59 protein-coding genes, 3 pseudogenes and 2 riboswitches (2 of these 64 cut by a window edge) are annotated in these 54019 nt (G+C 63.5%); of the genes and pseudogenes, 33 read left to right on the plus strand and 29 right to left on the minus strand.

Features of this window, described 5'->3' with window-relative positions; translation table 11 throughout:
- Together E0D86_RS09255 and amn are read left to right on the plus strand one after the other, a co-directional pair.
- Positions 1-258 carry the 3' end of an acyl-CoA dehydrogenase family protein gene (locus E0D86_RS09255; RefSeq protein WP_131649713.1) on the plus strand. It extends 1392 nt beyond the left edge of the window, so the window shows 258 of its 1650 coding nt (coding positions 1393-1650); the start codon falls outside the window, past its left edge; its stop codon occupies positions 256-258.
- Positions 259-410: 152 nt separating this feature from the next.
- Positions 411-1883, plus strand: coding sequence for an AMP nucleosidase (amn, locus tag E0D86_RS09260; RefSeq protein ID WP_131649714.1), 1473 nt, complete (start codon positions 411-413; stop codon positions 1881-1883).
- Positions 1884-1956: 73 nt separating this feature from the next.
- Here the strand turns inward: amn and E0D86_RS09265 are convergent, their stop codons facing one another.
- Together E0D86_RS09265 and E0D86_RS09270 are read right to left on the minus strand one after the other, a co-directional pair.
- Positions 1957-2439: a GNAT family N-acetyltransferase gene (locus E0D86_RS09265; protein ID WP_131650037.1), complete on the minus strand. Its 483-nt coding sequence runs from the start codon at positions 2437-2439 to the stop codon at positions 1957-1959.
- A gap of 23 nt (positions 2440-2462) precedes the next feature.
- On the minus strand, positions 2463-2678 hold the full coding sequence (locus E0D86_RS09270; protein ID WP_131649715.1) for a hypothetical protein: 216 nt from the start codon (positions 2676-2678) through the stop codon (positions 2463-2465).
- A 41-nt stretch (positions 2679-2719) separates the two neighbouring features.
- Here E0D86_RS09270 and E0D86_RS09275 point away from each other — a divergent pair, with 41 nt between their 5' ends.
- From E0D86_RS09275 to E0D86_RS09285, 3 genes are all read left to right on the plus strand, one after another.
- A complete protein-coding gene (locus E0D86_RS09275; protein WP_131649716.1) occupies positions 2720-3592 on the plus strand; it encodes a DMT family transporter in 873 nt (290 codons plus the stop codon).
- A gap of 96 nt (positions 3593-3688) precedes the next feature.
- Positions 3689-4552: an oxaloacetate decarboxylase gene (locus E0D86_RS09280; protein ID WP_131649717.1), complete on the plus strand. Its 864-nt coding sequence runs from the start codon at positions 3689-3691 to the stop codon at positions 4550-4552.
- Between the two features lie 35 nt (positions 4553-4587).
- Positions 4588-5739, plus strand: a complete 1152-nt coding sequence (locus tag E0D86_RS09285) for an MFS transporter (RefSeq protein WP_131649718.1) — start codon at positions 4588-4590, stop codon at positions 5737-5739.
- A gap of 19 nt (positions 5740-5758) precedes the next feature.
- Here E0D86_RS09285 and E0D86_RS09290 read toward each other — a convergent pair whose 3' ends face one another.
- Complete coding sequence (locus tag E0D86_RS09290) at positions 5759-6478, minus strand: TorF family putative porin (protein ID WP_131649719.1); 720 nt, start codon at positions 6476-6478, stop codon at positions 5759-5761.
- A 260-nt stretch (positions 6479-6738) separates the two neighbouring features.
- Between E0D86_RS09290 and E0D86_RS09295 the strand changes: the two genes are divergently transcribed.
- Positions 6739-7005 carry a DksA/TraR family C4-type zinc finger protein gene (locus E0D86_RS09295; protein WP_131649720.1) on the plus strand — a complete coding sequence of 89 codons (267 nt, stop codon included), beginning with the start codon at positions 6739-6741 and terminating at the stop codon, positions 7003-7005.
- Positions 7006-7135: 130 nt separating this feature from the next.
- Here the strand turns inward: E0D86_RS09295 and E0D86_RS09300 are convergent, their stop codons facing one another.
- Positions 7136-7699 carry a GNAT family N-acetyltransferase gene (locus E0D86_RS09300; RefSeq protein WP_165914216.1) on the minus strand — a complete coding sequence of 188 codons (564 nt, stop codon included), beginning with the start codon at positions 7697-7699 and terminating at the stop codon, positions 7136-7138.
- Between the two features lie 326 nt (positions 7700-8025).
- On the opposite strand from E0D86_RS09300, the pseudogene E0D86_RS21900 reads away from it, so the two are divergent.
- From E0D86_RS21900 to E0D86_RS09310, 3 genes and pseudogenes are all read left to right on the plus strand, one after another.
- Positions 8026-8817 (plus strand): annotated as a pseudogene (locus E0D86_RS21900) (cache domain-containing protein); the annotation flags it as partial.
- Between the two features lie 420 nt (positions 8818-9237).
- The gene (locus E0D86_RS21905; RefSeq protein ID WP_371924062.1) at positions 9238-9930 is read left to right on the plus strand and encodes a methyl-accepting chemotaxis protein; all 693 of its coding nucleotides are present in this window, start codon (positions 9238-9240) and stop codon (positions 9928-9930) included.
- Between the two features lie 164 nt (positions 9931-10094).
- A complete protein-coding gene (locus tag E0D86_RS09310) occupies positions 10095-10661 on the plus strand; it encodes a pseudouridine synthase (RefSeq protein ID WP_165914230.1) in 567 nt (188 codons plus the stop codon).
- Positions 10662-10682: 21 nt separating this feature from the next.
- Here the strand turns inward: E0D86_RS09310 and E0D86_RS09315 are convergent, their stop codons facing one another.
- The 4 genes from E0D86_RS09315 to E0D86_RS09330 form a co-directional block, all read right to left on the minus strand.
- Positions 10683-10901, minus strand: coding sequence for a DUF2788 domain-containing protein (locus E0D86_RS09315; RefSeq protein ID WP_131649723.1), 219 nt, complete (start codon positions 10899-10901; stop codon positions 10683-10685).
- A gap of 207 nt (positions 10902-11108) precedes the next feature.
- Complete coding sequence (locus tag E0D86_RS09320; RefSeq protein ID WP_131649724.1) at positions 11109-11588, minus strand: Lrp/AsnC family transcriptional regulator; 480 nt, start codon at positions 11586-11588, stop codon at positions 11109-11111.
- Positions 11589-11887: 299 nt separating this feature from the next.
- The gene (locus tag E0D86_RS09325) at positions 11888-12826 is read right to left on the minus strand and encodes a cation diffusion facilitator family transporter (RefSeq protein WP_131649725.1); all 939 of its coding nucleotides are present in this window, start codon (positions 12824-12826) and stop codon (positions 11888-11890) included.
- Positions 12826-13242 carry a polyribonucleotide nucleotidyltransferase gene (locus tag E0D86_RS09330; RefSeq protein ID WP_131649726.1) on the minus strand — a complete coding sequence of 139 codons (417 nt, stop codon included), beginning with the start codon at positions 13240-13242 and terminating at the stop codon, positions 12826-12828. Before E0D86_RS09330 ends, E0D86_RS09325 begins: the two co-directional genes overlap by 1 nt.
- 214 nt (positions 13243-13456) lie before the next feature.
- On the opposite strand from E0D86_RS09330, the gene hrpB reads away from it, so the two are divergent.
- Positions 13457-15985, plus strand: a complete 2529-nt coding sequence (hrpB, locus tag E0D86_RS09335; RefSeq protein ID WP_131649727.1) for an ATP-dependent helicase HrpB — start codon at positions 13457-13459, stop codon at positions 15983-15985.
- Positions 15986-16075: 90 nt separating this feature from the next.
- On the opposite strand, the gene E0D86_RS09340 is transcribed toward hrpB, so the two are convergent.
- A complete protein-coding gene (locus E0D86_RS09340) occupies positions 16076-16822 on the minus strand; it encodes an ABC transporter substrate-binding protein (protein WP_131649728.1) in 747 nt (248 codons plus the stop codon).
- A gap of 207 nt (positions 16823-17029) precedes the next feature.
- On the opposite strand from E0D86_RS09340, the gene E0D86_RS09345 reads away from it, so the two are divergent.
- Entirely contained in the window at positions 17030-17872 is an 843-nt protein-coding gene (locus tag E0D86_RS09345) for an SDR family oxidoreductase (protein ID WP_131649729.1), read from the plus strand.
- Positions 17873-18092: 220 nt separating this feature from the next.
- Here E0D86_RS09345 and E0D86_RS09350 read toward each other — a convergent pair whose 3' ends face one another.
- Together E0D86_RS09350 and E0D86_RS09355 are read right to left on the minus strand one after the other, a co-directional pair.
- Complete coding sequence (locus E0D86_RS09350; RefSeq protein WP_131649730.1) at positions 18093-18527, minus strand: VOC family protein; 435 nt, start codon at positions 18525-18527, stop codon at positions 18093-18095.
- A gap of 49 nt (positions 18528-18576) precedes the next feature.
- The gene (locus E0D86_RS09355) at positions 18577-19275 is read right to left on the minus strand and encodes a YciC family protein (RefSeq protein ID WP_131649731.1); all 699 of its coding nucleotides are present in this window, start codon (positions 19273-19275) and stop codon (positions 18577-18579) included.
- A 275-nt stretch (positions 19276-19550) separates the two neighbouring features.
- On the opposite strand from E0D86_RS09355, the gene E0D86_RS09360 reads away from it, so the two are divergent.
- The 5 genes from E0D86_RS09360 to E0D86_RS09380 all read left to right on the plus strand — a co-directional run bounded on the left by E0D86_RS09360 (position 19551) and on the right by E0D86_RS09380 (position 23982).
- The gene (locus E0D86_RS09360) at positions 19551-20027 is read left to right on the plus strand and encodes an NYN domain-containing protein (RefSeq protein ID WP_131649732.1); all 477 of its coding nucleotides are present in this window, start codon (positions 19551-19553) and stop codon (positions 20025-20027) included.
- Between the two features lie 189 nt (positions 20028-20216).
- Positions 20217-21545: a DEAD/DEAH box helicase gene (locus E0D86_RS09365; RefSeq protein ID WP_131649733.1), complete on the plus strand. Its 1329-nt coding sequence runs from the start codon at positions 20217-20219 to the stop codon at positions 21543-21545.
- A gap of 230 nt (positions 21546-21775) precedes the next feature.
- Complete coding sequence (locus tag E0D86_RS09370; protein ID WP_131650039.1) at positions 21776-22486, plus strand: AzlC family ABC transporter permease; 711 nt, start codon at positions 21776-21778, stop codon at positions 22484-22486.
- Positions 22483-22797 carry an AzlD family protein gene (locus tag E0D86_RS09375; RefSeq protein ID WP_131649734.1) on the plus strand — a complete coding sequence of 105 codons (315 nt, stop codon included), beginning with the start codon at positions 22483-22485 and terminating at the stop codon, positions 22795-22797. Before E0D86_RS09370 ends, E0D86_RS09375 begins: the two co-directional genes overlap by 4 nt.
- Before the next feature lie 165 nt (positions 22798-22962).
- Positions 22963-23982 carry a CNNM domain-containing protein gene (locus E0D86_RS09380; RefSeq protein ID WP_131649735.1) on the plus strand — a complete coding sequence of 340 codons (1020 nt, stop codon included), beginning with the start codon at positions 22963-22965 and terminating at the stop codon, positions 23980-23982.
- 136 nt (positions 23983-24118) lie between these two features.
- Here E0D86_RS09380 and E0D86_RS09385 read toward each other — a convergent pair.
- Together E0D86_RS09385 and E0D86_RS09390 are read right to left on the minus strand one after the other, a co-directional pair.
- Positions 24119-24241 (minus strand): annotated as a pseudogene (locus E0D86_RS09385) (hypothetical protein); the annotation flags it as partial.
- A 22-nt stretch (positions 24242-24263) separates the two neighbouring features.
- Positions 24264-25028, minus strand: coding sequence for an SDR family NAD(P)-dependent oxidoreductase (locus E0D86_RS09390; protein ID WP_131649736.1), 765 nt, complete (start codon positions 25026-25028; stop codon positions 24264-24266).
- 435 nt (positions 25029-25463) lie between these two features.
- On the opposite strand from E0D86_RS09390, the gene E0D86_RS09395 reads away from it, so the two are divergent.
- Positions 25464-26363 carry a helix-turn-helix domain-containing protein gene (locus E0D86_RS09395; RefSeq protein WP_256681187.1) on the plus strand — a complete coding sequence of 300 codons (900 nt, stop codon included), beginning with the start codon at positions 25464-25466 and terminating at the stop codon, positions 26361-26363.
- Positions 26364-26428: 65 nt separating this feature from the next.
- On the opposite strand, the gene E0D86_RS09400 is transcribed toward E0D86_RS09395, so the two are convergent.
- Both E0D86_RS09400 and E0D86_RS09405 read right to left on the minus strand, forming a co-directional pair.
- The gene (locus E0D86_RS09400) at positions 26429-27694 is read right to left on the minus strand and encodes a TIGR03862 family flavoprotein (protein WP_177493034.1); all 1266 of its coding nucleotides are present in this window, start codon (positions 27692-27694) and stop codon (positions 26429-26431) included.
- A gap of 107 nt (positions 27695-27801) precedes the next feature.
- Entirely contained in the window at positions 27802-28722 is a 921-nt protein-coding gene (locus E0D86_RS09405; RefSeq protein WP_131649739.1) for a histone deacetylase, read from the minus strand.
- A 66-nt stretch (positions 28723-28788) separates the two neighbouring features.
- Here E0D86_RS09405 and E0D86_RS09410 point away from each other — a divergent pair, with 66 nt between their 5' ends.
- The 3 genes from E0D86_RS09410 to E0D86_RS09420 all read left to right on the plus strand — a co-directional run bounded on the left by E0D86_RS09410 (position 28789) and on the right by E0D86_RS09420 (position 30901).
- Complete coding sequence (locus tag E0D86_RS09410) at positions 28789-29364, plus strand: GNAT family N-acetyltransferase (RefSeq protein ID WP_131649740.1); 576 nt, start codon at positions 28789-28791, stop codon at positions 29362-29364.
- An 80-nt stretch (positions 29365-29444) separates the two neighbouring features.
- Complete coding sequence (gene tesB / locus E0D86_RS09415; RefSeq protein ID WP_131649741.1) at positions 29445-30314, plus strand: acyl-CoA thioesterase II; 870 nt, start codon at positions 29445-29447, stop codon at positions 30312-30314.
- Positions 30311-30901 carry an HAD family hydrolase gene (locus E0D86_RS09420; RefSeq protein WP_131649742.1) on the plus strand — a complete coding sequence of 197 codons (591 nt, stop codon included), beginning with the start codon at positions 30311-30313 and terminating at the stop codon, positions 30899-30901. Before tesB ends, E0D86_RS09420 begins: the two co-directional genes overlap by 4 nt.
- A gap of 87 nt (positions 30902-30988) precedes the next feature.
- Here E0D86_RS09420 and trxA read toward each other — a convergent pair whose 3' ends face one another.
- From trxA to E0D86_RS09440, 4 genes and pseudogenes are all read right to left on the minus strand, one after another.
- The gene (gene trxA / locus E0D86_RS09425; RefSeq protein ID WP_131649743.1) at positions 30989-31858 is read right to left on the minus strand and encodes a thioredoxin; all 870 of its coding nucleotides are present in this window, start codon (positions 31856-31858) and stop codon (positions 30989-30991) included.
- Between the two features lie 83 nt (positions 31859-31941).
- On the minus strand, positions 31942-32472 hold the full coding sequence (gene thpR / locus E0D86_RS09430) for an RNA 2',3'-cyclic phosphodiesterase (RefSeq protein ID WP_131649744.1): 531 nt from the start codon (positions 32470-32472) through the stop codon (positions 31942-31944).
- A 110-nt stretch (positions 32473-32582) separates the two neighbouring features.
- A pseudogene (locus tag E0D86_RS09435) lies at positions 32583-33233 on the minus strand (methyltransferase); the annotation flags it as partial.
- The gene (locus E0D86_RS09440; RefSeq protein ID WP_371924052.1) at positions 33230-33658 is read right to left on the minus strand and encodes a YbaY family lipoprotein; all 429 of its coding nucleotides are present in this window, start codon (positions 33656-33658) and stop codon (positions 33230-33232) included. The gene E0D86_RS09440 and the pseudogene E0D86_RS09435, both read right to left, overlap by 4 nt.
- A gap of 113 nt (positions 33659-33771) precedes the next feature.
- Between E0D86_RS09440 and nrdR the strand changes: the two genes are divergently transcribed.
- The gene (gene nrdR, locus E0D86_RS09445) at positions 33772-34239 is read left to right on the plus strand and encodes a transcriptional regulator NrdR (RefSeq protein WP_131649746.1); all 468 of its coding nucleotides are present in this window, start codon (positions 33772-33774) and stop codon (positions 34237-34239) included.
- Positions 34236-35345, plus strand: a complete 1110-nt coding sequence (ribD, locus tag E0D86_RS09450; RefSeq protein WP_131649747.1) for a bifunctional diaminohydroxyphosphoribosylaminopyrimidine deaminase/5-amino-6-(5-phosphoribosylamino)uracil reductase RibD — start codon at positions 34236-34238, stop codon at positions 35343-35345. Before nrdR ends, ribD begins: the two co-directional genes overlap by 4 nt.
- 29 nt (positions 35346-35374) lie before the next feature.
- On the opposite strand, the gene E0D86_RS09455 is transcribed toward ribD, so the two are convergent.
- A complete protein-coding gene (locus E0D86_RS09455; RefSeq protein WP_131649748.1) occupies positions 35375-36124 on the minus strand; it encodes a hypothetical protein in 750 nt (249 codons plus the stop codon).
- A 358-nt stretch (positions 36125-36482) separates the two neighbouring features.
- A riboswitch (FMN riboswitch) is annotated at positions 36483-36762 on the plus strand.
- Positions 36763-36881: 119 nt separating this feature from the next.
- Here E0D86_RS09455 and E0D86_RS09460 point away from each other — a divergent pair.
- The 10 genes from E0D86_RS09460 (at position 36882) to E0D86_RS09505 (ending at position 43856) form a co-directional block, all read left to right on the plus strand.
- Entirely contained in the window at positions 36882-37550 is a 669-nt protein-coding gene (locus E0D86_RS09460; protein WP_131649749.1) for a riboflavin synthase, read from the plus strand.
- Between the two features lie 19 nt (positions 37551-37569).
- Entirely contained in the window at positions 37570-38649 is a 1080-nt protein-coding gene (gene ribBA / locus E0D86_RS09465) for a bifunctional 3,4-dihydroxy-2-butanone-4-phosphate synthase/GTP cyclohydrolase II (protein ID WP_131649750.1), read from the plus strand.
- 58 nt (positions 38650-38707) lie between these two features.
- Positions 38708-39184, plus strand: a complete 477-nt coding sequence (gene ribE, locus E0D86_RS09470; protein ID WP_131649751.1) for a 6,7-dimethyl-8-ribityllumazine synthase — start codon at positions 38708-38710, stop codon at positions 39182-39184.
- Positions 39181-39663 (plus strand): transcription antitermination factor NusB, encoded by a 483-nt coding sequence (nusB, locus tag E0D86_RS09475; protein WP_131649752.1) that lies wholly within the window; start codon positions 39181-39183, stop codon positions 39661-39663. The genes ribE and nusB overlap by 4 nt, the downstream gene beginning before the upstream one ends.
- A 14-nt stretch (positions 39664-39677) precedes the next feature.
- Entirely contained in the window at positions 39678-40637 is a 960-nt protein-coding gene (gene thiL / locus E0D86_RS09480) for a thiamine-phosphate kinase (protein ID WP_131649753.1), read from the plus strand.
- A gap of 35 nt (positions 40638-40672) precedes the next feature.
- Complete coding sequence (locus E0D86_RS09485; protein ID WP_131649754.1) at positions 40673-41173, plus strand: phosphatidylglycerophosphatase A; 501 nt, start codon at positions 40673-40675, stop codon at positions 41171-41173.
- Positions 41174-41257: 84 nt separating this feature from the next.
- The gene (locus tag E0D86_RS09490) at positions 41258-41905 is read left to right on the plus strand and encodes a TIGR02281 family clan AA aspartic protease (protein ID WP_131649755.1); all 648 of its coding nucleotides are present in this window, start codon (positions 41258-41260) and stop codon (positions 41903-41905) included.
- A gap of 117 nt (positions 41906-42022) precedes the next feature.
- The gene (ribA, locus tag E0D86_RS09495) at positions 42023-42640 is read left to right on the plus strand and encodes a GTP cyclohydrolase II (RefSeq protein WP_131649756.1); all 618 of its coding nucleotides are present in this window, start codon (positions 42023-42025) and stop codon (positions 42638-42640) included.
- Complete coding sequence (locus E0D86_RS09500) at positions 42637-43056, plus strand: hypothetical protein (RefSeq protein WP_131649757.1); 420 nt, start codon at positions 42637-42639, stop codon at positions 43054-43056. Before ribA ends, E0D86_RS09500 begins: the two co-directional genes overlap by 4 nt.
- A complete protein-coding gene (locus E0D86_RS09505) occupies positions 43053-43856 on the plus strand; it encodes a cobalamin-binding protein (protein ID WP_131649758.1) in 804 nt (267 codons plus the stop codon). Before E0D86_RS09500 ends, E0D86_RS09505 begins: the two co-directional genes overlap by 4 nt.
- A gap of 23 nt (positions 43857-43879) precedes the next feature.
- Here E0D86_RS09505 and E0D86_RS09510 read toward each other — a convergent pair whose 3' ends face one another.
- From E0D86_RS09510 to E0D86_RS09535, 6 genes are all read right to left on the minus strand, one after another.
- On the minus strand, positions 43880-45736 hold the full coding sequence (locus E0D86_RS09510) for a TonB-dependent receptor domain-containing protein (RefSeq protein WP_131649759.1): 1857 nt from the start codon (positions 45734-45736) through the stop codon (positions 43880-43882).
- Positions 45737-45834: 98 nt separating this feature from the next.
- Positions 45835-46050: riboswitch (cobalamin riboswitch) on the minus strand.
- Positions 46051-46232: 182 nt separating this feature from the next.
- Entirely contained in the window at positions 46233-48122 is a 1890-nt protein-coding gene (dxs, locus tag E0D86_RS09515) for a 1-deoxy-D-xylulose-5-phosphate synthase (protein ID WP_131649760.1), read from the minus strand.
- A 122-nt stretch (positions 48123-48244) separates the two neighbouring features.
- On the minus strand, positions 48245-49132 hold the full coding sequence (locus E0D86_RS09520) for a polyprenyl synthetase family protein (RefSeq protein ID WP_131649761.1): 888 nt from the start codon (positions 49130-49132) through the stop codon (positions 48245-48247).
- Entirely contained in the window at positions 49129-49371 is a 243-nt protein-coding gene (locus E0D86_RS09525) for an exodeoxyribonuclease VII small subunit (RefSeq protein WP_102837024.1), read from the minus strand. Before E0D86_RS09525 ends, E0D86_RS09520 begins: the two co-directional genes overlap by 4 nt.
- 93 nt (positions 49372-49464) lie before the next feature.
- A complete protein-coding gene (locus E0D86_RS09530; protein WP_131649762.1) occupies positions 49465-50232 on the minus strand; it encodes a sulfite exporter TauE/SafE family protein in 768 nt (255 codons plus the stop codon).
- Between the two features lie 95 nt (positions 50233-50327).
- Entirely contained in the window at positions 50328-50747 is a 420-nt protein-coding gene (locus E0D86_RS09535; protein ID WP_131649763.1) for a Cd(II)/Pb(II)-responsive transcriptional regulator, read from the minus strand.
- A gap of 104 nt (positions 50748-50851) precedes the next feature.
- On the opposite strand from E0D86_RS09535, the gene E0D86_RS09540 reads away from it, so the two are divergent.
- The gene (locus E0D86_RS09540; protein ID WP_131649764.1) at positions 50852-51469 is read left to right on the plus strand and encodes a cation transporter; all 618 of its coding nucleotides are present in this window, start codon (positions 50852-50854) and stop codon (positions 51467-51469) included.
- On the opposite strand, the gene E0D86_RS09545 is transcribed toward E0D86_RS09540, so the two are convergent.
- From E0D86_RS09545 to E0D86_RS09555, 3 genes are all read right to left on the minus strand, one after another.
- Positions 51466-52479: an SDR family oxidoreductase gene (locus tag E0D86_RS09545; protein WP_131649765.1), complete on the minus strand. Its 1014-nt coding sequence runs from the start codon at positions 52477-52479 to the stop codon at positions 51466-51468. The genes E0D86_RS09540 and E0D86_RS09545 overlap by 4 nt on opposite strands.
- A gap of 248 nt (positions 52480-52727) precedes the next feature.
- Positions 52728-53267 (minus strand): ATP-dependent zinc protease, encoded by a 540-nt coding sequence (locus E0D86_RS09550; RefSeq protein ID WP_177493035.1) that lies wholly within the window; start codon positions 53265-53267, stop codon positions 52728-52730.
- Between the two features lie 116 nt (positions 53268-53383).
- Positions 53384-54019, minus strand: partial view of an MHYT domain-containing protein gene (locus E0D86_RS09555; RefSeq protein WP_131649766.1) — the end only. It continues 1638 nt past the right edge of the window; the window shows 636 of its 2274 coding nt (coding positions 1639-2274); the start codon falls outside the window, past its right edge; the stop codon is at positions 53384-53386.

A 54019-nucleotide genomic window follows, 5' to 3' on the forward strand; every position in this document is an offset into this window, starting at 1 on the left:
GCGCGTCTTCAGGCGCATATCGCCAGGCTGCAAACAGCCTTCCGCGACACCGACGACATCCAATACCGCGCCCGACAGCTCACCGAAGACGTAGCCGTCGCGCTGCAGGCCAAGCTGCTGCTGGAGGCCGGCAACGCGGCGGTGTCGGATGCGTTCATCGCCAGTCGACTGGAAGGACGCGGGCGGGTATTCGGCACTTTGCCGAGAGGGCTGGATATCACGGCGTTGTTGGCGAGGAGTGCGCCGTTTATTGATTGACTGAGCCGCAGCGATGCGGCGCGATGGGAGAGCGGGTGTGAGGGACGGCAGTGCTAACTGCATGCTCGCCGATAAACAGTCGGCCGTTGCCGCTACCGCTGTCATCGAACAGCAGGCAAGATGTTTTCAACGACTGAACAAGGAAACCCACCATGACTCCAGCAGGCGAAGCCTTTCGCGTTGCCACCAGCGCCGAAGCGGCGGTGGATTATCTTGCCGAGCTGCACGAGCACGCCACCGCTTCATTGCACCAGGCGCTGAAGCGTTACGTGGCCAGCCGCAGCGAGCCGAGTGCGGCCGAGCGCGCGTTGTTCCGCTATCCCGAATTGCGCTTGACCTACGAATGCCACGGTGAGGTGCCGGCATCCACTCGCGCCTATGCCAAGGTGCAGGCGCCAGGCGTCTACAGCGTTACCGTGACTCACCCGGCAGCGTTTCGCAGTTACTTGCTCGATCAGCTGCAGCCGTTGATGCATGACTTTGGCGTGAAGGTGGAAGTCGGGATCAGCGACCGCAACATCCCCTATCCCTATGTGATCGAGCAGGGCGACGAGCTGGCCGGCTCCGGCGTGACTGCAGCTGAACTGGCGCGGGTATTTCCCAGCACCGATCTGTCCGCCGCCACCGATGACATCGCCGACGGGCTCTATGACTGGGAGCACGCCGACCCTTATCCGCTGGCGCTGTTCGACGGTGCGCGGATGGATTTCTCGCTGCGCCGGCTGGTGCATTACACCGGCAGCGACTGGCGGCATGTGCAGCCCTGGATACTGCTGACCAACTATCACCGTTACGTCGACCAGTTCATCCGTCATGGCCTAGACATGTTGCGCGACGACACCCGTTTCGTGCGCATGGTGCTACCGGGCAACATCATCATCGAGCGCGGCATGGAAGAGGGCGAGGCTCAGGCGATCATCGGCGGCGTGCTCTGGCATCGCTACCAGATGCCGGCCTACCACCTGATCGCCGAGGATGGCGACGGCGTCACCCTGGTCAACATCGGCGTCGGTCCTTCGAACGCCAAGAACATCACCGATCACCTGGCTGTGCTGCGCCCCCATTGCTGGCTGATGATCGGCCACTGCGGCGGCTTGCGGCAGTCGCAATCGATCGGTGACTACGTGCTGGCCCACGCCTATATGCGTCGAGATGGCATCCTCGACCGGGTGCTGCCGCCGCACATTCCGCTTCCGGCACTGGCCGAGGTGCAGCAAGCGCTGCAGGAGGCCGCCGCGCAGGTCACCGGCGACAAGGGCGAGGCGCTGAAGCGGCGTTTGCGCACCGGCACCGTGCTGACTTACGACGACCGCAATTGGGAGCTGCGCTGGGCGCAGGAGCGGCCGTTGATCAACCTGTCGCGAGCCGTGGCGGTGGATATGGAAAGCGGCACCATCGCCGCTCAGGGCTATCGCCTGCGTGTGCCTTATGGGACGTTGCTATGCGTGTCGGACAAGCCGTTGCACAGTGAGATCAAACTGCCGGGTTCGGCCAATGCCTTCTACGAGCGCGCCGTCACCCAGCATCTGAAGATCGGCATCGCCGCGCTCGACTTGCTGCGTAATCAGCTCAACTCGCTGCACTCGCGCAAGCTGCGCAGCTTCGACGAGCCGCCGTTCCGGTAGGGGCAGCGGCAAGCGCAGCCACAAAAAAGCCCGAGGTCAGCTCGGGCTTTGCATTTCTCTACTTCTGCATTCGTTAATGCAGCGCGCGCACCATGTATACGGCGGGGATCTGGTAGCTGGCCAGGTTGCTGGCCTGCGGCTGATCCAGTTCGTCATGCGCGGCGTAGCCGAGGCGGGCCCAGAACGCTTCTGAATCCTGTACCGAAACCAGTGCCGAATAACGCAGCTGCTGGGTTCGGGCCTGTTCCAGATTCTTCTGCACCAGCGCCGGGCCGATGCCACGACCGCTGGCGCGACGGGATACGGCGAGGTCGTGCAGATAGAGGCAATCTGCTTCGGCGTGGGACTGGAATTCGCCGTCCAGCGGCGTCACCTTGCCAACCCGCGAATGATAGGCGAAGAGGTAGGCGCAGACGCCGAGGGTATCTTCAGCGACCCAGGCCAGTTGCGGGCACGCGGCAAGGCGGGCGCGGATCACCGCTTCGTCTTCAAGGACTTCGGCGGCATAGGATTCTTCCTGAATCGACATCACGGCAGGAATATCGCGCACCTGCATCGCTCTCAACTTGAACATCTTGGTTACTCGAACGGGCTCGGGCCGGCTGTGCGACCTGCAACGGGCCGGCGATCATACGCGATCGGCAGAGCAGGGGTGAGCCAGGCGACGAAGGACGCGGCGGCACGATGCCGCACATGACACAGCCGTGTCGCTGTCGTCTCGAAGGGCATCAGCGCAAGCGGCAGGCGGTCGGCCGACGCGAACTCGCGACTGACGGCATCGCGTTTTGCGGGCATAATTCATCGTTAGTTAGCTAGCTATCCCTCTGGTCTTCTCTTTGAACAATTCACCCCAGCCGTTGCTCGGCGTCCTGCTCATTCTCGTCTCGTGCCTGGTCCTTGCCACGCACGACGGGCTGTCCAAGCACTTGACGCTGCTTTATCCGGTGTTCCTGGTCATCTGGGCGCGCTACATGGCGCAGACGGTGCTGATGGCCGCGCTGTTCGCGCCGCGCATGGGGCGCCGCGTGTTCCATACGCTACGGCCCGGATTGCAGTTATGCCGTGGCTTGAGTCTGGTGAGCGTGAGCATGTTGTTCATCAGCGGCCTGAGTTTCATCCCGCTGGCCGAGGCCACGGCGGTGATCTTTCTGACGCCGTTGCTGGTGACCATCGCCTCTGCGTTGCTGGGGGAACACGTCAGCCGCAGCCAGTGGCTGGCGGTGGGTTGCGGGCTGATCGGGGTGATGATCATCGTGCGGCCAGGCGGGGCGCTGTTCACTCCGGCGATCCTGCTGCCGTTCGGCGCGGCGGTCAGTTTCACGCTCTACCAGCTGGTTACGCGTCGGCTCAGCGCCACCGACCATCCGGTGACCAGCAATTTCCTCACCAGTGTGGTCGGTAGTCTGGTGATGAGCGTGCTGGTGATTTTCAACTGGCAGACACCAACCCTGCACGACGCTTTGCTGATGGCCGCGCTCGGCGCCATGGCAATGAGCGGCCACCTATTGCTGACCAACGCGTTCCGTTTCGCCAGCGCGGCGACCCTGGCCCCCTTTACCTATGCGCAGATCATCTTCGCCGGTGTCGTGGGCTTCTTCGCCTTCGGCCACGTACCGGATCTCGGCGCGATCCTGGGCATGACTATCATCATTGCCAGCGGCCTATGCATGGCCTGGGTGCAGGGGCGCGCACCGCGCCCCCGCCTCTGATTACCGCAGCGGATGTGCCGTCGGGCCTTCCACGTAGCTTCCAACATCGACTAACAAGGGCGACTCGACCCTTGCGTGCTTTATTCAGGAAAAATCATGCAAAGAATTTCTCATCACACCCTGCGCAACGAATTCCGCCAATTGCTGGCCTCTAACCGCTGTTACCACACCGCTTCGGTGTTCGACCCGATGTCGGCGCGTATCGCTGCCGACCTCGAATTCGAAGTCGGCATCCTCGGCGGCTCGGTCGCCTCGTTGCAGGTGCTGGCGGCGCCGGACTTCGCGCTGATCACCCTGAGTGAATTCGTCGAACAGGCCACGCGCATCGGTCGCGTGTCGCGCCTGCCGATCATCGCCGACGCCGATCACGGCTACGGCAACGCGCTCAACGTGATGCGCACGGTGGTCGAGCTAGAGCGCGCCGGAATCGCCGCGCTGACTATCGAAGACACCTTGCTGCCGGCCAAATTCGGCCGCAAGTCCACGGACCTGATCGGCATGTTCGAGGCGGTCGGCAAGATTCAGGCGGCGCTCGAAGCGCGTATTGACCCCGCGCTCGCCATCATCGCCCGCACCAACGCCGGGGTGATCGGCCTGGAAGAGGTGATCGCCCGGGTGCAAGCCTACGAGGCGGCGGGTGCCGATGGCATCTGTCTGGTCGGCATCGAGGATTTCGAGCAGCTTGAGCAGGTTGCGGAAAAACTCAGCGTGCCGTTGATGCTGGTGACGTACGGCAACCCGCGCCTGCGTGACAACGAGCGGCTGGCTGCGCTTGGCGTGCGCATCGTGGTCAACGGTCACGCCGCCTACTTCGCGGCGATCAAGGCGACCTACGACTGCCTGCGCGAACAACGTCAGATCGACGCATCGGATCTCAACGCATCGCAGCTCTCGGTCAAATACTCGACCGCCGACGAATACATGGCTTGGGCTGAAGACTTCATGCAGGTTAAGGAATAACCGCTGCGCCGCTCTTTCATCGCTCGGGGAATTCAATGAGCCCACGCCTGCTGACCTTCATGGTGGCTTTCGCCGCGTTCCTCGGGCCGTTCACCCAGACCGTCTACGCGCCGATTTTGCCGGAGCTGGGAGCGGCGCTGGAGACTACGCCGCTGATGATCAACCTCAGCATCTCGATCTTCACCTTCGTGCTGGCGTTCATGCAGATCGTCTACGGCCCGCTGGTCGACCGTCGAGGTCGCAAGCGCACGCTGCTGGTGGGGCTGGCGATCTATGTCGGCGCTTCGCTGGGCTGCTTCCTGGCGCCGAATATCGAGATGCTGCTGCTGTTTCGCGCGCTGCAGGCGGTGGGTATCGCCGCCGGTGCGGTGGTGGCGGTCACGGTGATTGGCGATCGTTTCGAAGGGGCGGAGCGTGGTCGGGCGATGGGCTCGTTTCAGATGATGGTGGCGCTGGGGCCGGTGGTCGGCCCGGTGGTGGGCGGCTTCGTCGGCGAACACCTGGACTTCCATTTCGTGTTTCTGCTGCTGGCGGTGGTCGGCGCCGCCGCACTGCTGACCAATGCCATCTGGCTTCAGGAAACGCGCCCCGTCGGGGCCACGCCCAAGGCTTTCCATCCCGCCGACTATCTGGATGTGCTGCGCAACCATCAGGGGCTGGCGATCATGCTGCTGAGCTTCGTGCAGTACTACGCCTTCTATAACTACCTGGTGTTCATGCCGCGTGTGCTGGACACCAGCTACGGCCTTAGCGCCAGCGAAAAGGGCTTGGTCTTCCTGCCGCTGTCGATTGCCGTGGTGATCGGCAGCTTCGCTGGCGGACGGTTACTGGGACGCTGGCGGGCCCGCCCGACGTTGCTGGTGACGGCCGGGTTGAATGTCCTCAGTGTGCTGCTGTTTCTTGCCGTTGCGCAGTGGTCGCTGGCGGCGCTTGTCGTGGCGGTGAGCGCGTTCGGATTGTTTCTCGGTCTGTCGCTGCCAGTGCAGACCAGTCTGCTGATGGATCTCTACCCAAACAATCGCGCCACCGCCGTTGGCAGCTACAACTTCTTTCGTTTCATGGGTATGGCCACCGGACCGGTGCTGGGCTCCTGGCTGTTTCAGCATGGGCATCTGGGGCTGCTGTACGGCTTCGCGGCCGCGGTCTTCCTGGTGGCGGTGCTGCACGCGCAAAGGCGCTTTCGCTAGTGCAGACCTCAGGGCTCGCTCAGAACAGCTGGCGCTCGGCCTTGAACATAAGAAAGCCCTCGCAGTGAGCGTTCAGCCCCGAGTACACGCCGCATTGGTCGCCGCTCAGGCTGGAGTCGGTATAGGACAGGTTCAGATCCATGCCGAGCAGCGGGCGGGACAGGTTCAGTGACCAGTCGTTGAAGACGCGCACGCTGCCGCCGGGGTGATACATGGGGCTGTCCATCGAGTGGCTGGCGTACTTCAGGCGAACCCCAACATCGAATGGCTGAACCGATCCCAGCTCCAGGAACAGCGTCCCGTCGGTGCGCCCCGGCGCGCTGCGTAGCGCGCCTCCCAGGCGGCTGCCGACCAGGTTGATGCCGGCGTAGTACTCGTGACGATCGTGGTTCTCCAGCTCTGGAAAGCTGTAGCGGATCACGCCCAGCTCGAAGCCGAGCGTGTCGTCAAGGCGCGGCTGGGCATAGCCGACGTAGCTATTGAGCTCCAGCTGACTGCCGTCAAGAATGCCCATGCTCGGCGCCCATTGCCCCATGTACAGGCCGCCGGCGTGGGTCAGGTCCAGCCCGCCGCGAAAGGTGCCGGCGGCGGTCGGGTTGACCAGGCCTTGCGCCATGCTCCGGGTCGGTGCAGTGCCGAGCTTGAGGTCGAACGCCCCGACCTCGTGTTCGACGACGTCCGGTTGGCTGGCGCATCCGCCCAGAGCAAGCGCCAGGGCCGTCAGGATATTTTTGTTCATACACCGTTTCGCTGGTGGATAGTTGTGCCAGCCGTACGTGCGCAAGGGCGTAATGCAGAGCGGGTGCGGTTCGGCTTGGCCATCGATCGGCTGGAAAGGGTAGTGCATGCCTTCGCGACTCAAGCCCCGCTCGTCGTTTTGACGCCAAGCAAACGACAGGCGGTGCCGAAGGATGATTCCAGCACGTCGCGGGCTGAACCGCTCACGCCGCAGCAGCTCAAATGTCGGAGAGTGATTGCTCGAACAGGCAGGAGGTTGCGATGGCCACCGGTTGGGCGAACGAAGGCGCCGTGCAGGACCAGATCGACAGCACGATCGAGGACGCCGTTCAGCGCGCACGCAGCAAATTGGGGCGGGGCGAAAGCCTGACGCACTGTGAAGAGTGCGACGCCAAGATTCCCGAGGCGCGGCGGCAGGCGGTCCCGGGCGTACGGTTGTGCGTGAAGTGCCAGTCCGAACAGGACAAGCGAGAAGCCGCATACAGTGGTTATAACCGCCGCGGCAGCAAGGATAGCCAGCTGCGGTGAGTGGTGAGAAGTCTGGAAATGGCGGACCTGACGGCTGCCGTCGGTTTCGGTGGAAAGGCCTTCAGCGTTTCCACCTCTTCGATCGGATGCTTCATCCATGCAGGTGGGTATCGAACTCGAAGATGAGCGTTTACGGGTTGGCTGTACGGCGCAGGGTCAGCTGCATGACCGTCAGGTCCAGCCAGCGGCCAAACTTGCAGCCGACCTGTCGCATCTGCCCGACGTGGATGAAGCCCAGTTGCTGATGCATATGGATCGAGGCACGGTTCTCGCTCTCGATGGCCGCGACCATTACGTGTTTGTCCAACTGCCGGGCGCGCTGGATCAACGCCTGCATCAGGCTGCGTCCGATGCCGCTACCACGCTGACCGGGACCCACGTAGACCGAATTCTCCACCGTGTGGCGGAAACCATCGTGCGGGCGCCAAGGGCCGAAGGATGCGTAACCTGCGACCCGTTGCTCGTCGTCGACGGCAACCAATACCGGATAGCGCTGTTCATGGCGTTCGGCCAGCCAGGCGCGACGATTGGCGAGGTCGACAGTCCGGTCGTTCCAGATCGCTGTGCTGTTCTGCACCGCATCGTTGTAGATCTGCAGGATGCCGTCGAGGTCGGCGTCCAGGGCGTCACGTATCTGCACGTTGAAGTCCTTCAAAGCGGTTCGGGGCGATGCGGCGTCGGCCGCAACAGTCATTGACCCGTTCTCGCGGGATTGGTTGATGCCGGCAGGCGCTCGGGTGCCATCTCAGCCTTTTCGACCGAGCCAAAACGCCTATCGTTTTTTGATCGAGCACGGTTCGATCGTCCTGCCGCTCGTCGTTTCCAGCCGTCGAGCGCTCAATGTGCGGGTCGGGCGGCCGTAATGCTGCATAACCCAGTTCCTTGGTGACGCAGTCCCTTGGTGATTTAGCCCTTCGTGGAGTTTGTAGCATGTCCTTCCTGCCTACCCGGATCGCGCCACGCATGACGCTGGGTGTTCTCGTTCTTCTGGTGCTTACCGCACTGGCTATCTTCGGGGTCATGACCCTGGGTGGCAAACCGAAGCTGGTGGCCACGGGGACCGCCGCCGCTGAGCAGTCAGCCAGCGCCTTGGCCCGCCAGTTGGCGCTGCAGCTCAGCCGCATCGAAGGCACGACCGCCGCCATGGCGCATCTGGCTGAAAGGATGCCCAATGACGAGGCGCTGGTGTCGTCGACCCTGCCCAACCTAATCGACGGTCAGGGCGACGCTGCCATTGCTGGCGGCGGGCTGTGGCCTGAGCCGAACGCATTCACGCCTGGCGTCGAGCGGCGCAGCTTCTTCTGGGCGCGCAACGCCAGTGGCGGACTGGATTATTCGGATGAATACAACGCAGCGCAAACCTCGTCCTACCATGCCGAATCCTGGTACAGCGGGGCTCGCTCGGCAGCGCCGGGACGTTGCGTCTGGTCGGACGGCTATCAGGATGCCGTCAGCGGCGTGGCGATGACCACCTGCAGCGTGCCCTACAGCCGTGACGGGGCGTTCGCCGGCGTTGCGACTCTCGATCTCAAACTCGATGGTCTTGCCAACTTCCTCGAGGCGAACGGTGGCGTAACCGGCGGCTATGCCTTTGCAGTCGATCAGGCTGGCAATCTGCTGTTTTTCCCAGGCGCCAAGGGCAATGGCGGTTTGCCGGCCATGGGCGATCTGGTGCGTGAGCAGCCCTGGTTCAAGCCGGTTGCCGACGCCGTTGCCGCTCGCGGCGCGGATGATGCTGCGCTGTTTCTGGAGCACGACGGCCTGGTCGACGGCGCGGCTTACGTGACGCTGGTCACCATGGAGGGCACCGGGTGGCGTGTTGGGCTGGTGACGCCGGAGGCGAGCGTGACCGGCCTTGCAGACGAACTGACGCGGCAGATGCTGTTGCTTCTGCTGCCGCTGCTGGCACTGCTGCTTGGCATCGCCTGGCTGGCGGGCAAGCGTCTGCTGGCGCAGCTTGAAGAAACCACCGGCCAGATCGAGCGGCTGGGGCAGGGCGGTGGGCATGACGGAGCTCAGCTGGAGATTCACCGCGCCGACGAACTCGGGGCATTGCGCGGCGCCGTCAATCATTACGCCGGTTCGCTGCGTGACATGCTGCGCCGCATCGGCGAGGAATCGGCAAGCCTCGAGCGGCAGGCCGACGAACTGGCGCGGCTTTCCATTGGGCTGGCCGATCGTGCCGAAGCCCAGCGACAGGACAACACCTTGTTGGCGACCGCGATTACCGAGATGTCGGCCAGTGCGGCCGAGGTCGCGCAGAACACTACCGACTGCTCCGACACCGCCCGTCAGTCACTTTCGGAAGCCGAACAGGGACAAGGTCAAGTGCAGCGCAACAGCGAAGCGATCGCCGGACTGGCTGGCGATATATCCGATGCCGCCTCGGCCATTACGCCGCTCGGCGAGGATATCGAGCGCGTTGGCGGCGTGCTGGACGTCATCAAATCCATTTCGGAACAGACCAATCTGCTGGCGCTCAATGCGGCCATCGAGGCGGCGCGTGCCGGTGAGCAGGGACGCGGCTTCGCGGTCGTGGCCGATGAGGTGCGGACCCTGGCGGGACGCGCGCAGAGTTCAGCCGATGAAATCCAGCAGATGATCGCCCAGTTGCGCCAGGCCTCGACCCAGGCGGTTTCGACCATGCAGGCCGGCGCCCGACGCACCGATGAAGCGGTACGGCAGGCTGATGGTGTAGCCGGCACGCTGGGCAACACGGTGAGCAGCTTCGATGGCATCGTCCAGCGGGCGCAGCAGATTGCCGTGGCGGCACAGGAGCAGAGTCATGTCGCCCAGGAGATCAACGAGCTGGCTGTACGCATTCACACCGCAAGCGAAGAAGGGGCTCGCGATGCGGCGACGCTGCGCGAGCTTGGTCAGGGCATGCAGGCGATATCGCAGCGGTTGGCTGGCATGAGCCGCTGAGGATAGGTACCGCAATGTTTGTCATGGGGCCTCACGGGCTACACGGACGATAGCTTGCGAGCTCGGGATTGCCGCCCTAGCATGGCCGCCCCGACCCGGAGCCCCTTGTCATGCCACGCCCTTCCAACCCGCGGCCGCAGCGCCCGACCGGCAAGCCTCGCCGCGTGGCCAAGGCGCCGCCGGCCGAACCGCGCTTGCTGCTGCTGAACAAACCCTTCGACGTGCTTACCCAGTTCAACGATGCCGATGGACGCGCCACGCTCAAGGACTTCGTGCCAGTAGCTGGCGTCTATCCCGCCGGCCGCCTGGATCGCGACAGTGAGGGGCTGTTGCTGCTGACCAACGACGGCCAGCTGCAGGCGCGAATCGCCGATCCCAGGCACAAGCTGGCGAAGACCTACTGGGTGCAGGTCGAAGGCGAGGCGAGCGAAGAACAACTGGCGAGGCTGCGCGAAGGCGTCGAACTCAACGATGGCATGACGCTGCCCGCCGAAGCCCGTGCGCTCGATGAACCGGCGCTATGGCCGCGCAGTCCGCCGGTACGCTTTCGCAAGTTGGTGCCGACCAGCTGGCTGGAACTGGTGATTCGTGAGGGTCGCAACCGGCAGGTCCGGCGCATGACGGCGGCGGTCGGGCTGCCGACGTTGCGGCTGGTGCGGGTCAGGATCGGGCCCTGGGCGCTGGATGGCCTGCAGCCGGGCGAATGGCGGGAAGTGCCGGCGCATTTGTGAGCGTCGGCGCTGAAAGCCGAGTCAGTGCGGAATGCCCTGTGTCACTTCGATGATGTAGCCGATGATTGGTTTGGCGATGAACGCGAACAGGCACAGGCCCAGCCCCAGGAACAGAATGGTCGTACCGAGTCGACCGGCTTTCGATTTCTTGGCCAGGTCCCAGATGATGAACGCCATGAAGGCGATCAGGCCGCCGACCAGGACGATCATCATCCATTTTTCGAAAACTTCGGGCTCCATCGATTACTCCGCTTGGTTAGGTCTGTATGAAAACGAGCGAGCACAGTGGTTTTCACATGGCCTGAGTCGATACAGCTATGACAGCCGGCGAACATTTATCGACGAGCGAGACGCTATTTCTATAAGTGGTGCGCGCCGGGGCATAGCAAGGCGGCGGCGATTATACGCCAAGTCCGGCAGCGTCGATTCCCGGCGCGGCAATGGGTCTCAGGCGCGCAGGTGTTGCAGTGGCAGTTCGGTACTGGACGACACCTGACGCAGCACGAAACTCGAACGTACGCTGGAGACGCCTTCGATGCGCGTCAGCGTGCCGAGCAGAAAGGCCTGATAGTGCTCCATGTCGGGCACCACGACCTTGAGCTGGTAATCGGCGTCCATCCCGGTGACCAGGCTGCATTCCAGCACTTCCGCGCATTTGCCAATCACCCCTTCGAAGTGTTCGAAGCGGTCTGGCGTGTGCCGGTCCATCCCGATCAATACGTAAGCAGTCAGGGTCAGGCCCAGCTTCTTGCGGTCCAGCAGGGCGACCTGGCGCGCGATGTAGCCGTCATCCTCGAGCTGTTTGACCCGTCGTGAGCAGGGCGAAGGCGACAAGCCGATACGCTCGGCCAGGTCCTGATTGGAGATACGCGCGTCGTGCTGCAATTCGGCGAGAATTCGTAGGTCATGGCGGTCGAGTTTGCTCATTTCGAATGGCTCGCATGGTTTGATTGCGTGGAACTATGCTCCGTCGCGTATGAATTGCGCAATCCCTGTCAATTTGAGCAATCTTCGCAAACATCTGCCGGAGCGCGGGGCGTAAGCTTTATTCAACTTCAGCCCCCGGCAGAACTGACGCGGCACTTATCCCGCCGCGCCAACCGCCGACCTTTATCGAGGTCATCGGTCCGGGCCAGCACCGCTCACAAGGCGCTGCCGAAGATCCCGCCACAAGCGGTCAGCGAATTCAGCAGTAAAAAGACCACGTCTCGCCACGTGGTCTTTTTTTATGGATTGCCGGCAGGTTCCGGCGCTGGGCGCGGCCTCACCACCTCCTGCGGGTCGGCATGGACCAGCACCTCGGCGCGCGGGTAGCGGTCCTGAATGGCCGTCTCGACCGCCTCGCAGAGCGCATGGGCCTCGATCAGCGGCAACTGGCCGGGCAGCTCCAGATGTAGTTGCACGAACCACCGGGTGCCAGAGACGCGGGTGCGAAGGTCATGACAGCCAACCACGCCGGGCACAGCGCAGGCCAGCCGATGCATGTCCTCGCTGACGTCCGGCGGCAGTTCGGTGTCCATCAGCACCGCGCCGGCTTCGCGCACGATGCTCAGCGCGCTCCAGAAGATGTACACCGCGATGGCGATGCCGAAGACCGCATCCAGACGATCCCAGCCGTACCCGGCGAGGATCAGGGCCACGAGGATGCTGCTGTTGAGTAGCAGGTCGGAACGGTAGTGCAGCGAGTCGGCGCGGATCGCCGTGGAGCCGGTTTCACGCACCACATGACGCTGGTAAGCCAGCAGCGCCACGGTCAGCGCCAGCGACAGCAGCATCACCGCGATGCCCAGCGTCGGCGCGCCCAGCGGTTGCGGATGCAGCATGCGGTCGACACCTTGGACGCAGACCAGGATCGCGCTCACCGAAATGAACGCACCCTGGCCAAGCCCGGCTAGCGCTTCGGCCTTGCCGTGGCCGTATCGATGATCGTCATCGGCGGGACGCAGCGAGTAGTGCACCGCCAGCAGATTGAGCAGCGAGGCGGCGCCGTCCAGCAGCGAATCGGTAAGACCGGCCAGTAGGCTGACCGAACCGCTCATCCACCAGGCCAGCGCCTTGCTTGCCGCCAGCGTCAACGCCACGGCCAAAGCCAGACGCGTGGCACGGCGCATAAGACGCGCGTGCTCGGCGCTGACGCCCTTGCGCCGTTCGCTGGTGTGCTGCATCAAGCGGCGGGACGCAGTCCGAAGGCGGCCAGTTGCTCGATGCTGCCGTCGTGCTGAATCAGGCGCGGGTCATTCAGCGGCAGGCTGCGGCCGGTTTCCGCTTCGATGATGGCCTTGAGTCTGGCCTGGTCGATCACGCCGTCCGCGCCGATGGCTTCCTGGAGTTTTTCCGGGGCCATGGAATATTCGTTGTCGGGCAGATAGATCGCACCAGTCGCGAAATCGATACCGAAGGCGATCAGGCCGGGGATCACATAGAACAGCAGACCGACGGCGTTGGCTACGGCGATGGCCGGATCGATCTTGCCGTCGATCTGGCCGCGGCGGTCGGGGTAGAACAGCGTGCCGCAGGCGGTCAGTTGAGTGAACAGGGAGACGGCCAGCACGCCGCCGATAACACGGGAACGAGTACGCATAAGGACCTCCGAAAAAGTGGGCGCAACTATACAAGGGCCGCGTGATGTTTTCTCGACATCAGACTGTCTTGCCCGGGTGACCGTTCGCCACGTCCTGCACTGGAGGCTGGAGTTGAAGGAAAAGGCGACCGAGTTGCCTTGTCGTCCAGCTTTCCAGCCTCCAGCGCTTTGCCCTTCTTTACCTTTACAATCTTCGCCCTCACGCGGAGTGCCCATGATTTCCCTGCCGATCGATCAAGCCCTGCCGGCGCTGCGCCAGGCCCTACGAAACCGTGACGAAGCGGTGCTCGAAGCACCCCCCGGCGCCGGCAAGACCACCCGCGTTCCGCTGGCGTTGCTGGACGAGCCGTGGCTGGACGGGCAAACCATCCTGATGCTTGAGCCACGGCGGCTGGCCGCTCGCGCTGCGGCCGAACGGCTGGCCAGTGAGCTTGGGGGGAAGGTCGGCGAGACTGTCGGTTATCGCATCCGTCTGGACAGCAAGGTCGGGCCGAATACCCGTATCGAAGTGGTCACCGAAGGCATCCTGGCGCGCCGACTGCAAGACGATCCAGCGCTCGAAGGCGTGGGGTTGGTGATTTTCGACGAATTCCACGAGCGCAGCCTGGATGCCGATCTGGCTCTGGCGCTGACCCTCAATGCGCGCGTACTGCTGCGCGATGAGCCGCTCAAGCTGCTGCTGATGTCCGCCACGCTGGAAGGTGCGCGGCTGTCGAGCCTGCTCGACGATGCCCCGGTGGTGCGCAGCGAAGGGCGCATGTATCCGGTCATTCAGCGTTGGGGGCGACCGTTTCAGCCAGGCGAGCGCATCGAGCAAAGAGTGGTGCAAACGGTCTTGCAGGCGCTGGATGAGGAATCCGGCAGCGTGCTGGTCTTCTTGCCGGGACAGGCCGAAATCCGCCGCGTGAACGATGCCCTGGACGAGCAACTGGCGGAGCGGGACGAGGTGATGCTGTGCCCGCTGCACGGCGAATTGGAGCTGAGCGCCCAGCGTGCGGCCATCGAACCGGCACCGGACGGCAAGCGCAAGGTGGTGCTGGCGACCAACATCGCCGAGACCAGCCTGACCATCGAAGGCGTGCGGGTGGTGGTCGATGCTGGCTTGGCGCGGGTGCCGCGATTCGATCCCGGCAGCGGCATGACCCGCCTGGAAACCCGTCGCGTCTCCCGCGCCTCGGCGACTCAGCGGGCCGGTCGCGCCGGACGTCTGGAACCAGGGGCCTGCTATCGGCTGTGGTCCGAAGATCAGCACGCGCAACTGGCGGCCTATGGCGAAGCGGAAATCCTCCAGGCCGATCTGGCCGGGGTGGCGCTGCAACTGGCGCGATGGGGCGTCGAGCCGGATGAGCTGAGCTGGCTGGACGCGCCGCCTGTGGCCGCTTATGGGCAGGCGCAGGATCTGCTGCAGCGCCTCGGCGCGCTCAGCCGTAACGCCCGCGGCGGTTGGCAGCTGACCGCTCACGGTCAGGCCATGGCCGAATTGCCGGCGCATCCGCGCATCGCCCATATGTTGCTGCGCGGCCAGGCGCTGGGGCTTGGTCCGCTGGCGGCTGATCTCGCTGCATTGCTGGTAGAGCGCGACATTCAGCGCGGCAGCCAGCGCGACGGCAGCGATGTCTCCACCCGCCTCGGAATGCTCGCCGGTAGCGCGGGGCGACATGCCGGCGCGCAGCGGGTGCGTCAGCTGGCCCGGCAATTTCGCGGTCTGCTGCGCGACCCGGCGGGTACTGTTCCGAGCGATGCCGATGATCAGCGCTGGCATGGCGCGCTGCTGGCCTTCGCTTATCCCGACCGAATCGCCCGGCAGCGCCGCGAGAGCGGTGGCGAGTACCGTCTGGCCAATGGGCGGGCGGCGGTATTCGGCGAGCCGGACGCGCTGATGAAGGAGCCCTGGCTAGTGATCGCCGAACTGGGCAGCCGTCAGGGCCAGCGCGAAGAGCGCATCTATCGTGCCGCGGCACTGGATCCTACGCTGTTCGACGAGGTGCTGGCCGAGCAGGTCAGCCCACACGACGCGCTGGAATGGGACGAACGAGAAGGCGTGCTGCGTGCCGAACGGCAGCGGCGCGTCGGCGAACTAGTACTCAGCCGTGAACCCTTGCCGGGGCTGGATGAAGAGGGGCGCGGCCGCGCCCTGCTCGGGCTGGTGCGCCGCAAGGGGCTGGAGTTGCTGCCCTGGACGCCAGAGATTCGCCAATGGCAGGCGCGCATCGCCTTGCTTCGGCAGCTCGATCTGGATGCCGGAGCAGCCAGCGAATGGCCGGACGTCAGCGACACGGCGTTGCTCGACCGTCTCGAAGATTGGCTGCTACCGTACCTGGGCAAGGTTTCACGGCTGGCCCACTTCGCTCAGCTGGACCTGAAAAGCATGCTGGCAACATTGCTGCCCTGGCCGTTGCCGCAGCGGCTCGACGAGCTGGCCCCGGTCGCCATCGCCGTGCCTTCCGGCTCGCGGGTGCGGCTTGATTACAGCGAGTCGCCGCCGGTGCTGGCGGTACGTCTGCAAGAGCTGTTCGGCTTGGCCGACACGCCGCGTATTGCCGGCGGGAGGCAGGCGGTGAAGCTGCACCTGCTTTCCCCGGCGCGCCGTCCGGTGCAGGTGACGCAGCATCTGGCGAGCTTCTGGGCCAATACCTATAGCGAGGTGAAAAAGGATCTGAAGGGGCGCTACCCCAAGCACTATTGGCCGGATGATCCGTTGGTCGCCGAGCCCACGGCGCGCGCCAAGCCGCGCGGAACGTAAAGAAGCAGCTTGAATCTTGAAGCCGGAAAACAAAGCTAGAAGCGCAAAGTTTGACGCTTCTCAGCGGGACATTCCCGCTTTCAGCTTTCCTTATTCCCCCGGCAGGCTTAGATCCTCGCCTGCGGCGGCCATCTCGGCGTAGGCGCGATCCAATGCGTCGAGAACCGCTTGGCTGTCGCTCAGCCGACGCGACGCGATGAAGCGGATCGGTACCTTGTGGACGTTCACGTAGGGCAGCGCTTGTATGCCGAAGTGCTGCAAAGCCTGGTTCACCGGAATCTGATAATCGAGCAGGTAGTCCGCGCGGCGGTGCTGCAGCATTTCAAGTGCCGAGGCATGGCTGCTGGTGCGATGCAGACGAATGCCTAGCTGCGGGTCGTGCAGCATCTGGGTCACCACCGGCCAGTAGTTGTAGCCGCCGATGATGATAACGCCACGTTTGCGCAGGCTCTCCGGCACCTTTGGCGCTGGTGTGTCCGAGCGGTGGTAGAGGTTGAGGCTGATCTGCGCCAGGGTTGCGCGTCCCTCCAGCGTGTCCGCAGCCAGCTCCGGTTTGCCTGGTGCACCTGGCCACAGATCGACGGCGCCGCTCTTCAAGGCCGCATACAGGCGTGCGCTGGGAAATGCGCGAAATTGCGCTCGATAGCCGGCGCGTTCGACTACCCGGTGAGTGAGGCCCACCAGCGGTCCCTGCGGCTGGCCCTGCGGATCGCTGTAAACCGCGGGCGGAAAGTCGTAGTACCCGACCGTCAGGGTGCGCAGCGGCTCGGCCTCGGGCGCAGCGAAGCAGGGTCCCGCCAGGGAGGCCGTAAACGAGATCCAGAGGAGAGCTTTCAAGGTAATTCACCGACCCTTGTGATTGCATAGTGCAAGCATGGTTGCCGGACGCCTCCGTGTCCAGAATGGCGACGGGCCGGGCGTCGAGTGGTGGCCACGGCGTTCATAGCCGCTGAGGCGGAGCCGGTTCTGGCTGGCTATGCTCAACCGACGATGTGGCCGCTCTTGCTCCTATGGGCGGCCCCGTTCATTTCGGTGGAGTGGTCTATGTATCGCAAGGTGTTCGCCAACAAGGTTTTCGATCGCAAGGTGGTGCTGATCACGGGCGGATGCGCCGGAATCGGTCGGGCGCTGGCCGAGCGGATGGCGCAGGCCGGGGCGCGGTTGGTGATTTTCGATCTGGAGCAGAACGCGCTCGATGGCCTGGTCCAGCATCTGGTCGATCATCACAACGCCGATGCCCTGGGGCTGCGCTGCGATGTGTCGGATGCGGCGGCGGTGCAGCAGGCCGTGGCGCTGGTGGTGGAACGCTTCGGCGGTATCGACGTGCTGATCAACAATGCCGGCATCACCCATCGCAGCCGCGTGGCCGACACCAGCCTGGCGGTGTTCGAGCGGATCATGGCGGTGAATTTCTATGGCGCTCTGCACTGCACCCAGGCGGCGTTACCGAGCCTGAGGCCGCGTCGCGGGCAGGTCATCGTGCTGAGTTCGCTCTCGCAATACGCACCGGTACCCGACCGCGGCGCCTACAACGCCAGCAAGCATGCGTTGCATGGGCTGTTCGAGGCCCTGCGCAGCGAGTTGAGCGATACCGGTGTCAACGTGATGCTGGTCTGTCCCGGCTATACCGCCACCGATCTGCGCAAAAACGTGCTGATCGGCGATGGCTCTACCGCGCCGCAGCCAGTGCTGGCCGTGGGTCGGGTGGCATCGCCGCAGGACGTGGCCGAAGCTATTTTTCAGGGCGCGCTGAAACGGCGGCGGCTGCTGGTGCTATCGAATCTCGACTGGCGCGCGCGGATGGTGGCGCGCTGCTTTCCACGGTTGTTCGAGCATGTGTTGCTGCCACGGTTGGCGGGCAATCGGTTATCAAGAAGCATCAACTGACGCCGCTTTCGTGGAAAGGCCGCCCCGGCGCGATGCCTTTGAATCTGCTACAGGCCTGTGGCCTGCAATCGCCGCGAGGGTGCGCCTCCTACGAAAACGGTGCGGTGTGTGCTTTGGCTTTTGTAGGAGGGCCGCCCTCGGCGCGATGCTTTTGGCTTTTTAGCGCAGGGCTGCGCTGTTTTCGTCGCGATTTCTGTCGCTTCGATGAGAGCCAATGCCGTCAGCTCGGCTGCGCATCGCCATATAACTGTTGCACCAGCTCCATGTCCCAGTACGCCGCTTCGATCTTGTGGCCGTCGAGATCGCGCACGAAGCAGCCGTAGTAAGGCTCGCCGTACTCCTGCCGCGGTCCCGGCGCGCCTTCATCCGTTGCGCCGGCTGCCAGCGCGGCACGGTGGAAGGCGTCCACCGATGCTTTGTCCGCGGCGAAGAAGCCAACATGCGTGCCGTTGCCAAGACTAGCCGGCTGGCCATCGATGGGCGTCTGCAGCCAGAACTCAGGATATTCTCGGCCCCAGGCCACCGCGCCGGGGTGGCTCATGATGCGTTTGCAGCCTAGGGTTGCGAGCGTCTGGTCGTAGAAGGTCGCGGCTTGCTCGAAGCGGTTGGTGCCCAGGGAGACGTGGGACAGGATGCTGGGATTCTGGTCGGTCATGACTTAGTGCTCCGAAGGTGAGAGCAACCAAGCCTAGACCGACGAATCGTTACTCGCCGTCCGGCTGCTCGTTTTTTGCATCGCGGTCGATGGTTGGTTCGCTGCAGAGCATGAAGCAGCGGAACAGCACTACCGTGGCCAGCAACTGCACCATCCCGACGGCGCTGTCGACCAGTACGGCGATCAGCCCGGGCGGTGCCTCGCCGGCCCAGAGCTGGGCGGCCAGCCAGGCTTCGAGAAGCCACAGCGGCAGCAGCACCGCAAGGATGCAGCCGAACACCAGAAGAAAGTGGCCGCGAGTCTGCAGGAAGCTTTCCTTCAGTGCCGCCAGTGGGCTCAAGCCACGCAGGATCAGCAGATATTCAGCGAAGGCGATCTTGACCATCACCCACAGCCCCGGCAGCACGAACAGCGAGGCGCCGAGCATGATCAGCAGGGTGCCCAGCCCGGCCAGTACCGCCATCGACGGCCATAGCGGCACGGCACGCGCCAGCACCTCACGCAGCGGCGGCGCATGGCCACGGCTGCGGGCGTCTAGAAACAGGATCAGCGCGCCGATGTACAAGGGGTAGAACACCATGCCGACCAGCAGCTCCTGCGCCGGCACCGCATCCTTGCGGAACCAGTGCTCGACGGCCAGCCTGGCGCAGCTCTCCAGCGCGATCAGCGGCAGGCAAAGACGCGCAATCGACGCCAGATTGCGGGAATAGAAATACCAGGCGTCACGGAGGATGGTCAGGACATTCATCGCGGTCGGAACCGTCTCGGAAAAACAGGCGCGCACTTTAGCCCAAGAAATCGGGCAGCGACATGCGCGATATTGCCGTCCAAGCAGGCTGTGTGAAAACTGCTGCGCTCGGTTATGCGGCGTTAAAAACAGGCTCGGATGCGAGCCTAGTCCGCTTCCTCGCCTGTTTTTGTGGGGCCGCCTAGTTCTTGCCTGGGCGGCCCCGCCTAACCTTCGCTCGCTACGTTTTCACACAGTCTGCATACTGGCCCGCCTTTCTCGATTCGGGTTGCCGCGTGAAGAAGATCGCCCTGTTTGCCGATGTGCAGAACCTCTACTACACGGTCCGCCAGGCCCACGGTTGTCATTTCAACTACGCCGCCCTGTGGGCCGAGGTCAGCGCGCGCGGCGAGATCGTCGAGGCCTATGCCTACGCCATTGATCGCGGCGACGCCAAACAACAGCAGTTTCAGCAGATCCTGCGCAACCTCGGCTTCACCGTGAAGCTCAAGCCTTATATCCAGCGCAGCGACGGCTCGGCCAAGGGCGACTGGGATGTGGGCATCACCATCGACGTGCTGGACGCTGCCGCACGCGTCGATGAAGTGGCGCTGGCCTCCGGCGATGGCGATTTCGACCTGCTGCTCGACCGCGTACGCGCCGACGGCGCCGAAGCCACCGCCTACGGCGTGCCGGGGCTGACCGCGCAATCGCTGATCCGCGCCGCTACGCGTTATGTGCCGATCGAAGGAAAGTTATTGTTGAAGAGTTAAGAGCCGAAAAAGCACTGGGGAGGCTGGACGGGAAACGGTGCGCGGAGCGCCCCTATTTGGGGGCGCCGTGTCGTCCGTAGGGTGCGCTCCGCGCACCTTTTGCAGAACAGCGCAGCACGACGCGTTTCTCGTCCAGCCAGCGTTTGCGAGTAAACTGCACGCCCCGTTTTTTATCGTCCGGTTCTCGCCATGACCTTCGCCTCCCTGGGCCTGATCGATCCGTTGCTGCGCACGCTCGAATCCCTCGACTACACCACGCCGACCCCGGTTCAGGCCAAGGCGATTCCCGCCGTGCTCAAGGGTCGCGACCTGATGGCCGCAGCGCAGACCGGCACCGGCAAAACCGCGGGTTTCGCCTTGCCGTTGCTGCAGCGGTTACTCCACGAAGGGCCGCAGGTGGCGAGTAACTCGATTCGCGCGCTGGTGCTGGTGCCGACCCGCGAGCTGGCCGAGCAAGTCCACGAAAGCTTTCGGACTTACGGCCAGAGCCTGCCGCTGCGCACCTATGCGGTCTACGGCGGGGTCAGCATCAATCCGCAGATGATGGCGCTGCGCAAGGGCATCGACGTGCTGGTGGCGACGCCGGGTCGGCTGCTCGACCTGTACCGACAGAACGCCGTGAAGTTCGGCCAGGTGCAGGCGCTGGTGCTGGACGAAGCCGACCGTATGCTCGATCTGGGCTTCGCCCAAGAACTGGACGACCTGTTCAGCGCGCTGCCGAAGAAGCGTCAGACCCTGCTGTTCTCCGCAACCTTTTCCGATGCCATCCGCCAGATGGCTGGCGAGCTGTTGCGCGACCCGCTGTCCATCGAGGTTAGCCCGCGCAACGCCGCCGCCAAAACCGTCAAGCAATGGCTGGTTCCGGTGGACAAGAAGCGCAAGAGCGAACTTTTCCTGTACTTGCTGGCAGAAAAACGCTGGGGCCAGGTGCTGGTGTTCGCCAAGACCCGCAAGGGCGTCGATCAACTGGTCGAGGAGTTGCAGGCAAAGGGCATCGCCAGCGATGCGATTCACGGCGACCGGCCGCAAGCGAGCCGACTGCGTGCGCTGGAGCGCTTCAAGGCCGGCGAAGTGCAAGTGCTGGTCGCTACCGACGTGGCCGCTCGCGGGCTGGATATCCATGACCTGCCGCAGGTGGTCAACTTCGACCTGCCAATCGTCGCGGAGGACTACGTGCACCGCATTGGCCGTACCGGCCGCGCGGGTGCTTTCGGTGAAGCGATTTCTCTGGTGGCGGCCGACGAAGTCGACCAGCTCGCCGCCATCGAGACGCTGATCAACCAGGTGTTGCCGCGCCATGACGAGCCCGGCTTCGTCCCCGATCACCGTGTGCCGGCCACCCAGCCCGGCGGGCAGATCATCAAGAAGCCGAAAAAGCCAAAGAAACCCAAGGAGAACGCCGCTAAAGGGCGGGTTCATCTGGGCAACTGGTTCGACGAAAGTGAAAAACCCAACGCGAAGGCGATCCGAAAAGTGCCGAGTCTGGGTGGGGCGAAGCCCGCTGGAAAGAAGCGTTGAGGAAACGATGCTCCTGTTGCGTGCGGCGACATTCCTCGGCGAAAGCCTTGTTGCTGCATGACGCTTTGCTGCATGACGGCGTCGTCTTGCTCATGCGGCGGTGAGCCTAGACGACCGTCGTTTGATGCTTCCTGAATGAAACGGCTTTCAACCGGGACCCACGCGTTCATGGGGCGCGCTTTGTTCGTCGGGCCCATCTACAGCTATTGAAAGGGAAAAAGAGGTGGCTTTTGGCAAATACTGATGCAGAACTTCACGCGCTCAGCCGCCATGACGTATGGGCCGGCTTCAAGCAGCTGACGCCTATTTCGCTTTTTGTCGTGGTGTTTGGTTTGGCCTTTGGTCTGGCTGCGGCGCAGGCCGGGTTGGATAGTTATTCCATCATGCTCATGAGCGGCCTGGTCTTTGCCGGCGCTTCACAGTTTGCCTCGCTGGAACTCTGGGGCACCCATGTTCCGCTCGTTCCGCTGGTGGTAACCGTATTTGCCGTCAATGCCCGGCATCTGTTGATGGGCGCGACCTTGTATCCGTGGTTGCGTCAATTGCCGCCGTCGAAGCGCTATGCCGTCATGTTCGTCGTCTCGGACGCCAATTGGGCGATGTCGATGCAAGCGTTCGGACGCAATGAGCCTGGGCTGGGTATCTTGTTCGGTGGCGGTCTCGCGCTCTGGACGTTCTGGGTGCTTGGGACCTGGCTTGGCCTTTATTTCGGCAGTGCCATCCATGATCCGGTCAGCCTGGGATTGGACATGGTCATGGGGTGTTTCCTGTTGGCGATGGTCGTTGGCGGCAAGAAAGATCTGCGGATGGCCATTGTCTGGATCGTCGCCGGATGTTCATCGATGTTGGCGTACTGGTATCTGCCCGCCAATAGCCATGTCGTTGCAGGCGCGCTCGCAGGCGGCATATTGGGCGCGTTGTGGATGGAGAAGCAGAATTGACTTTGGAAACGGCAGGTTCTGGCGCGCTGATCATCATCCTGATCATGGCCGTGGTGACCTTGGCAACCCGCTGGGGCGGTGTGTTCGTGATGTCGTTCGTGCCCATCAACCGCAGGACCGAGCAATTCATCAGCGCTATGTCTGGCTCAGTGCTGGTGGCGTTGCTTACACCCATGGCGGTTAATGGAGACAACGGCGCTCGACTGGCTTTCTTGGTTACGGCTGTCACGATGTTGATGCTCAAGAAACCGTTGCCCGCGATCGCTGCTGGGGTGATCGCAGTCGCGCTGTTCAGGCAGCTCTCCGGTTGATAAGGACGGCTTCGCTGGAGGCAAGTGAGCGGGGCCTAGCCGGGCCGCGAGCTGTGGTTAGTCGCAGAAATGAAATGTAGCAAGGATGAACCCCCTGCAAACGCAAGGTCATTGCAGGTTCCTGTAAATTGCAGATTCCTCACTACGTAGCCACCTCGCCGCCCTATGGCCCTCCTGATCGCTTTCGCTGTTCTGTCCATCCTCGTTTCCTTCATCTGTTCGATCCTGGAAGCGGCGCTTCTATCGATTACCCCGAGTTTCATCGCACACCAGAAGGTGACGAATCCCAAGCTCTATGAACGCCTCAAGCACCTGAAGGAGAAGGTCGACCAGCCGTTGGCCGCCATTCTCACGTTGAATACGGTTGCCCATACGGTCGGCGCGACGGGCGTTGGCGCCCAGGTCACGGTCGTGTTCGGCAGCGGCTACCTTGGTGCTGCGTCCGCCATCATGACCGTCCTGATCCTGGTTCTCTCGGAAATCCTGCCGAAAACCATCGGTGCGCGGTATTGGCGGGAGCTGGCGCCGTTCCTGCCTCCATTCCTCAAGGGAATGATCGTTCTGCTCAAGCCGTTCATTGTCGTTTCCGATTTCATCATGCGGCTGTTTGGCGGCAAGGAGCCGGAGCATAACGTTCGTCAGGAGATCAAGGCGCTGGCCCTGCTCGGCCGGGAGACGAACCAGTTGGACGAGGACGAGCAGCGCGTCATCGGCAATATTCTGGACCTCCACGAAATCAAGCTCCGCGCGATCCTGACCCCAAGGACTGTGTGCGAGTATGCGTCGCCGGACGACAGCGTCGCGGCGTTCAAACAAAAGGTCAGCGAAAGCCAGTTCTCGCGCTATCCCGTCATCGGCGACAACGAAGATCCGCTGGGCGTGGTCTTTCGTTATGACATTCTGGCCGCAGCGGATGACAGCACCGTCGCCTCGATCATGAAGCCCATCAAGATCACCTCGGAACTGACGAGCGTAGAAAACCTGATGACTCAGCTGATGCGTGAGCGTCAGCACATGTGCCTCGTCTATGACGAGTTCGGCAGCTGGCAAGGGCTGGTGACGCTGGAAGACGTGATCGAATACATCATCGGCCAGCCGATCATGGACGAGACCGATGACATTCCCAACATGCGCCGCTTCGCGAAACGACGCTGGGAACACCGCATCAAAGCGGCGCGGGACTAGGCTGACGCTCAGCTCGTAGGGCCGATACAGCCTTGAGTCATCGTGAGTCGCGCGCTCATGTGCCGGCCATGCTGCACGACCATCGATTCGCTTAACGCCAGCCAGCCACCGCAATATCGTCCGGCCGCTGCCTTGCTCACGAAGAGGCGATGAGCAGGTAGCCGCCGGTCTGCGCCTTCCAGTCGAGCATCTCACCGGCGCAGAACACGCCCGGTAGCTGGCGCAGCATCAGTTTGTCGTCGAGCGCCTCGAAGGAAACGGCCGTGAATTTGGCTCCGCTCTCAGCCGGCCGTCACCGTCATGCCGCCATCGACCATTACGACCGAGCCGACCATGAAGCTGGCGCGGTCCGAGGCCAGAAAGGCCACCACCTCGGCGATCTCTTCCGGTTGTGCAGCGCGACCGATGGGCGCGGCTTCGCCGTGCTTGGCCAGAAAGCCGGGGCCGTCGTCGACGACCTCGTTGAGGATGTTCGTGACCACATCGCCTACGCCGATGGCATTGACGCGAATGCCGTGCTCGATTGCCTCCAGCGCCAGGGTGCGCGTCAGTTGTGCCAGCGCGCCTTTGGAGGCCGCGTAGGCGGCGATGGTGGGAAAGGCGAAGTACGAGGCGTAGGAGGCAATGTTGACGATGGCGCCTGAGCGGTTCGGCAGCATCGCCTTGATCGCCTCGCGCGAATGCAGGAAGGCTGCGGTGACGTTGGTCGCCTGGATGCGCTCCCAATCCTCGCGGGTCATTTCGATGACCGGCTTGTTGATGATGATCCCGGCGTTGTTGACCAGAATATCCAGCCGTCCGAACTGTTCCACCGCCAGCCCCACCGCACGCTCGGCCGCGCCGTCGGCGGTGATGTCAGCCACCAGGGGCACCAGCCCGGGCTGCGCCAACGCCTCTACGTCGGGGTTCAGATCCTCGGCAACCACCTTCGCGCCACGTGCATGCAGCATTAGCGCGATGGCCTTGCCGATGCCGCTGGCGGCTCCGGTAACCAGGGCGACCTTGCCTTCGACTTCCTGGGGAACGCGGTATGTGATATCAGTCATGCGTATTTCCTCCGATACGGGCCGGGCGAGACATTCGCCAGCCGGGCGCTTGTGAGCGATGTCGGGCTCACTGTCGCGCAAACCCGGCACCACGGCTTTCGCGGCCTTGCGCGGACTGTTGGAGTCTTGCTCGAAGCTGAGAATAGCCAGTCGTCCTTTGGTGCTAACCGCCTACCCCTCACCCTAGCCCTCTCCCGCAGGGCGAGGGGATTGCTCAGGTGTCAGGCCCACCCACGATGATTCAGTGGCTTCAATCCGCCCCCTCGCCCCTTTGGGGAGAGGGTCGGGGTGAGGGCTTCCATCCAGCGCATTAGCCCGACCAGATACACATCCCAGATACCGGCCCTGAGCTAACCTCTTCGATCGCGTCGCGTTTTTGTGGACTTCGCAATGGAGCCATCCTTGCAGCAATCCGATTCTGATCTGCCTCCCGTGATGGACGGCCAGCGCGTGATCGCCGAAGCGATGCCGCACTTTTTACCCGGCAAGCCGCTGTCCCTGCCGCCGCGCCCGCAAGTGCAGGATGTGGTAGTGCAACTGTTCAGCTATCAGGGCCTTGCCGAACCTATCCTGGTTCCCGCCGTGGTGGAGCCGTTGCTGGTGCTGGTGCTGTCCGGCGCGGCTACGGTCGAAGAACGTGCCTTCGATGGCGAATGGCAAGCCACCGAGGTTCACGCTGGTGACTTCTTCCTGACCAGCACCAGGGAGCCATACGAGATGCGCTGGCAGGTGCAGGGCGACGCCCGTTTCGAAGTGATGCATCTTTATCTCAGCCTGCCGCTGATCGAGCAGGCCGCGCGCGATCTGTACGGTGACAACTGCAACCCGGTGAGTTTTCTCGATGTCTCCGGCGCTCGTGATGAGCGTGTGACCTTTCTGCTCGAACAGCTGCGGCTGGAGCTGTTCAGCAAGCGTCAGCCCAGCCCGCTATTCGTGCACAGCCTGGCCCAGGCGCTGGCCATACATCTGGTGCGCACCTACCCGGACCCGCACAACGCCGCCAGGGGCGCGAATGCGCTACAGACCTACAAGTTGCGCCGCGTCATCGAAACTATGAAGGCGCGTCTGGCCGAGGAGTTCTGCCTGCCTCACCTGGGGCAGATCGCCGGCCTTAGCGACTACCACTTCAGCCGCCTGTTCAAGCGCGCCACGGGCCTGTCGCCCTCGCAATATTTCATCCGCCTGCGCATGTCTCGCGCACGCCATCTATTGCTGGAGACGGAGATGAGCGTCATCGAGATCAGCATGGAAGTTGGCTATTCGAGTCCCAGCCACTTTTCCCAAGTCTTTCGTCGTGAGGTGGGCGTGACGCCGAGAGGCTATCGCCGGATGTGATTTCGGCCTGCGTTGAAGTCTTGCAGCTTATGTGCGGCACCGATCAACGGCGTCCTATTCATTGTCTAGGTGCCCGCATGGGCGATGGGGTTCGGCTCAGGCTTCGCCGTCAGCCAACGCAGCATGCCCTCGGCTGCGGCGCGGCCGCTCGCGAAGCAGGCGGTGAGCAGATAGCCTCCGGTCGGCGCTTCCCAGTCGAGCATTTCGCCTGCGCAGAACACGCCGGGCAGCTGGCGCAACATCAGCTTGTCGTCCAGCACCTCGAAGGGCACGCCGCCCGCGCTGCTGATGGCTTCGTCCAGTGGGCGTGGGCGCAGCAGGGTGATCGGCAGGGCCTTAATCGCTGCGGCGAGTGCTTGCGGGCTCTGGAAGGTTTCGGCGTCGGTGAGTTCGCGCAGCAGGGCGGCCTTTACGCCGTCCAGCTTCAACTGGCGATGCAAGTGCTTGGCCGTGGACTGTGAGCCGCGCGGTTTGGCCAGAGCGGCGGCGATCTGCGCGTGGGAGCGATCCGGCAACAGGTCGAGCAGAACGGATGCCGAGCCCGTTGCGTTGATCCGCTCACGGACGTTCGCCGACAGCGCATAGACCAGGCTGCCTTCGATGCCGGTCGCGGTGAGGACGAATTCGCCCCTGCGCGGTGTTTCGCCGGGCAAAGCCAGGCTGACGGTCTTCAGCGGCGCACCGGCGAATTTCTCGACGAGGTGCGCGCTCCAGCCCGCCACCTCGAAACCGCAATTGGCTGGCTGCAGCGGCGCGATGGCGACACCACGGGCTTCAAGCAGCGGCACCCAGGCGCCGTCCGATCCCAGCCGAGCCCAGCTACCGCCGCCCAAGGCGAGCAGGGTGGCATCCGGTTTCAGCAGCGTTTCGCCTTCCGGCCCGGCGATACGCAACTGGCCATCGTCGCTCCAGCCCAGCCAGCGGCGGCGGGTGTGAATCTGCACGCCGCTGTCGCGCAGGCGCTTGAGCCAGGCGCGCAGCAGCGGCGCGGCCTTCATGTCGGTGGGGAACACCCGGCCGGAGCTGCCGACGAAGGTGTCGATGCCTAGGCTGTGAATCCACTCGCGCAATGCATTTGGATCGAAGGCTTCGAGTAGCGGCCGCAGCTCGCCGGCCCGTTCGCGGTAGCGCTCGACGAATGCGGCGAAATCCTCGGCGTGAGTGATGTTCATGCCGCCGACGCCGGCCAGCAGGAACTTGCGACCCACCGAGGGCATGGCGTCGTAGAGGTCGACCGCAATGCCGGCCTGGCTCAGCACTTCGGCAGCCATTAGCCCGGCTGGGCCGCCGCCGATGATGGCGACGCGGGTAGGCGTAGGAATCGAAAGCATGGTTCGGGCCTGGCGGTACGAGGCCGGCATTGTAGCGAATGCCGTTCCGATACTCGCCGACATCATCGTGCATCCGCCCATACAAAAAGCCCTAGCCAAATACGGCTTCAACCCAGCCCGTAACGCTCCCAGGCTGCGGCGGCGCTGAAATGCAGTTGCGCATGGCGCCGGGCAAGCAGGGCGCGGTCCTTGTCGTAGCCGCCGCCGATCAGCCCGACCAGCGGAATGCCGCGCCCCAGGCAATGTTCGATGACCGCGCTGTCGCGCATTGCCAGCCCCTCATCGCTGATGTTGAGCAGGCCCAGCGCGTCGTCACGGTGGACGTCGACGCCGGCGTCGTAGATCACCAGATCCGGCTGGTACAGGGGCAGCAGATAATCCAGCGTGTCGTTCACCGTTTTGAGGTAATCGGCGTCGCCCAGGCCCGGTGCCAGGCCGATGTCCCAGTCGCTTCGCGCCTTGCGCGCCGGAAAATTCTTCTCGCAATGCAGCGACACGGTCACCGCATCCGGCACCTGTTCGAGGATGCGCGCGGTGCCGTCGCCCTGGTGCACGTCGCAGTCGAAGATCAGCACACGACCAACCCGGCCGCTTTCCAGCAGCGACAGGGCGATCACCGCCAGGTCATTGAAAATGCAGAAGCCCGAGGCGTGGTCGTGGTGCGCGTGGTGCGTGCCACCCGCCAGGTGACAGGCCAGCCCATATTCCAGCGCTTGCTCGGCAGCCAGCAGCGAACCGCCGACCGCGCGCAGCGTGCGTTGCGCCAGTTGCGGGCTCCAGGGCAGGCCGAGGCGGCGCAGTTCCTCGCGGTTCATGTCTCCCGTGCAGTAGCGCTCGACGTAAGTGCGGTCATGGGCGAGAGCAAGGATGTCGGCCGGGCAGATTTCCGGGCGCAACAGTGCTTCATCCGTGGTCAAACCGCTCGCAATCAGGTGATCACGCAGCAGCCGAAACTTTTCCATCGGAAAGCGATGCCCGGACGGTAACGGCGGGCTGTAATCATCATGAAAGATCAACGGTAGAGACATCGTTCGGCGCCCGAGTGGTCAGCCGGAAGTATGCCGACTCGGCAACGGCCCTCTCAAGGAAGCGGCATGGAAGAAGCGACAGTACGTATCGAACTGGAGACACCGCGCCTGCGCTTGCGCGGCTGGCAAGACAGCGACCTCACACCATTGACCCAGATGTGCTCCGACCCACGGGTGATGCGCTATTTCCCGGCGTTGCTCTCGCGTGACGACTGCGCGGCGGCGATGGCGCGCTGCCGTATTCACTTCGCGCGGCACGGCTTCGGTTTCTGGGCGTTGGAGCGCAAGGACGACGGGCGCTTCATCGGCATGGCCGGTCTGGCCTGGAGCCGCCTGCAACAGCCGTTTTGCCCTGCCGTGGAGATCGGTTGGCGACTCGCCAGCGATCAGTGGCGCCAGGGCCTGGCCCGCGAAGCGGCGGAGGCGGCTCTGGACTGCGCCTTCGAACGTCTGCAACTGGCGGAGGTGGTGGCCTATACCGCTGCGCTCAACGAACCGTCCAGAGGGCTGATGGTAGCCCTTGGCATGCAGCATGAACCAGAGGAAGACTTCGAACACCCTGGCGTGGCCGAGGGGCATCCGCTGCGCCCACACGTGCTGTACCGGATGCGCCGGGATAACCGGGCCATTGCCCGACGATAAGCACAATTGCTGGAGCGAAACCTGCCGAATCCGTAATATTGCGCGCCTTGCCCGTGCCGCCTAGATAAAGGAACAACATCATGACCGACACCCTGGATACGTTGGTGAATCTGCTTTCGCTGGAGCGAATCGAGGAAAACCTGTTTCGTGGCGCGAGCCAGGATCTGGGCTTCCCGCAACTGTTCGGCGGTCAGGTGGTTGGTCAGGCGTTGTCCGCGGCGAGCCAGACCGTGGCGCCTGAGCGTCATGTGCATTCCATGCACGGCTATTTCTTGCGCCCGGGTGATTCACATCAGCCGGTGGTCTACGACGTCGACCGAGTGCGTGACGGCGGCAGCTTCACCACCCGGCGCGTCAGTGCGATCCAGAAAGGGCAGACCATCTTTACCTGCAGCGCTTCGTTCCAGGCGGACGAGACCGGTTACGAGCATCAGTTGCCGATGCCCGAGGTGGCCGGACCGGAAAATCTGCTCAGCGAGTGGGAGTTGCTGCATCAGCTGACGCCGCTGGTGCCGCCGCGGGTAGCCGAAAAACTGCGTCGTCCCAAGCCCATCGAGATTCGTCCCGTGACGCTGCAGGACCCGATCAATCCCGCGCCGATCGAGCCGATTCGGCACATCTGGTTCCGTGCCGATGGTTCGCTGCCCGACAACGCCGCACTGCACAAATATTTGGTCGCCTATGCGTCGGACTTCAGCTTCATCGGCACCGCGCTGCAGCCGCACGGCGTCAGTTCCTGGAGCAAATTCATCCAGCTGGCGAGCCTCGACCATGCCATCTGGTTCCACCGTGAAGTGCGCGCGGACGATTGGCTGCTGTACTCCATGGATAGCCCTTGGGCCGGCAACGCACGTGGTTTCGCCCGTGGCAGCATTTTCAACCGCGCCGGCGAACTGGTCGCTTCGGTCGCGCAGGAAGGCCTGATTCGCGTGCGTGAGGACTGGAAGTGAAGCTGGCCGATGCGCGGCATTGGGTGTTCGACATGGACGGCACCCTGACCATCGCCGTGCATGATTTTCCGGCGATCAAGCGGGCGCTGGATATTCCGCTGGAAGACGACATCCTGCATCACCTCGCCGCGTTGCCGGACGATGAGGCGGCAAGCAAGCGCGCGTGGTTGCTGGAGCACGAGCGCGAACTGGCCTATGCCGCGACGCCGGCACCGGGCGCGCTGGAGTTGCTGCACGAGCTGCGTGACTGCGGGTGCCGGCTCGGCGTGCTGACGCGCAATGCCCATGAGCTGGCGCTGGTGACCTTGCAGGCGGTGGGCATGGGCGACTGCTTTGTGTCTGACGACATTCTTGGCCGCGACGAGGCGCCGCCTAAACCCGATCCGGGCGGTTTGTTGCATTTCGCCGAGAAATGGTCAGTGCCGCCGCACGAGCTGGTGATGGTCGGCGACTATCGCTTCGATCTGGAATGTGCGAAGGCCGCCGGTGCTCGTGGCGTGCTGGTCAACCTGCCGGAAAACCTCTGGCCGGAGCTGACCGATCTGCATGCGCGTGATTGTGGGCAATTACGGCGGATGTTGGGCTGATGCCGGTGCGCTAAGCGCGCACCCTACCGGCGAGGAAATTCGTGCAGAAGAGGGGCAGCCTGGCGGTTGCCCCTTTCCCTTCCTGATTCAGTAAATCGCCTGATACAGCTTGCGCCGGTAAGTCGTGACCAGTGGATGGTCGTTGCCCAGCAGGTCGAATACCTGCAGCAGTGTCTTGTGCGGCTGGCCGTCGGCGTAATTGCGGTTGCGCACGAACAGCTTGAGCAATCCATCCAGTGCCGCTTCGTGCTGCTGGCGCGCCAGTTGCTGGATCGCTAACTGGTAGGCCGCCTCGTCATCCTCTGCGTTTTGCGCCAGACGGCTCTTGAGGTCGGCGGCTTCCGGCAGGTCGTTGGCTTGCCGGAAAAAGGTCAATTGAGCGCGTGCGGCGGCGAGTGCCTGCTTGTGCTCGTCGCCCTTGACCGCACCGAGCACCGTTTCGGCCTCGCCCAGCTCGCCGCGTTCGGCCAGGCAGCGTGCATAGAGGATCAGCGCCGCAGCGTTTTCGTTGTCTTCGCTCAGCAGTTGCTTGAGCAGGCTTTCCGCCTCGCCGATGCGCCCTTCGGCGAACTGCGCCTGCGCGGTCGAGAGCAGATCGGCATCGGGCGCAGCGGGTGCCGGCACGTGGGGTTCGAGCATGGTGCGAATCGCCGATTCGGGCTGGGCACCGGCAAAGCCGTCGACCGGTTGACCGTCCTTGAACAGCACCACGGTAGGCAGGCTGCGCACACCGAAGCGCGCCACCACGTCCTGCTCGATATCGCAATTGACCTTGGCCAGCAGCAACTCACCTTGGTATTCCTCGGTGATCTTCGCCAGCAGCGGCATCAGTGCCTTGCACGGAGCGCACCACTCGGCCCAGAAGTCCACCAGTACCGGTTTGTGAAAGGAGTTTTCCAGCACCAGTTGTTCGAAGTTGCTGGCGGTGACGTCGAAGATGAAAGGAGTCTGGCTCATCGGAACTCTCGAAATGGGCGCGTGCGAAATGAGGCGAGCATGTTAAGTGGGGGCGATCCGAAGCGGAAGCAAGTGGCGGTCAGTCAGCCGTTGGCTGCGGTCAGGGGCCAACTCGCCAGTTCACGGTAGTGCACGCCGCTCGGCGTATGGGTGGAAAGAAACAGGCCGAAACGATCCACTGGCCATTCGAACGCGGGCGGCGTTGTGGTTGGTTGCGTCCGCGCATCGCGTATGAGCGTCACATGCGGCAGAAACGGACGCGCATCGAGGGCGAAACCGTGTGTGGACAGGCCCGCATGCAGCTGTTCGACCAGTTGACTCAGCGGCGTCGGCATCTGGTTCGGGATCAAGCAGGCGAAGCCATGACCGATGACCCGTAGTTGATCCAGCCGCAGCCTGAAGGCGTCGGCGCGCAAATGCCCGCCGAGCTGCCTCAGCGTCTCCAATGCGCTCTCCGGCTGACTGCCGAGAAATGCCAGAGTGAGGTGCAGATTGGCCTGCGCCACGGGTCGACCATCGAGCCCTTGGGCGTCGCGCCAGCTACAAATCGCATCCGCCAGCGTCGGCGGGCAGGGTAGGGCAAAGAACAGACGCAGGTCTTTTTCGGTCGTCATCGCTTGCTCAGCCTCCGGTTTCGCCCTCGCTACGGTTGATGCGCTTCTACGGTCGATCCGGAAGCCAAACGCCTGTCTTCCAGCTGCTCAACGCGCTTATCGTCTCCACGCCTTACCGAATGATAGAGGCTGACTCGTCGAAATTCCGCTGGCTCGGCCAGATCCGGCCAGGTGCAGGCGTCGAGGATGTCCAGGCGCTCGTATAGCGCGTGTTGGAAGTCACGCACCCGTGAGTCCGCAACCAGCGCTTCGCGGCCTCGGCTCAAGAATTGATCCAGCAACGGCAGATTGGCGCGGTCGTAGAGCACGTCGGCGACGATGATCAGGTCGTAGCGGTCGGCCTCGGCGAAAAAATCCCCGGAATAGCTCAGCTGGACGTCATTGAGCTCAGCATTAGCCCGGCAGGCAGCCAGCGCCAATGGGTCGAGATCACAGGCGACGACTTCCGCCGCGCCCGCCTTGGCAGCAGCGATCGCTGCAACGCCTGAACCCGTGCCGAAATCCAGCACGCGTTTGCCGCGTACCCACTCGGGGCGCTCCGCCAACCAGCGCGCCAGCACCAGGCCGCTTGCCCAGCAGAAACACCAGTAGGGCGGCTCGTCGAGAATCCGCCGGGTTTCCTCGGGGCTGAACGCGCGATCCATGTTGTCTGCATCGATCAGCCAAAGACGGATGTCGGTATCGGGTAGGGTTGCGACGCCCAAGCGCGCATCGCCGAGCAGGTCGGCCAATGCCGCCTGCAATGCGGCGGGCGGGGTCAAGGCGCAGGAACCAGGCGCAGCGGCCCCAGCGATTGGCTGGCCGGACTGCTGATCTGCACGGCTGGCAGACGCATGATCAACTGCCCCGAGCGGGTGACGCGGCCGCGCAGTTCGACCTGCTGGTTCTTGGGGAAATTTTCGGCGTTGAACTTGAGAATGAACGGCAACTCGCCGCCGCGCCCTTTCAAACTGACATTGCTCAGCAAACGATCGGGCTGGTCCCGGCGGTTGACTTCCAGCAGGGCCAGGTCGACCTCGCTGTCGGCCGGGACGCCGAGCAGGCTACCGTGCAGCTCGTGCAGCGGGGTGGTCGCCTGAGGCGGTTCCTCGAAGAGGACGGGGGTGGCAGGGCGCTGGGTCTCTTGGCTCGAACAGCCAGCCAGGGCCAGGAGCAAGGCGGGCAACATGAAGGGGCGTAACTGCACGGACGGCTCCAGAACGTGACGTTGATGCGCGCCTGTATAGCAACAATCCGCTCGATTTGTCTTGCCGACGCGATGCGCTACCATGGCTCTCCGACGTCTGACAGCTCTAAACCATGCATTGTCCCTTCTGCGTTGCACATGACACCAAGGTCATCGACTCGCGCCTGGTTGCCGAGGGCGATCAGGTCCGTCGTCGCCGCGAATGCCTCGCCTGCGGCGAGCGTTTCACCACCTTCGAAACCGCCGAGCTGGTCATGCCGCGGTTGATCAAGCAGGACGGCAGTCGCCAGCCGTTCGACGAAGAAAAGCTGCGTGCCGGCATGCAGCGCGCATTGGAGAAACGTCCGGTCAGCGTCGAGCGGCTGGAAGAAGCCATCGCCCATATCAAACACAGGCTGAGGGCCACCGGCGAGCGCGAAATCAAATCGCGGGTGCTCGGCGAGCTGGTAATGGCCGAGCTGCAAAAGCTCGATGAGGTGGCCTATATCCGCTTCGCTTCGGTCTATCGCCGCTTCCAGGACCTCAACGAGTTCCGCGAGGAAATCGAGCGCCTGTCGCGCGAACCCGCGAAAACCGAATGAACAGCAACGATCACGCCTGGATGGCCCACGCGCTGCAACTGGCGCGCAAAGGCTTGTATTCGACACATCCCAATCCGCGAGTCGGTTGCGTCATCGTCAAGGATGGCGAGCTGATCGGCGAAGGGTGGCACGTACGAGCCGGCGAGCCGCATGCCGAGGTCCATGCGCTGCTTCAGGCCGGTGAACGTGCGCGCGGTGCGACCGCCTACGTCACGCTCGAACCCTGCAGCCATCACGGACGGACGCCACCCTGTGCCGAAGCGCTGGTCGAGGCGGGTATTGGGCGCGTGGTCGCGGCTATGCAGGACCCCAATCCGCAGGTTGCCGGTCGTGGTCTGGCACGCTTGCGCAGTGTTGGCATCGAAGTCACCAGCGGCGTATTGGAAAGCGAAGCGCGGGCGCTGAACGCCGGCTTCGTCAAACGCATGGAAGCCGGCTTGCCACTGCTGCGCGCGAAACTTGCGATGAGCCTCGACGGCCGCACTGCCATGGCCAGCGGCGAAAGCCAATGGATCACCGGCCCGGCGGCACGCGCGGAAGTGCAGCGGCTGCGCGCGCAATCCAGCGTGGTGCTGACCGGTGCCGACACGGTGATGATGGATAACGCGCGGTTGACGGTACGCGCTGCCGAGCTGGGACTGGATGACGAACTGACCGCGCTGGCCATGCAGCGTCCACCGCTGCGCGTGTTGGTCGATGGACGTTTGCGCGTACCGCTGGATGCGCCGTTCTTTCAGGCTGGCTCGGCTTTGGTGGTCAGTACTGGCGATGAGCAGGCGGCAAGCTATCAGGCGGCAGGTCATGAGTTATTGGCGCTAGCCAGCGATGTGGGTCGTGTCGATCTGCGTGGTCTGCTGGTCGAACTCGCCAATCGTGGCGCCAACGAAGTGCTGCTCGAAGCCGGCCCACGTCTCGCCGGTGCCTTCGCCGCGTTGGGGTTGATCGATGAATACCAGATATTCGTCGCCGCGAAATTTCTCGGCTCCTCGGCTCGTCCGTTGCTCGACCTGCCGCTGGCACGTATGAGCGAAGCGCCCGAATTGAAGATTGAGGATATCCGGGCGGTTGGCGACGACTGGCGCATCGTTGCCCGCCCGGTCGGCTGATCCGAACTCGACGAGACGAATCAGCTCGCTCAATTCACCGGCTTGAGTCCATTGTGGTCAAGTTTCGCCCGGCGCTTGTTGGCACCCAGCAGGAGCCGCGCCAGCAGGCTGTCATGGTGCGGGTTGCCGAAGTGGAACAGCGCGGTGGCGCGCAGCATGGCCGGGTCGCACTGGTCGTTGGCATGCAGGCTGCGGTAGCCCGAAAACAGATAGAGGTTGCCGGGCACCAGCTTCAAACGGATCGGCCGTAGCCAGCTGCGTTTCACCGCAAAGGCGACCAGTTTCTGGCTGAGAGTGTTATGCAGCACCGCCTTCTCGATCACGTTGCGCAAGGCATTGAAGCGAACGCGCCGCAGGTTCGGAAAAATGATCAAGTCGCCGCAGTGTTCACCCTCGGTCGGGATGAACAGCGGAAGCAGCGCGGTGACCGCCGTGGCATCGAAGTGATAGAAATGCGACTGCTTGAGTCCGTTGCGGCCCTGCAGACAGCGGATCACCGGGAAGATCTGCTCCGTTGCCGCAGGCTCCCGTCCCGTCTGGAGGTGATACAGCTCCGCCAGCGTTTCCTTCAAGGGGGCGGAAAGCGCCAATGCTGCCACGATGCTGCCGCCCAGCGCCTCGATGCCGTGAATCGCGAAGTACTCGCCCTCGTGATTGGCTGCTTGCTGCTCGATAAACGCGCGGCCTTGCTCGAGTACTTCGGCTGAAATGTATTGCTCGATGACCGCAAACCCATTGCGGTCGATCTCGGCAGCCTGAACGGCAGCCGACGTGTCCATAGCCGTAACCTCTGACATACCCATCCCTCGCGGCACATGTGAAGGTTCGGAGCGTTCTTCCTGATCGTGTCCTGGTCTGCGCGGGGGATCGCCAAAAGTGCGAGCGGATCCTGGCTCGGCGTGTCGGTACGACGTAATGCGGAGTGACGTTCCATCCTGATCGTCTTGCTTTGCGTCGGCACGAGTTCGCGGCAATCGCGTTGTCAGGCCGATTCTGATGCGTATGGACAAACAAGCGCAGCGCTAGTTGCTTGAGGCGAGGAATTTTTTTGAGCGGCTGCCTCGGCAGTCAAACGGTCGTTTGCCGGCTGCAGAATCGGCTCGTTTGTGGTAAAAACTGCGCCGGGTCCTAACCGACCCACGTTCTCAGGGCGGGGTGAGATTCCCCACCGGCGGTAATGGCGCAGCTATAAAAACGTTGAAAGCGTAGCGAGCGCAGGGCAGGCAAGGCGTGATTCGACGAGAAAGCGGAATTTACTGCGGTGAATGAGCATTTCGAGGAGGATTACAACGCAGCATGACCTGAGCGCAGTAGCTTTCAATTCGTGCCTAGCCCGCGAGCGCTTGTCTTAGACAAGGTCAGCAGACCCGGTGTGATTCCGGGGCCGACGGTATAGTCCGGATGAGAGAGAGCGGGATGCCTCGACGGGCGCCGTTCGTGCGCGCGTCTACTCCCTATCGATCTGCAGCGCCCTGTTTTATCCAAAACAGGAGTTGGTCATATGCATCGTTTCAACAGCCTTCCACGGGAGGCCGTATGTTCACAGGAATAATCGAGTCCATCGGGACCATTCGTGCGATGACGCCCAAGGGCGGCGACGTCCGTGTGCTGGTCGAGACCGGCAAGCTGGACCTGTCAGACGTCAAACTTGGCGACAGCATCGCGGTCAACGGCGTCTGCCTGACTGCCGTGGAGTTGCCGGGCAGTGGCTTCTGGGCTGACGTCAGCCGCGAAACCCTGGCCCGTACCGCCTTCGTCGATCTCAAGGCCGGCAGCCGGGTGAATCTGGAGAAGGCCCTGACGCCGTCCAGCCGTCTCGGTGGGCATCTGGTCAGTGGTCACGTCGATGGCGTGGGTGAGGTGGTGGCGCGCGAGGAAAACGCCCGCGCCGTGCAGTTCCGCATCCGCGCGCCGCGCGAGCTTGCCAAGTACATCGCGCTCAAGGGCTCGATCACGGTCGATGGCACCAGCCTGACGGTAAACACCGTGAGCGGCGCGGAGTTCGAGCTCACCATCGTCCCGCACACCTTGGCCGAAACCATCATGGTCGACTACCGCCCCGGGCGGCAGGTGAATCTGGAAGTGGATCTGTTAGCGCGTTATTTAGAGCGCCTGCTGATGGGTGACAAGGCAGCCGAGCCGAATGCCTCGGGCCTGACAGAAAGCTTTCTGGCCGAAAACGGCTACCTGAACCGCGCTCGTTAAATTAGAAGGATTCGGCCACATGGCTCTGAACACCGCTGAAGAACTGATCGAAGACATCCGCGCCGGCAGGATGGTCATCCTCATGGATGACGAGGACCGCGAGAACGAGGGCGACATCATCGTCGCATCCGAATGCGTGACCGCCGAGCACATCAACTTCATGGCCCGTTTCGCGCGCGGCCTGATTTGCATGCCGATGACCCGCGAGCGCTGTGAAACCCTGCAGCTGCCGCTGATGGCGCCGCGTAACGGCTCCGGCTTTGGCACCAAGTTCACCGTTTCCATCGAGGCGGCGGTTGGCGTGACCACCGGCATCTCTGCTGCCGACCGCGCCCGCACCGTCCAGGCGGCAGTAGCGAAAGAGGCCAAGGCCGAGGACATCGTCAGCCCTGGTCACATCTTTCCGCTGATGGCTCAGCCCGGCGGCGTGCTGGCGCGTGCCGGTCACACCGAGGCGGCGTGCGATCTGGCGCGGATGGCCGGTTTCGAGCCGTCCGGGGTGATCTGCGAAATCATGAACGATGACGGCACCATGGCCCGCCGGCCCGAGCTGGAAGTCTTCGCCGAACGGCATGGCCTGAAGATCGGCACCATCGCCGACCTGATCCACTACCGGATGATCCACGAGCGGACCGTCGAGCGCGTTTCCGAGCAGCCGCTGGAAACCGAGCTGGGGCAGTTCAAGCTGGTCACCTACCGCGACGGCGTTGAAGACACCGTCCATATGGCGCTGACCCGCGGCGAAATATCGCCGGAAGAGCCAACGCTGGTGCGCGTACATAACATGGAGCCGCTGCGCGATCTGCTGTTGGTCACCGTGCCAGGCCGCTGGAGCCTGCGCGCTGCGATGAGCGAAGTGGCCAAGGCCGGCAGCGGCGTGGTGCTGTTGCTGGGCAATCCGTTGACCGGACCGCAGTTGCTGGCGCAGCTGAACCGTCAACAGCCGCCGGCTCCGGCGACCTATAGCACCGTTGGTGCCGGCTCGCAGATTCTGCGCGACCTCGGTGTGCGCAAGATGCGCCTGATGAGTTCGCCGATGAAGTTCAACGCGATATCCGGCTTCGATCTGGAAGTTGTAGAATACCTGCCGGCCGAATAATCAGAGGCGCCGCGCAAGTCGCGGCGCCTTCGTTCTTTAAAGAGATGAGAAAACACCCATGTCCCTGAAGACCATCGAAGGTACCTTCATCGCCCCGCAGGGCAAATTCGCCCTCGTAGTGGGCCGTTTCAACAGCTTCGTCGTCGAAAGCCTGGTGAGCGGCGCCGTCGATACGCTGGTACGCCACGGTATCCCGGAAGACGCCATCACTATCATTCGCGCGCCGGGCGCCTTCGAAATCCCGCTGGTTGCGCAGAAAGTCGCTCAGCAGGGTGAATACGACGCCATCATCGCCCTCGGTGCGGTCATTCGTGGCGGTACTCCGCATTTCGAGTACGTCGCCGGTGAATGCACCAAGGGCCTGGCCCAGGTGTCCATGGAGTTCGGCGTACCGGTCGCTTTTGGCGTGCTGACCGTTGATTCCATTGAGCAGGCCATCGAGCGTTCCGGCACTAAGGCCGGTAACAAGGGCGCCGAAGCCGCACTCTCCGCTCTGGAAATGGTGAGCCTGCTGGCGCAGCTGGAGGCCAAGTGAGCCTCAATCACGACGACAGCCAGGAGCCCCAGCCGAAGGCCAAGGGCAAGATCGCTACGCGCCGTGTGGCGCGTAGCCTGGCAATGCAGGCGCTGTATCAGTGGCACATGGCGGGCCAGAGCCTGAACGAAATCGAGGCGCAGTTTCGCGTCGACAACGATTTCTCGGGCGTCGACGGCACCTACTTTCATGAGTTGCTGACCGGCGTGGCGCGCGCCAAGACGGAAGTCGACGGCGCTATCGTGCCGCATCTCGATCGCCCGCTGGATGAGCTCGACCCGGTGGAGCTGGCCGTCCTGCGCCTGTCCACCTACGAGCTGATGCACCGCATCGACGTGCCGTACCGCGTGGTGATCAACGAAGGCATCGAGCTGGCCAAGGTATTCGGCGCCACCGATGGACACAAGTTCGTCAACGGTGTGCTGGACAAGCTGGCGCCCAGCCTGCGCAGCGCCGAAGTCAACGCTCGCAAGCGCTGAGACTGCACCGACCGATGGGTGAGTTCGAACTGATCCGCCGCTACTTCGCCGCCGCCGCTTGTGCCAGGGCTGGCGGCGATGTTGCGTTGGGCATTGGTGATGATTGCGCTCTGCTGGCATTGCCGGCAGGCGAGCAACTGGCGGTTTCCACTGACACGCTGGTTGCCGGCGTGCATTTCCCCGATCCCTGCGATCCGTATCTGCTCGGCCAGCGCGCGCTTGCGGTATCGACCAGTGATCTTGCCGGCATGGGGGCCACGCCGATCGGTTTTACCCTTGCGCTGACGTTGCCGACGGCCGATTCCAGCTGGTTGTGCGAATTCGCTCGCGGCCTCGACGCGATGGCGGCGGGTTGCTCGATGCGTCTGATCGGCGGCGATACCACGCGCGGTCCGCTGAGCATGACGCTGACGGTGTTCGGACGTGTGCCGGCAGGCCAGGCATTGCTGCGCAGCGGGGCGCAACCGGGTGATCTGCTCTGCGTTGGCGGTGCGCTGGGCGATGCCGCGGGTGCATTGCCGATCGTGTTGGGTGAGCGTGAGAGCGATACGGTCGAGGCGGCGGCGCTTTTTCGACGCTACTGGACACCTCAACCGCAGCTTGCATTGGGACGCGCATTGCGCGGCAAGGCCACGGCCGCGCTGGATATCTCCGACGGTCTGCTGGCCGATTGTGCGCATATTGCCGCCGCGTCCGGAGTCTCGCTGTGTATCGAGCAGTCCAGCGTGCCGCTTTCGAAGGTATTGCTGGGCTTCGCTGGTGCGGAACAGGCCCTGCAGTGCGGCTTGACCGGCGGTGATGATTATCTGCTGGCGTTCACCCTGCCAGCCGAGGCGTTACCGGCGCTGCTGGATGAGGGTTGGCCAATCCATGTGATCGGCCACGTAACGTCGGGCGAGGGTGTGCAGCTACTCGACGCCGACGGCAATGCCATCGGCGTCGGCCCTCGTGGCTACAATCATTTCGAGAGCTGACCGGCCTATCCAGGCCTGAACGAGAGGACAACCCGTTGACCGATTCCCTGCAGCCTGCCGCCGAGCCAATGCCCGTGTCGGTATGGAGCAATCCCTGGCATAACCTGGCTTTCGGTTTTGGATCGGGTACCTTGCCAAAAGCGCCCGGTACCTGGGGGTCGCTGGTGGCGCTGGCGTTCGTGCCGTTGTGGCAGGCCATGCCCGGCTGGGGCTACGGCCTGGTGATCGTCGCCAGCATGCTGTTCGGCATCTGGCTGTGCGGCAAGGTCGCGCAGGATCTGGGCGTGCACGACCATGAAGGCATCGTCTGGGACGAGTTTGCTGGGATTTGGATCACCTTCTGGCTGGTGCCGGCAGGCTGGCACTGGTTGTTGCTCGGCTTCGCCGTGTTTCGCGTGCTGGACATCGTCAAGCCCTGGCCGCTGAGCTGGATCGATCGAAATGTGACCGGTGGCCTCGGGATCATGCTCGACGACATTCTCGCCGGCTTCGCCGCCTGTGCGCTGGTGCATCTGGTCGTCATGCTGCTTGGCTGAGCCGGGCTGTGCGTCTGGTCGCTGTAACCAGCACATGGCCATGGAAGAATGCCGTTCCGCCCGTGCCTCAAGGAAGATCCCCCGATGCGTTCCGTCGCCCTGCTGCTCGCTGCCACGCTGTCGCTGATTGCCTTCACCGTTACCGCCGCGCCGCGCGTACAGGTGGTGGGCCTGTTTCCCGGCGCTGCAGTTCTGAACGTCGATGGCCAGCGCAAGTTGGTCCGTGTCGGGCAGATGGGGCCGGGCGGTGTCGAAGTGATCAGTGCCGACGCCAAAGGTGCCGTGCTGCGCGTCGAAGGTGTCGAGCGGAGCTACAGTCTTAGCCGTGAGCTGAGCTCGGGCTTTGCCGAGCCCGAGCGCAAGCAACTGAGCATCGCCAAGGGGCAGGGTGGCCATTACTGGATCGCTGGTTCGATCAACGGCCAACCGGTGCAGTTTCTCGTCGACACCGGCGCTACCTCGGTGGCGTTCAATGAAAATCAGGCGCGCCGTCTGGGCATCGACTATCGCGTCGACGGCAAGCAGATCGTGGTCGGCACTGCCAGCGGTACGGCAAAGGCCTGGCAGGTACATCTGAACAGCGTCAAGGTCGGCGCCATCGACGTGATGGGCGTGGAGGCGGTGGTGGTGGAAGGCTCATCGCCCACCGAGGCGCTGCTGGGCATGAGTTTTCTCGGCCGGGTCAGCTGGCGCGAGGACCAGGGCGTGTTGAGGCTTGAGTCGAAGATTTAGAGAAGCTGCTGAAAGCTTGAAGTCAAAACATAAGCGTGTGGCGTCAGCCTGCACACGGGCTTCAAGCTTGCTTCTGCTGTTACAATGCCCGCTTTTCCGCCTTCTGGAGTCTCTCCGGTGTCTGTCGTCTTCGTCGCCGCTTCCCAATTGCCGACGCCGTTCGGTGTGTTCACCATGCATGGTTTTCTCGATCAGGACACGGGCAAAGAGCATGTCGTACTGACGATGGGTGATGTCGCCGATGGCAAGCCCGTGCTGGGCCGCCTGCATTCGGAGTGCCTGACCGGTGATGCGCTGTTCAGCCTGCGCTGCGATTGCGGGTTCCAGCTGGAGGCCGCGTTGAAGGCTATCGCCGATGAGGGGCGTGGCGCGCTGCTGTATCTGCGCCAGGAAGGGCGTGGTATCGGCTTGCTGAACAAGATTCGCGCCTACGAGCTGCAGGATCAGGGTGCCGATACCGTCGAAGCCAACGAGCGCCTGGGCTTCGCGCCGGATATGCGCGACTACGCGATTTGCCTGCCGATGCTGGAGCACCTGAGCATTTCCGAAATCAAGCTGATGACCAATAACCCACGCAAGGTCAAGGCGCTGCAGGGCTTCGGCATCCGTATCGCCGAGCGCAAGCCGCTGCAGATCGCGCACAACCCGCACAACCGCAAGTACCTCGCTACCAAGGCCGGCAAGCTCGGCCATATGCTGGGCGAGATTCACCAGGGCGAAGCCGAGCAGTCGTGAACCGCGGAGCCGCTCGCCGCCAGTTGTCTCGCGACGGTTGGGTGTACCTGCTTCTGATCGTGGTGCCGGTGCTCATCAGCCGACAGCTTCCCGAACTGGCAGGCCGCTTCGCTGAACATCTCGCCTTGCCACTGTTCGGCATTGGTCTCGCCACGCTGTTTCTCAATCTGCCCCGATTCACGTCCTACAAGCAAATCCTGATCGCCACGGAAAAAGCCTTGGGCACCGATGCAGAGCCCTCCGCCTGGACGGCATTGCGCGCCATTCGGCTACATGCCTTACGGACCGCGGCTCTGCCGGCCTGGCTGGCGGCGTTCGGCGCGCCGTTGGGGCTGGAGTCCATCGCCCAGTTGCTGCTGGTGTGCGGCAGCCTGGTACTGCTGATGCTCTACCGCGTGCCGCGACAGCTGCAATGATGCCGATCCTGATGCTGTTGGTCGCGTTGTTGAGTTCGCCTGCTCATGGGGCGACGGAGCGAGTGATCAGCCTGGCGCCTTCGCTGAGCGAAATCATGCTGGAACTGGACGCAGCCGATCTGCTGGTCGGCGTGCTCGACGGTGGGGATCGGCCGGCAGCGCTGGCCGAGGTGCCATCGGTGGGGCGGATCGGGCAACTGGAAATGGAAAGTCTGCTCGCCCTGCAACCGACCCTGGTACTGCTTTGGCCGGATAGCATTAGCCGGGCGCAGCATGAGCAGCTCAAACAGTTTGGCGTTCCGGTGCTGGTTGCGGAGCCGACCTCGCTCGAACAGCTGGCCGAGCAATTCGCGTTGATCGGCGAGCGGATCGGACGGGGCGAGCAGGGGCGCCAATTGCAACAACAGTTCACCGATGGGTTGGAGCAGCTGCGCCAACGTTACCACCGCGAGCAACCGCTGGCGGTCTTCTATCAGATCTGGAATCGCCCGCTGTATACCCTCGGTGGACGGCAGATCATCAGTGAAGCCATTGAAGTCTGTGGCGGTCGCAACGTGTTCGCCGATCTACACCTGCCTGCGCCCCAGGTCAGCATCGAGTCGGTGCTTTCGAGGAATCCGGACGTGATCCTGGCCGGCAGTGGTGCGCAGCTCGTCGAGTGGAAAAGTTGGCCGCAGCTCGCCGCGGTGCGTAAAGACCAGTTGTGGGCAGTGCCGGATAAGGGGCTGGAGCGCCCGAGCTTCCAAATGCTCGGGGCGATCGGGAAGCTCTGCGAGGTGATGGCTCGGGCGGCGCCCTGATGGCGGGCGCCCATCATTAACGCTTAGAGCGACGGCGTCCAGGTCACTGCGAACAGCGCGGTGCGGCCGGCTTCGCGATAAGTATGGTTCTGCGTTGGATCGGTCCATGACGGCCCGGCTGGGCGATCATAGGTTGCCAACGCGTAATCACGGTCGAACAGATTGCTGACCTTGGCCTCCCAGCGCAGCTCGGGATGGCTCTGCCAGCCCGCGCGCAGATCGAGAACGCCATAACCGGACAGCTCCTGAGTGTTGGCCGCGTCATCGTGACGGGGGCTGGACACATGCCAGCTGGCGCCGACCGAAAGCGTGTCGAATGTGCGGTCAAGATCAAGACTGAGCGTGCGCTTGGCGCGGCGCGGTAGTACGTGGCCGCTGTCGCGGTCACGCGGGTCGATGATGCTCAAGCCAAGATTGGCCTGCCAACCCAGCAGTTCACGGGCAATACTGGCCTCGAAGCCGTTGATCCGTGCGTGGGCGACGTTTTCCATACGATTGCCGCTCCAGGCGATCAGCTCTTCCACGTCGGTACGGTAAACCGAGGCTTCGAGCTGGGTGCCGTCGAAGTCGGCGCGCCATTGCAGCTCGTAGGTCTTGGAAGTCTCCGGTTCCAGGTCCGGATTGGGGCCCCATGCTGGCGGTGCGTAGAGGTCGGTGAACGTCGGCGCGCGGAAGCCCTCGCCGTAGCTCAGTATCCATCGCTGCGATAGGCCTACCGGCAGGCTGAACGCAGCATTCCAGCTGTTATGGGGGCCGAACTGCTCATTGTCATCGTGGCGCAAGCCGAGTTCGGTGCCGAAGCCTTCGCCCTCAAAGCTGTGTTGCGCGAAGAAGGCCAGATTGTCGCGGCTGTCCTCTTGGTAGGCAGTGGTAGCGTCGAGGCGGTCCTCGTACCAGTCGCTACCAAGGCTCAACTGTTGGCTCTCGCTCAGTTGCAGTCGATTGAGCCAGGCGGCGGAATGACGGGTAGTTTCCAGGAGGCTGTCGTTGTACGCAGAGCCGACCGCGCGATTACGATCGAAGCTGCGCCCTAGTTCTATGCGGCTGTTCCAAATTTCGCCCAGCTGCCCGTCCAGATAACCGCTGTAACTGCTGAGGCGAAACTCGTCCTGCGGGATGCCGGGGGCGAACTCGTAAGCATCGTCGTACTCGTTGTCGCCGCGCTGGTCGTTGAGGCTCAGTCCAGTTTTCCAATCGGCGTTGAACCGGTGATCCAGCTTCAAATGCAGCGCCTTGGTGCGCTGGCCGTCGTCGTCGCCATCGGCGCCACGATTGTCGCGGGTGATGTCGAAGCCGTCGCGCTCATCGAGGCTGGCACCGAGATGGACGCGTGTTTGCTGAGTGCCGGCTGATAAATTCAGGCTGCGCTGGAAGGTCTGGTCGCTGCCGGCGGCCAGGCGCACTTCGGGATGCACGCCCCGTTTGCCGCTGCGCGTGAAGATTTGAATGACGCCGCCAATGGCGTCGGCGCCATAGAGCGACGAGCGGGGGCCGCGGATGACTTCGATGCGCTCGATGTTGTCGATGGCGAGATAGTCGAGGCGGGCGAAACCGCTGGTTGCCGACGAAATACGCTGGCCGTCGAGCAATACCAGCGTCTGTGCCGTACCGGTGCCGCGTAACGACAGGGAGGGCACGCCGCCAGCGCTGCTGATTTGCACACCGGGAACGCGGCGCAGCAATTCAGGCACGCTGCGGGCTTGCAGGCGCTCGATGTCGGCGCGGGTGAACAGGGTGTTGGCAGCGGTAGCCTGCGTACGGGGTTCGGCCTGGCGCGCCGAGGTGATCAGCATGTTCGGCAGTTCATGCTCGATCTCGGCGGCAAACGCCGGTACGCCGGGCAACAGCGCCACGGCCAAAGCAATACGGGACAGTTTCATTCTTGAAATTCCTCAAAAGATCACAGCTTTTGAGGAGGGCAGGAACAAGCGAGGGCATGATGATAGGCGGCCGCGCTTGACGGTGCTGCCCTCCGCAACACCAGTCGAATCCGTCAGGCCGGTCTCCGGGCTTTCGACACGCACCACGCTCGCCTTCCCATGCTGAGCACAGTGGCGGTTGAGCGGGCGGCGATCCTCATGGATCGCGGTCGATTACCGTTGCGGGGGCAGCGCCGGCCTTGCTCAACGAGCGCACCGGCTTCCCGTTTAATGCGGACCTTGCGGTCGTGCACACCTGGGCGGATTGGAAATCGCGGGAACCTTAAGGGCTGCTCAGAAGAAATACAAGCAATGTGCCGGCAACGGGAGGAGCCTTGGCCGCGAGAGCGGATGTGGCGGGCTTGTGGTGGCTCGAACATGCACCATCGGCCCCCGGACATGGTGTCGAAAGGGTGTGACTCAGCGCGGCGTGGGCCGCGCATCTTGCGTCGATGGTTCAGTGCTGCGCCAGCCGCGCGCGGATCGCCGCTTCGATACCGCCGGCATCGAGTCCGCATTCCTTGAGCATCTCGCTCGGCTTGGCATGCTCGACGTAGTAGTCCGGCAGTCCCAGGTGTAGGACCGGCTTGTGCAGGTTCTCAGCGGCCAGGAATTCACTGATGGCGCTACCGGCACCGCCCATGACGCTGTTTTCCTCGACGGTTACCAGCAGGTCGTGGGCTTCAGCCAATTGGTGCACAAGCGCCTCGTCCAAGGGTTTGACGAAGCGCATGTCGACCACTGTGGCGTCGAGTGCTTCGCCTGCCTGCAGCGCTTCGGCCAGCTGTACGCCGAACACCAGCAGCGCCACCTTCGACCCCTGGCGGCGTATCACGCCCTTGCCGATTTCCAGTGGTTCGAGGCCAGGTTCGATGGTCGCGTTCGGGCCGGTACCGCGCGGATAGCGCACCGCCGCCGGGCCTTCGAAGTGATAACCGGTGGTCAGCATGCGGCGCATCTCGTTCTCGTCGCTCGGCGTCATGACCAACATGCCGGGGATGCAACGCAGGTACGAAAGATCGAAGCTGCCGGCGTGGGTCGGGCCGTCTTCGCCGACCAGGCCGGCGCGGTCGATGGCGAACAGCACGTCGAGGTTCTGCACCGCGACGTCATGGATCAGCTGGTCGTAAGCCCGTTGCAGGAAGGTCGAGTAGATCGCGACCACCGGCTTGGCGCCTTCACAGGCCATTCCGGCGGCCAGCGTCACGGCGTGCTGTTCGGCGATGGCAACGTCGAAATAACGATCTGGATAGCGTTCGCTGAAATCGACCAGGTCGGAGCCTTCCTTCATGGCCGGCGTGATGCCGGTCAGGCGCGGGTCGGCGGCGGCCATGTCGCATAGCCACTGGCCGAACACGTTGGAATATTTCGGGCCGCTGGGTTTCTTCGGCGCAACCGGACCGCCAACGGGCTCCAGCTTGCTGATGGCGTGCCAGGTGATGGGGTCGACTTCTGCCGGGGCGAAGCCTTTGCCCTTCTTGGTCACCACGTGCAGGAACTGCGGGCCGGACAGGTCGCGCATGTTGCGCAGCGTGGCGATCAGTGTCGGCAGGTCATGGCCGTCGATGGGGCCAATGTAGTTCCAGCCCAGCTCCTCGAACAGCGTGCCCGGGACCAGCATGCCCTTGGCATATTCCTCGGTGCGGCGGGCGATTTCCCAGGCGCCGGGCAGGCGCGACAGCACTTTTTTGCTGCCTTCGCGCATGCTGGTGTAGGTGCGGCTGGACAGGATTTTCGCCAGATAGTTGGACATGCCGCCGACGTTTCGCGAGATGGACATGTCGTTGTCGTTGAGCACCACCAGCATGTCGGCGCCAACTTCCGGGGCGTGGTTCAAGGCCTCGAAAGCCATGCCGGCAGTGAGCGCGCCGTCACCGATCACAGCGATGGATTTGCGCTTCTTGCCCTGCATGCGCGCGGCGATGGCCATGCCCAGGGCGGCGCTGATCGAGGTGCTGGAATGGCCGACGCCAAAGGTGTCGTACTCGCTTTCGCTGCGGCGTGGGAAGGCGGCGAGGCCGTCTTTCTGACGCAGACTAGCCATCTGCTCGCGGCGGCCAGTGAGGATCTTGTGCGGATAGGCCTGATGGCCGACATCCCATACCAGGCGGTCGTCCGGAGTGTCGTAGACATAGTGCAGAGCGATGGTCAGCTCGATCACGCCGAGTCCGGCGCCGAAGTGCCCGCCAGTCCGGCCGACGCTGTAGAGCAGGTCCTGCCGCAGTTCGTTGGCGAGTTCTTCAAGTTCCGCTTCGCTCAGTCGGCGCAGTTGCTCGGGAGTGGCCGCGCGGTCTAGAACGGGCGTCGCAGGGCGGACCCGAGGAATCTCATGGAACGTCTTGGGCATCGGGCGGATCGTTTTGGCTGAAAAAAGAGCCGCAGTTTACCCGATGGTTACAGGGAGAAGAATGACCCAGGCATCAACGGTCGCCCCATAGGCGCTGGCGATACGGCCAGCGACAGGCCGGCTCAGCTACGGCGCTCGACGATAAAGCGGGCCAGTTGGCGCAACGGCTCGGCAGCGGCACCGAAGGGCGCGACGGCATCGAGCGCCTGGTCGCGCAGCTCTAGTGCGTAGGCTTTTGCCGCGTCCATACCCAGCAAAGCCGGATAAGTGGGCTTGTCGCGGGCGATATCGGCGCCCTGATGCTTGCCGAGCGTGACGGTGTCGCTTTCCACGTCGAGGATGTCGTCCTGCACCTGGAAGGCCAAGCCGATGGCTTGTGCGTACCGCTGCAGAGCGGCCAGCTTGTCGGCATCGGCATGTCCGCTGGCGAGGGCGCCGAGGCGCACGCTGGCCTCGATCAGCGCGCCGGTCTTGTGGCGGTGCATCAGTTCCAGCTCCGTGCGGTCGAGTTTCAGGCCGACCGATCCGAGATCGATCGCTTGCCCGCCAACCATTCCGGCCGGGCCTGCCGCACGTGCGAGGCTGCTGAACATTTCCAGGCGCAGGGCTGGATCGCCCGGGTTGTGCGCCTCGGCTGCGAGCGCTTCGAAGGCTAGGCTTTGCAGGCCGTCGCCAGCGAGGATCGCGCAGGCTTCGTCGAAGGCTTTGTGGGTGGTCGGCTGGCCACGGCGCAGGTCGTCGTCGTCCATGGCCGGCAGGTCGTCATGCACCAGCGAGTAGGCGTGGATCAGTTCGACGGCGCAGGCGGCGCCATCGGCTTGCGCGCTGCCGCCTTCGAGCGCCTCGCAGGCGGCGTAGACCAGCAGCGGGCGCACGCGCTTGCCGCCATTCATCACGCTGTAGCGCATGGCCTGATAGAGGCGTTCGAGTTGTGGGCGGGGGGGAATGAAGAGCGTCTCGAGGCAGCTGTCGACGCGCTTCTGGCAGCGTTGCTGGTACTCGTCGATCATGCTTCCGGGTCCACCTCGAAGGGGGCTTCCTGCAGCTTGCCGTCACGCTCCAGCAGGATCTGCACCTTTTGCTCGGCCTGGCTCAGGGCGGCCTGGCAGTCGCGGGTCAGCCCGATCCCCTGTTCGAAACAGGTCAGCGAGTCTTCCAGCGACAGCTCGCCGCTTTCCAGGCGCTCGACCAGCTGTTGCAGCTCGGCGAGGGATTGTTCGAAATCGAGGGCGACTTTCTTGCGGGCCATGGCGGAACCTGTTCTCTGCGGCTGCTCTGAAACGGGCGCGACACTAGCAGAGCTGGACGGCATACGCCATAAGCCGACCGGACGATCCGCCGCTTAGCGCCAGTAGATATCCTGGAAGTAATAAAGCGTCATAGCGCTGCCGACGCCTATGACGAAGGCGCGCAGCCAGTTGGCTGGCAGTCTCTTGCTCAGCGCGCCGCCGGCATAGCCGCCGAGCGTGGTGCCGATCAGCAGGATGGCCAGCTCATACCAGCTCACGCGCCCGGCAATGATGAACGTGGCTGTGGCAACGCTATAGATGACGGCGGAAATCAGATTCTTCAGCGCGTTGGCGCGAACCAGCTGGTGACCTTCGATGGAGAAGGCCGCCAGTTGCAGGATGCCCATGCCCGCCCCGAAATAGCCGCCGTAGATCGATACCAGCCCATGTGCCGCGAGCGATGCCGGCGCATGCGGTGGTACAGCGCTTTCGTCTTTTCGTGCCGCGAGCCAGCGACTTAGCCAAGGACTGGCGGCGAACAGCGCGGTGGCCAGCAGCAACAGCCATGGAATGAGCAGACTGAAGATGTCGTCACCACTGGCCAGTAGCAGAAGGCCGCCGAGCAAACCGCCGATCAGACCGGCCAGTAACAGCGGGATCAGGTAGCGTCCCAACGGCTGGAGAGCCGAGCGCGCAGCCCAGGCGCCAGCGAGGCTTGCAGGCCAGAGCGCCACGGCGTTGGTCGCATTGGCGGTAACCGGCGGTAGGCCTGTGGCCAGCAGTGCTGGAAACGAAAAGAAGGTGCCGCCTCCGGCGAGCGCATTCATGCCACCCGCGGCAAAGCCGGCAGCGATCAATAGCAACATGTCGAACAGCGGCATCGGAACGGCTCGTGGCAAAAGAGACGCAGATTAGCCAAGGGCGCGCGGTCCGCCAAGCGTTGACAGCAGCGACGCTGTATTTGCGAACCGGAGCCTCAAGGCTCGCGCCGAACCTCGTCCGGCCGCGCGCTGGCCAGCTCGTTAAGAATGCCGCAGCCCTGCATCGGACGGCCGTCAGTGCAGCAACTGCGCAGCGCCTGCAGCTGATGCTCCAGGGCATGGAGGCTTTCCAGCCGCGTCTGGACACGCTCGAGCTGTTGGTCGATCAGCAGATTGATGTCGCCGCAGCTGGCGTCCGGCTGATTGGAAAACTCCAGCAGCCGACGGATGTCGGCCAGCCCGATGTCCAGCGCTCGGCAGTGGCGAATGAACACCAGGTGCGCCAGTTGCTTGGAAGAGTAAGACCGATAGCCATTGGCACCGCGCTCCGGGGCGGGCATCAACCCGATCTTCTCGTAATAGCGAATGGTCTCGACGTCCACGTCGGCCGCCGTGCTCAGCTCGCCTATACGCATGATGGTCTCCTTCGTCTCGCTGCAATCGTGCTCAGGATAGGGCTTGACCCTGGAGCGGCTCCAGGGTGTGCAATGGCTCCGAATATAGTCCAGGAGACATTTCCATGTCGTCGAGATGCTGTGATTCAGGCTGCTCAACCCCGGCGGTCAGCCCGCGTTTTCGCAAGGCGCTGTGGTTCGCGCTGGCGATCAACCTAATCATGTTCGTCGTGGAAGTCGGCGGCGGGTTGCGGTCCGGCTCGGTCTCGCTACTGGCCGACGCCATAGACTTCGCCGGGGATGCCGCCAACTACGGCATCACGCTGGTGGTGCTGTCCATGGGCCTGGTCTGGCGTTCGCGTGCAGCCATGGTGAAAGGGTTGTCGATGTTGGCCTTTGGCGTGTTCGTGCTGGGTCGCGCCGGTTGGGCGATCCATGCCGGCGTGGTGCCGGAGCCTCTGACCATGGGCGCCATCGGCGCGCTGGCGCTGGTTGCCAACGTCGTCGTGGCGCTGATGCTCTATGCGTTTCGCGAGGGCGACTCGAACATGCGCTCGGTCTGGCTATGCAGCCGCAACGACGCGCTGGGCAACATCGCGGTGATGATTGCCGCAGCGAGCGTTTTCGGAACGGGTTCTGGCTGGCCGGACTTCCTCGTGGCGCTGTTCATGGCGGGGCTGGCACTTTCTGCCGGTTGGTCGGTGGTGCGCCAGGCGCGGCAGGAATTGCGCACGGCGCCTTAACGTCGGCTGCGACCCGAGGCGATAGACGCGATCAGTGCCACCGCGCCGACGGTCACTGCTGCCAGTCCTGCCACCGCCAGCTTGCCGACGGTTTCGCTGCTCAGGGCGACGGCGTGGTCCTGAACCCGGTCCCCAAAGCGGCCATCGATGCGATGCAAGTCTTCGACCGGTTCGAAGAGGTTGTCCGGCTGCGCGGGGTTGGCCGGCTCGTCGGCCATCTGCCCGCTCCAGGCCTGCTTGGCCATCATGCGATCGAGCAGCCCCGGCATGAACATGTTGCCGATGATCGCTTGGAACGAGGCACGCCCCAGCCAGAGTTCACGCGGCGCATCGGTGGCGGCGCGGAGGATGGCGCGGGCGGCGACCTCGGGCGTGTGGATCGGCGGCACCGGTTGTGGGCGTTTGCGCATCTTGTTGCGCGACCAGTCGAACTGTGGCGTGTTGTGTGCCGGCAGCTGGACCATGGTCAGGCGGATTTTGCTCTTGGTGTGGATCAGCTCGCAGCGCAACGAGTCGGTGAAGCCGCGGATGGCGAACTTCGCCGCGCAGTAAGCCGATTGCAGCGGGATGGCGCGATAGGACAGCGCCGAGCCCACCTGCACGATGGTGCCGCGATTGCGGGGTTGCATATGTCGCAGCGCGGCCAGCGTGCCATGGACGAAGCCCAGGTAGGTTACCTCGGTGACCCGCTTGTATTCCGCCGCGATGATTTTCTCGACTGGTGCGAAGACCGTGGCCATGGCCGCGTTGATCCAGAGCTCGATCGGACCCAGCTCGGCTTCGATCCGCTCGGCGGCGCGGTCGATCGCTTCGGCATCGGCGACGTCGGCGGCAATCGTCAGCACCGTGGCGCCGGCCGCTTCGAGCGCTTGGCGCGTGTCGGCCAGGCCCTGTTCGCCACGCGCGATCACGGCCACGCGAAAACCTGCCTGCGCCAGGGCATGGGCGGTCGCGCGGCCCACGCCGGCGGTTCCGCCGCAGATCACGGCAGTCTGGTCGCGGTTGGTCATCTCAAGCTCCTGTTCCGGTGACGGGTGAAGTCGCGAACCAGCGCTGCCTGGTTTGTCTTCATGTAACCCACGCCGTGTCGGTGGGCGCGGACTCGGTCCGGTGATCTCATCGATGTGACGTTCGGGCGATGAAAGGCTCGGCGCCAGGTGCAGCGGTGGCGCTTTCAGTTGACCGGAGGGGCGTTGGGTGAGTTGCACCCAGGCGATGAGCTGTGAATCGGTGCGGTCATCCGAGCGTGCGGTACGGATCAGCTGCCGGCGTCAGCGCAGCTCGGCTCGACGGTGAATGTCTTCGATGAATCCACGGGGCCGATCTTCTCCAGCGTGCGGCGGCCAATGAGCACGGGGTAGTTCATCTTGTCCCGGTCGTTCAGCGAGAACTGCTCTTCATAGACCTGACTGCCCAGGCAGACTTTCATCAGCACTACAGGGCGATCCTCCGCACCGCCTGCGCCACGCACCGTGAGGTCCCGGACCATCTTGCGCTCCAGACGTGTCCTCACCTGCTTTTCGGTATTGATGTCTTCCAGTTCGACGGTGAAACGTATCCAGTCCTCGCCGTCTTTCTCGAAGCGGTCGATGTTTTCCGCATGCATCGAGGACGTCAACGCGCCCGTATCGAGCTTGAACTTCACCGCCACTTTTTCCGGAAGAATCAGCCCTTCCTCGACCCAGCCGAGTACCTGTGGCGAGTTGGCGGTGGCTGTCGCGATGCCTGGTGATAGCAGCAGAGCTGCCAGCGTTATCGGGACGAGTCGGTTGCGGATGAAGCGTGTCGGATGGCGCATCTATTACCTCGAAATCAACGAAAGCCGTGGTTTCGATAGAGTCAGCGCGCCCGGATCCGTTCAGGTTTTATCGATGAACGATCAGCGAACCGGGTCGGGATACGCACCCGCACGCTTCAACGGCGATTATGCAGCGGCACCACGACACGCGAATGCTGACGCCCCAACGTGTCGCCGATCGCTGCGCTGAGCGTGTGCTGCGTAAACGGCTTGGCCAGCGTATGCAGCGGGCGACCGTCTTCGGACAGCTCCGCATAGCCGCTGACCAACAGGACCGGCAGGTTGGGCCTTTCGATTTTGACGATCTTGGCCAGTTGGGTGCCGGTCATGCCGGGCATCATCTGATCGGTGACCAAAATATCGAAGGCCTCTTGCTGGCGAATGATAACCAGGGCCGCCTCGCCATCGCCGACCGCGGTGACTCGATGTCCCAGGTCCTCGAGTAACTCGGTGGTATTGGCGAGCACCAGAGGATCATCGTCTACCACGAGAATCGACAAGGCGGGGACCGGCGCCGCGACGGGTTCGTCTGGATGTTCGGATGCCGGGGCCGCCATCAGTGCCGGGACGCCCAAGGGTAGCCACAGCTCGACGGTCGTTCCCCTGCCCGGCTGGCTCGCCATTTCCAATCGCCCGCCCGATTGCTCGGCCAGGCCATGAGCCATCGAGAGGCCGAGTCCGGTGCCTTTGCCTGGCCCTTTGGTCGTGAAGAAGGGCTCGGTTGCACGGGCCAGCGTCTCCGGACTCATGCC

Origin of the sequence: Pseudomonas sp. IC_126 (genome assembly GCF_004331835.1) — a bacterium.
GTDB lineage: Bacteria > Pseudomonadota > Gammaproteobacteria > Pseudomonadales > Pseudomonadaceae > Stutzerimonas.

What these genes read in the sequence shown, in the direction of transcription:
- nrdR (WP_131649746.1), top strand. Translation starts at nt 33,772, where the DNA reads ATGCATTGTCCCTTCTGCGTTGCACATGACACCAAGGTCATCGACTCG.
- E0D86_RS09530 (WP_131649762.1), bottom strand. Translation starts at nt 50,232, where the DNA reads ATGCCGCTGTTCGACATGTTGCTATTGATCGCTGCCGGCTTTGCCGCG.
- E0D86_RS09380 (WP_131649735.1), top strand. Translation starts at nt 22,963, where the DNA reads ATGGCCCTCCTGATCGCTTTCGCTGTTCTGTCCATCCTCGTTTCCTTC.
- E0D86_RS09525 (WP_102837024.1), bottom strand. Translation starts at nt 49,371, where the DNA reads ATGGCCCGCAAGAAAGTCGCCCTCGATTTCGAACAATCCCTCGCCGAG.
- E0D86_RS09390 (WP_131649736.1), bottom strand. Translation starts at nt 25,028, where the DNA reads ATGACTGATATCACATACCGCGTTCCCCAGGAAGTCGAAGGCAAGGTC.
- E0D86_RS09290 (WP_131649719.1), bottom strand. Translation starts at nt 6,478, where the DNA reads ATGAACAAAAATATCCTGACGGCCCTGGCGCTTGCTCTGGGCGGATGC.
- E0D86_RS09490 (WP_131649755.1), top strand. Translation starts at nt 41,258, where the DNA reads ATGCGTTCCGTCGCCCTGCTGCTCGCTGCCACGCTGTCGCTGATTGCC.
- E0D86_RS09505 (WP_131649758.1), top strand. Translation starts at nt 43,053, where the DNA reads ATGATGCCGATCCTGATGCTGTTGGTCGCGTTGTTGAGTTCGCCTGCT.
- E0D86_RS09325 (WP_131649725.1), bottom strand. Translation starts at nt 12,826, where the DNA reads ATGCAGCACACCAGCGAACGGCGCAAGGGCGTCAGCGCCGAGCACGCG.
- hrpB (WP_131649727.1), top strand. Translation starts at nt 13,457, where the DNA reads ATGATTTCCCTGCCGATCGATCAAGCCCTGCCGGCGCTGCGCCAGGCC.
- E0D86_RS09345 (WP_131649729.1), top strand. Translation starts at nt 17,030, where the DNA reads ATGTATCGCAAGGTGTTCGCCAACAAGGTTTTCGATCGCAAGGTGGTG.
- E0D86_RS09270 (WP_131649715.1), bottom strand. Translation starts at nt 2,678, where the DNA reads ATGCCCGCAAAACGCGATGCCGTCAGTCGCGAGTTCGCGTCGGCCGAC.
- trxA (WP_131649743.1), bottom strand. Translation starts at nt 31,858, where the DNA reads ATGAGCCAGACTCCTTTCATCTTCGACGTCACCGCCAGCAACTTCGAA.
- E0D86_RS09510 (WP_131649759.1), bottom strand. Translation starts at nt 45,736, where the DNA reads ATGAAACTGTCCCGTATTGCTTTGGCCGTGGCGCTGTTGCCCGGCGTA.
- E0D86_RS09280 (WP_131649717.1), top strand. Translation starts at nt 3,689, where the DNA reads ATGCAAAGAATTTCTCATCACACCCTGCGCAACGAATTCCGCCAATTG.
- E0D86_RS09410 (WP_131649740.1), top strand. Translation starts at nt 28,789, where the DNA reads ATGGAAGAAGCGACAGTACGTATCGAACTGGAGACACCGCGCCTGCGC.
- E0D86_RS09330 (WP_131649726.1), bottom strand. Translation starts at nt 13,242, where the DNA reads ATGCGTACTCGTTCCCGTGTTATCGGCGGCGTGCTGGCCGTCTCCCTG.
- dxs (WP_131649760.1), bottom strand. Translation starts at nt 48,122, where the DNA reads ATGCCCAAGACGTTCCATGAGATTCCTCGGGTCCGCCCTGCGACGCCC.
- E0D86_RS09265 (WP_131650037.1), bottom strand. Translation starts at nt 2,439, where the DNA reads ATGCAGGTGCGCGATATTCCTGCCGTGATGTCGATTCAGGAAGAATCC.
- E0D86_RS09315 (WP_131649723.1), bottom strand. Translation starts at nt 10,901, where the DNA reads ATGGAGCCCGAAGTTTTCGAAAAATGGATGATGATCGTCCTGGTCGGC.
- E0D86_RS09350 (WP_131649730.1), bottom strand. Translation starts at nt 18,527, where the DNA reads ATGACCGACCAGAATCCCAGCATCCTGTCCCACGTCTCCCTGGGCACC.
- E0D86_RS09355 (WP_131649731.1), bottom strand. Translation starts at nt 19,275, where the DNA reads ATGAATGTCCTGACCATCCTCCGTGACGCCTGGTATTTCTATTCCCGC.
- E0D86_RS09460 (WP_131649749.1), top strand. Translation starts at nt 36,882, where the DNA reads ATGTTCACAGGAATAATCGAGTCCATCGGGACCATTCGTGCGATGACG.
- thpR (WP_131649744.1), bottom strand. Translation starts at nt 32,472, where the DNA reads ATGACGACCGAAAAAGACCTGCGTCTGTTCTTTGCCCTACCCTGCCCG.
- E0D86_RS09395 (WP_256681187.1), top strand. Translation starts at nt 25,464, where the DNA reads ATGGACGGCCAGCGCGTGATCGCCGAAGCGATGCCGCACTTTTTACCC.
- amn (WP_131649714.1), top strand. Translation starts at nt 411, where the DNA reads ATGACTCCAGCAGGCGAAGCCTTTCGCGTTGCCACCAGCGCCGAAGCG.
- ribBA (WP_131649750.1), top strand. Translation starts at nt 37,570, where the DNA reads ATGGCTCTGAACACCGCTGAAGAACTGATCGAAGACATCCGCGCCGGC.
- thiL (WP_131649753.1), top strand. Translation starts at nt 39,678, where the DNA reads ATGGGTGAGTTCGAACTGATCCGCCGCTACTTCGCCGCCGCCGCTTGT.
- E0D86_RS09540 (WP_131649764.1), top strand. Translation starts at nt 50,852, where the DNA reads ATGTCGTCGAGATGCTGTGATTCAGGCTGCTCAACCCCGGCGGTCAGC.
- E0D86_RS09400 (WP_177493034.1), bottom strand. Translation starts at nt 27,694, where the DNA reads ATGCTTTCGATTCCTACGCCTACCCGCGTCGCCATCATCGGCGGCGGC.
- E0D86_RS09535 (WP_131649763.1), bottom strand. Translation starts at nt 50,747, where the DNA reads ATGCGTATAGGCGAGCTGAGCACGGCGGCCGACGTGGACGTCGAGACC.
- ribD (WP_131649747.1), top strand. Translation starts at nt 34,236, where the DNA reads ATGAACAGCAACGATCACGCCTGGATGGCCCACGCGCTGCAACTGGCG.
- ribE (WP_131649751.1), top strand. Translation starts at nt 38,708, where the DNA reads ATGTCCCTGAAGACCATCGAAGGTACCTTCATCGCCCCGCAGGGCAAA.
- E0D86_RS09520 (WP_131649761.1), bottom strand. Translation starts at nt 49,132, where the DNA reads ATGATCGACGAGTACCAGCAACGCTGCCAGAAGCGCGTCGACAGCTGC.
- E0D86_RS09455 (WP_131649748.1), bottom strand. Translation starts at nt 36,124, where the DNA reads ATGGACACGTCGGCTGCCGTTCAGGCTGCCGAGATCGACCGCAATGGG.
- E0D86_RS09365 (WP_131649733.1), top strand. Translation starts at nt 20,217, where the DNA reads ATGACCTTCGCCTCCCTGGGCCTGATCGATCCGTTGCTGCGCACGCTC.
- E0D86_RS09295 (WP_131649720.1), top strand. Translation starts at nt 6,739, where the DNA reads ATGGCCACCGGTTGGGCGAACGAAGGCGCCGTGCAGGACCAGATCGAC.
- E0D86_RS09300 (WP_165914216.1), bottom strand. Translation starts at nt 7,699, where the DNA reads ATGACTGTTGCGGCCGACGCCGCATCGCCCCGAACCGCTTTGAAGGAC.
- E0D86_RS09320 (WP_131649724.1), bottom strand. Translation starts at nt 11,588, where the DNA reads ATGAGCAAACTCGACCGCCATGACCTACGAATTCTCGCCGAATTGCAG.
- E0D86_RS09545 (WP_131649765.1), bottom strand. Translation starts at nt 52,479, where the DNA reads ATGACCAACCGCGACCAGACTGCCGTGATCTGCGGCGGAACCGCCGGC.
- E0D86_RS09285 (WP_131649718.1), top strand. Translation starts at nt 4,588, where the DNA reads ATGAGCCCACGCCTGCTGACCTTCATGGTGGCTTTCGCCGCGTTCCTC.
- tesB (WP_131649741.1), top strand. Translation starts at nt 29,445, where the DNA reads ATGACCGACACCCTGGATACGTTGGTGAATCTGCTTTCGCTGGAGCGA.
- E0D86_RS09550 (WP_177493035.1), bottom strand. Translation starts at nt 53,267, where the DNA reads ATGCGCCATCCGACACGCTTCATCCGCAACCGACTCGTCCCGATAACG.
- E0D86_RS09405 (WP_131649739.1), bottom strand. Translation starts at nt 28,722, where the DNA reads ATGTCTCTACCGTTGATCTTTCATGATGATTACAGCCCGCCGTTACCG.
- E0D86_RS21905 (WP_371924062.1), top strand. Translation starts at nt 9,238, where the DNA reads ATGTCGGCCAGTGCGGCCGAGGTCGCGCAGAACACTACCGACTGCTCC.